Annotated in this window: 48 protein-coding genes and 4 pseudogenes (2 of these 52 cut by a window edge); 36 read left to right on the top strand and 16 right to left on the bottom strand. The window is 46.9% G+C overall.

Features of this window, described 5'->3' with window-relative positions; genetic code table 11:
* Both pflA and AC3WT9_RS31320 read left to right on the top strand, forming a co-directional pair.
* Positions 1–112 carry the 3' portion of a pyruvate formate-lyase-activating protein gene (gene pflA, locus AC3WT9_RS31315; RefSeq protein WP_341377012.1) on the top strand. 629 nt of this gene lie to the left of the window's left edge, so only the last 112 of its 741 coding nucleotides appear in the window; its start codon lies off the left edge, out of view; the stop codon is at positions 110–112.
* A 620-nt stretch (positions 113–732) separates the two neighbouring features.
* A complete protein-coding gene (locus tag AC3WT9_RS31320) occupies positions 733–2,295 on the top strand; it encodes a glycosyltransferase family 39 protein (protein WP_341377013.1) in 1,563 nt (520 codons plus the stop codon).
* 171 nt (positions 2,296–2,466) lie between these two features.
* Here AC3WT9_RS31320 and AC3WT9_RS31325 read toward each other — a convergent pair whose 3' ends face one another.
* Positions 2,467–4,911, bottom strand: coding sequence for a TOTE conflict system archaeo-eukaryotic primase domain-containing protein (locus AC3WT9_RS31325; protein WP_341377014.1), 2,445 nt, complete (start codon positions 4,909–4,911; stop codon positions 2,467–2,469).
* A gap of 212 nt (positions 4,912–5,123) precedes the next feature.
* Between AC3WT9_RS31325 and AC3WT9_RS31330 the strand changes: the two genes are divergently transcribed.
* A complete protein-coding gene (locus AC3WT9_RS31330) occupies positions 5,124–5,510 on the top strand; it encodes a DUF6155 family protein (protein WP_341380309.1) in 387 nt (128 codons plus the stop codon).
* 273 nt (positions 5,511–5,783) lie between these two features.
* A complete protein-coding gene (locus AC3WT9_RS31335) occupies positions 5,784–6,731 on the top strand; it encodes an amidohydrolase family protein (RefSeq protein ID WP_341377015.1) in 948 nt (315 codons plus the stop codon).
* A gap of 229 nt (positions 6,732–6,960) precedes the next feature.
* Here the strand turns inward: AC3WT9_RS31335 and AC3WT9_RS31340 are convergent, their stop codons facing one another.
* Entirely contained in the window at positions 6,961–7,131 is a 171-nt protein-coding gene (locus AC3WT9_RS31340) for a hypothetical protein (RefSeq protein WP_341089158.1), read from the bottom strand.
* Positions 7,132–7,238: 107 nt separating this feature from the next.
* Between AC3WT9_RS31340 and AC3WT9_RS31345 the strand changes: the two genes are divergently transcribed.
* Genes AC3WT9_RS31345 through AC3WT9_RS31355 form a run of 3 tightly spaced genes read left to right on the top strand, consistent with a single transcriptional unit; the run spans position 7,239 to position 9,442 of the window.
* Positions 7,239–7,958, top strand: a complete 720-nt coding sequence (locus AC3WT9_RS31345) for an ABC transporter ATP-binding protein (protein WP_341089159.1) — start codon at positions 7,239–7,241, stop codon at positions 7,956–7,958.
* Complete coding sequence (locus AC3WT9_RS31350; protein ID WP_341089160.1) at positions 7,955–8,689, top strand: ABC transporter permease; 735 nt, start codon at positions 7,955–7,957, stop codon at positions 8,687–8,689. The genes AC3WT9_RS31345 and AC3WT9_RS31350 overlap by 4 nt, the downstream gene beginning before the upstream one ends.
* Before the next feature lie 9 nt (positions 8,690–8,698).
* Positions 8,699–9,442: a MerR family transcriptional regulator gene (locus AC3WT9_RS31355; RefSeq protein WP_341089161.1), complete on the top strand. Its 744-nt coding sequence runs from the start codon at positions 8,699–8,701 to the stop codon at positions 9,440–9,442.
* Here AC3WT9_RS31355 and AC3WT9_RS31360 read toward each other — a convergent pair.
* Positions 9,416–9,676 (bottom strand): annotated as a pseudogene (locus AC3WT9_RS31360) (erythromycin esterase family protein); the annotation flags it as partial. The gene AC3WT9_RS31355 and the pseudogene AC3WT9_RS31360 sit on opposite strands and share 27 nt — an antisense overlap.
* Before the next feature lie 71 nt (positions 9,677–9,747).
* Here AC3WT9_RS31360 and AC3WT9_RS31365 point away from each other — a divergent pair.
* The 3 genes and pseudogenes from AC3WT9_RS31365 (at position 9,748) to AC3WT9_RS31375 (ending at position 11,044) form a co-directional block, all read left to right on the top strand.
* Positions 9,748–9,984 (top strand): hypothetical protein, encoded by a 237-nt coding sequence (locus tag AC3WT9_RS31365; protein ID WP_341089162.1) that lies wholly within the window; start codon positions 9,748–9,750, stop codon positions 9,982–9,984.
* Between the two features lie 88 nt (positions 9,985–10,072).
* Positions 10,073–10,329, top strand: a pseudogene (locus tag AC3WT9_RS31370) (Rpn/YhgA-type helix-turn-helix domain-containing protein); the annotation flags it as partial.
* Between the two features lie 445 nt (positions 10,330–10,774).
* On the top strand, positions 10,775–11,044 hold the full coding sequence (locus AC3WT9_RS31375; RefSeq protein WP_038584714.1) for a DUF6809 family protein: 270 nt from the start codon (positions 10,775–10,777) through the stop codon (positions 11,042–11,044).
* A gap of 78 nt (positions 11,045–11,122) precedes the next feature.
* Here the strand turns inward: AC3WT9_RS31375 and AC3WT9_RS31380 are convergent, their stop codons facing one another.
* A complete protein-coding gene (locus tag AC3WT9_RS31380) occupies positions 11,123–11,917 on the bottom strand; it encodes an SDR family NAD(P)-dependent oxidoreductase (protein ID WP_341089164.1) in 795 nt (264 codons plus the stop codon).
* A gap of 143 nt (positions 11,918–12,060) precedes the next feature.
* Positions 12,061–13,077: a helix-turn-helix domain-containing protein gene (locus AC3WT9_RS31385; RefSeq protein ID WP_341089165.1), complete on the bottom strand. Its 1,017-nt coding sequence runs from the start codon at positions 13,075–13,077 to the stop codon at positions 12,061–12,063.
* A 206-nt stretch (positions 13,078–13,283) separates the two neighbouring features.
* On the opposite strand from AC3WT9_RS31385, the gene AC3WT9_RS31390 reads away from it, so the two are divergent.
* Complete coding sequence (locus tag AC3WT9_RS31390; RefSeq protein WP_341377017.1) at positions 13,284–13,778, top strand: MerR family transcriptional regulator; 495 nt, start codon at positions 13,284–13,286, stop codon at positions 13,776–13,778.
* Positions 13,779–13,806: 28 nt separating this feature from the next.
* Positions 13,807–14,778, top strand: a complete 972-nt coding sequence (locus tag AC3WT9_RS31395) for an aldo/keto reductase (RefSeq protein WP_341089168.1) — start codon at positions 13,807–13,809, stop codon at positions 14,776–14,778.
* A 115-nt stretch (positions 14,779–14,893) separates the two neighbouring features.
* Here AC3WT9_RS31395 and AC3WT9_RS31400 read toward each other — a convergent pair whose 3' ends face one another.
* Positions 14,894–17,275, bottom strand: a complete 2,382-nt coding sequence (locus AC3WT9_RS31400) for a glycoside hydrolase family 94 protein (RefSeq protein WP_341377018.1) — start codon at positions 17,273–17,275, stop codon at positions 14,894–14,896.
* Positions 17,276–17,644: 369 nt separating this feature from the next.
* Here AC3WT9_RS31400 and AC3WT9_RS31405 point away from each other — a divergent pair, with 369 nt between their 5' ends.
* From AC3WT9_RS31405 to AC3WT9_RS31475, 15 genes and pseudogenes are all read left to right on the top strand, one after another.
* Positions 17,645–17,974: a hypothetical protein gene (locus AC3WT9_RS31405; RefSeq protein ID WP_341089170.1), complete on the top strand. Its 330-nt coding sequence runs from the start codon at positions 17,645–17,647 to the stop codon at positions 17,972–17,974.
* A 24-nt stretch (positions 17,975–17,998) separates the two neighbouring features.
* Positions 17,999–19,180, top strand: coding sequence for a hypothetical protein (locus AC3WT9_RS31410; RefSeq protein WP_341377019.1), 1,182 nt, complete (start codon positions 17,999–18,001; stop codon positions 19,178–19,180).
* 9 nt (positions 19,181–19,189) lie between these two features.
* Positions 19,190–19,963 carry a hypothetical protein gene (locus AC3WT9_RS31415; RefSeq protein WP_341377020.1) on the top strand — a complete coding sequence of 258 codons (774 nt, stop codon included), beginning with the start codon at positions 19,190–19,192 and terminating at the stop codon, positions 19,961–19,963.
* On the top strand, positions 19,960–20,409 hold the full coding sequence (locus AC3WT9_RS31420; RefSeq protein WP_341089173.1) for a DUF5085 family protein: 450 nt from the start codon (positions 19,960–19,962) through the stop codon (positions 20,407–20,409). Before AC3WT9_RS31415 ends, AC3WT9_RS31420 begins: the two co-directional genes overlap by 4 nt.
* A gap of 1 nt (position 20,410) precedes the next feature.
* Entirely contained in the window at positions 20,411–20,875 is a 465-nt protein-coding gene (locus tag AC3WT9_RS31425) for a DUF5085 family protein (protein WP_341089174.1), read from the top strand.
* A 58-nt stretch (positions 20,876–20,933) separates the two neighbouring features.
* Complete coding sequence (locus AC3WT9_RS31430) at positions 20,934–22,772, top strand: hypothetical protein (RefSeq protein ID WP_492408656.1); 1,839 nt, start codon at positions 20,934–20,936, stop codon at positions 22,770–22,772.
* Positions 22,773–22,810: 38 nt separating this feature from the next.
* Positions 22,811–23,557, top strand: a complete 747-nt coding sequence (locus tag AC3WT9_RS31435) for a hypothetical protein (RefSeq protein WP_341089176.1) — start codon at positions 22,811–22,813, stop codon at positions 23,555–23,557.
* 61 nt (positions 23,558–23,618) lie between these two features.
* Complete coding sequence (gene essC / locus AC3WT9_RS31440; protein WP_341377022.1) at positions 23,619–28,244, top strand: type VII secretion protein EssC; 4,626 nt, start codon at positions 23,619–23,621, stop codon at positions 28,242–28,244.
* The gene (locus tag AC3WT9_RS31445) at positions 28,237–28,488 is read left to right on the top strand and encodes a methyltransferase (protein WP_341089180.1); all 252 of its coding nucleotides are present in this window, start codon (positions 28,237–28,239) and stop codon (positions 28,486–28,488) included. Before essC ends, AC3WT9_RS31445 begins: the two co-directional genes overlap by 8 nt.
* Before the next feature lie 36 nt (positions 28,489–28,524).
* Complete coding sequence (locus AC3WT9_RS31450) at positions 28,525–28,824, top strand: WXG100 family type VII secretion target (RefSeq protein ID WP_038584741.1); 300 nt, start codon at positions 28,525–28,527, stop codon at positions 28,822–28,824.
* A 17-nt stretch (positions 28,825–28,841) separates the two neighbouring features.
* Positions 28,842–29,144: a pore-forming ESAT-6 family protein gene (locus tag AC3WT9_RS31455; RefSeq protein WP_341089181.1), complete on the top strand. Its 303-nt coding sequence runs from the start codon at positions 28,842–28,844 to the stop codon at positions 29,142–29,144.
* Between the two features lie 74 nt (positions 29,145–29,218).
* A pseudogene (locus AC3WT9_RS31460) lies at positions 29,219–29,968 on the top strand (serine/threonine protein kinase); the annotation flags it as partial.
* Between the two features lie 105 nt (positions 29,969–30,073).
* Positions 30,074–30,862, top strand: a complete 789-nt coding sequence (locus AC3WT9_RS31465) for a vWA domain-containing protein (RefSeq protein ID WP_341097510.1) — start codon at positions 30,074–30,076, stop codon at positions 30,860–30,862.
* A 16-nt stretch (positions 30,863–30,878) separates the two neighbouring features.
* The gene (locus AC3WT9_RS31470; protein ID WP_492408660.1) at positions 30,879–31,682 is read left to right on the top strand and encodes a hypothetical protein; all 804 of its coding nucleotides are present in this window, start codon (positions 30,879–30,881) and stop codon (positions 31,680–31,682) included.
* Positions 31,683–31,887: 205 nt separating this feature from the next.
* Positions 31,888–32,217, top strand: a pseudogene (locus tag AC3WT9_RS31475) (glycoside hydrolase family 88 protein); the annotation flags it as partial.
* 162 nt (positions 32,218–32,379) lie between these two features.
* On the opposite strand, the gene AC3WT9_RS31480 reads toward AC3WT9_RS31475, so the two are convergent.
* Together AC3WT9_RS31480 and AC3WT9_RS31485 are read right to left on the bottom strand one after the other, a co-directional pair.
* Positions 32,380–33,267: a TIGR03915 family putative DNA repair protein gene (locus tag AC3WT9_RS31480; RefSeq protein ID WP_341377024.1), complete on the bottom strand. Its 888-nt coding sequence runs from the start codon at positions 33,265–33,267 to the stop codon at positions 32,380–32,382.
* A complete protein-coding gene (locus AC3WT9_RS31485; protein ID WP_341097512.1) occupies positions 33,267–34,577 on the bottom strand; it encodes a putative DNA modification/repair radical SAM protein in 1,311 nt (436 codons plus the stop codon). The genes AC3WT9_RS31480 and AC3WT9_RS31485 overlap by 1 nt, the downstream gene beginning before the upstream one ends.
* A gap of 229 nt (positions 34,578–34,806) precedes the next feature.
* On the opposite strand from AC3WT9_RS31485, the gene AC3WT9_RS31490 reads away from it, so the two are divergent.
* From AC3WT9_RS31490 to AC3WT9_RS31520, 7 genes are all read left to right on the top strand, one after another.
* Complete coding sequence (locus AC3WT9_RS31490) at positions 34,807–35,256, top strand: LytTR family DNA-binding domain-containing protein (RefSeq protein WP_341377025.1); 450 nt, start codon at positions 34,807–34,809, stop codon at positions 35,254–35,256.
* Positions 35,249–35,659, top strand: a complete 411-nt coding sequence (locus AC3WT9_RS31495; protein ID WP_341089185.1) for a hypothetical protein — start codon at positions 35,249–35,251, stop codon at positions 35,657–35,659. Before AC3WT9_RS31490 ends, AC3WT9_RS31495 begins: the two co-directional genes overlap by 8 nt.
* 187 nt (positions 35,660–35,846) lie before the next feature.
* Positions 35,847–36,038, top strand: coding sequence for a hypothetical protein (locus tag AC3WT9_RS31500; protein ID WP_341089187.1), 192 nt, complete (start codon positions 35,847–35,849; stop codon positions 36,036–36,038).
* A 204-nt stretch (positions 36,039–36,242) separates the two neighbouring features.
* Complete coding sequence (locus tag AC3WT9_RS31505) at positions 36,243–39,029, top strand: glycoside hydrolase family 3 C-terminal domain-containing protein (RefSeq protein WP_341377026.1); 2,787 nt, start codon at positions 36,243–36,245, stop codon at positions 39,027–39,029.
* 239 nt (positions 39,030–39,268) lie between these two features.
* Entirely contained in the window at positions 39,269–40,891 is a 1,623-nt protein-coding gene (locus tag AC3WT9_RS31510; protein ID WP_341089189.1) for a spore germination protein, read from the top strand.
* Between the two features lie 13 nt (positions 40,892–40,904).
* The gene (locus AC3WT9_RS31515; RefSeq protein ID WP_341377028.1) at positions 40,905–42,125 is read left to right on the top strand and encodes a Ger(x)C family spore germination protein; all 1,221 of its coding nucleotides are present in this window, start codon (positions 40,905–40,907) and stop codon (positions 42,123–42,125) included.
* A gap of 33 nt (positions 42,126–42,158) precedes the next feature.
* A complete protein-coding gene (locus AC3WT9_RS31520) occupies positions 42,159–43,277 on the top strand; it encodes a GerAB/ArcD/ProY family transporter (protein WP_341089192.1) in 1,119 nt (372 codons plus the stop codon).
* Positions 43,278–43,704: 427 nt separating this feature from the next.
* Here AC3WT9_RS31520 and AC3WT9_RS31525 read toward each other — a convergent pair whose 3' ends face one another.
* The 4 genes from AC3WT9_RS31525 to AC3WT9_RS31540 form a co-directional block, all read right to left on the bottom strand.
* Positions 43,705–46,386 carry an ABC transporter permease gene (locus tag AC3WT9_RS31525; protein ID WP_341377029.1) on the bottom strand — a complete coding sequence of 894 codons (2,682 nt, stop codon included), beginning with the start codon at positions 46,384–46,386 and terminating at the stop codon, positions 43,705–43,707.
* Entirely contained in the window at positions 46,383–47,066 is a 684-nt protein-coding gene (locus AC3WT9_RS31530; protein ID WP_341089194.1) for an ABC transporter ATP-binding protein, read from the bottom strand. The genes AC3WT9_RS31525 and AC3WT9_RS31530 overlap by 4 nt, the downstream gene beginning before the upstream one ends.
* Before the next feature lie 66 nt (positions 47,067–47,132).
* Positions 47,133–48,323 carry a sensor histidine kinase gene (locus AC3WT9_RS31535; protein WP_341089196.1) on the bottom strand — a complete coding sequence of 397 codons (1,191 nt, stop codon included), beginning with the start codon at positions 48,321–48,323 and terminating at the stop codon, positions 47,133–47,135.
* Complete coding sequence (locus AC3WT9_RS31540; RefSeq protein ID WP_341377030.1) at positions 48,316–48,999, bottom strand: response regulator transcription factor; 684 nt, start codon at positions 48,997–48,999, stop codon at positions 48,316–48,318. Before AC3WT9_RS31540 ends, AC3WT9_RS31535 begins: the two co-directional genes overlap by 8 nt.
* A 166-nt stretch (positions 49,000–49,165) precedes the next feature.
* Between AC3WT9_RS31540 and AC3WT9_RS31545 the strand changes: the two genes are divergently transcribed.
* A complete protein-coding gene (locus tag AC3WT9_RS31545; protein ID WP_341377031.1) occupies positions 49,166–49,750 on the top strand; it encodes a lysozyme inhibitor LprI family protein in 585 nt (194 codons plus the stop codon).
* 132 nt (positions 49,751–49,882) lie between these two features.
* On the opposite strand, the gene AC3WT9_RS31550 is transcribed toward AC3WT9_RS31545, so the two are convergent.
* Positions 49,883–50,317: an LSm family protein gene (locus tag AC3WT9_RS31550; protein WP_341377032.1), complete on the bottom strand. Its 435-nt coding sequence runs from the start codon at positions 50,315–50,317 to the stop codon at positions 49,883–49,885.
* 189 nt (positions 50,318–50,506) lie between these two features.
* On the opposite strand from AC3WT9_RS31550, the gene AC3WT9_RS31555 reads away from it, so the two are divergent.
* Positions 50,507–54,244 (top strand): alpha-L-arabinofuranosidase family protein, encoded by a 3,738-nt coding sequence (locus AC3WT9_RS31555; protein WP_341377033.1) that lies wholly within the window; start codon positions 50,507–50,509, stop codon positions 54,242–54,244.
* Positions 54,245–54,397: 153 nt separating this feature from the next.
* On the opposite strand, the gene AC3WT9_RS31560 is transcribed toward AC3WT9_RS31555, so the two are convergent.
* The 3 genes from AC3WT9_RS31560 to AC3WT9_RS31570 all read right to left on the bottom strand — a co-directional run.
* Positions 54,398–56,197 (bottom strand): helix-turn-helix transcriptional regulator, encoded by a 1,800-nt coding sequence (locus tag AC3WT9_RS31560; RefSeq protein ID WP_341377034.1) that lies wholly within the window; start codon positions 56,195–56,197, stop codon positions 54,398–54,400.
* A gap of 124 nt (positions 56,198–56,321) precedes the next feature.
* Positions 56,322–57,311 carry an NHL repeat-containing protein gene (locus AC3WT9_RS31565; RefSeq protein WP_341089208.1) on the bottom strand — a complete coding sequence of 330 codons (990 nt, stop codon included), beginning with the start codon at positions 57,309–57,311 and terminating at the stop codon, positions 56,322–56,324.
* Positions 57,312–57,315: 4 nt separating this feature from the next.
* On the bottom strand, positions 57,316–57,671 hold the 3' portion of the coding sequence (locus AC3WT9_RS31570) for a DUF3788 domain-containing protein (RefSeq protein WP_341089210.1). Its footprint extends 82 nt past the window's final position; only the last 356 of its 438 coding nucleotides appear in the window; the start codon falls outside the window, past its right edge — the gene reads right to left on this strand; its stop codon occupies positions 57,316–57,318.

A 57,671-nucleotide genomic window follows, 5' to 3' on the forward strand; every position in this document is an offset into this window, starting at 1 on the left:
AATGGGAAAGTACAAGTACGAACAGCTTGGTTTGAAATACCCTCTTGTCCATATCAAGCCACCCGATGAGGAGACTATTCGAATGGCGAGGGAGATATTAGGTGCACATTAGCACTGCTTCTCTGTCATCTTCGTATATTGGGCGGCGGATCTTACTGAATCCAGCCCCGTGCTGGATCATTGCTTCGAGCTCATCAAAACTATATTTATGATTCACCATCAACAGTAAAGTCTTCAGCACACCAAATGCCTGGACTCGATTATAGTCGATGAAGCAATACTTAAGGATTTTCAAGTGGAAATCGGGAATATGGATTATGGCATGGAAATCGACGGCATTCTTTGTATTAATTTATTGAAATAAGCAGGGACTGTGATTAACACAAGAGAATTGCAACTGAAAACTAACGTTTGCTAAACGGCTATCTCGTACAATTCCAGCAGCACCCCACGCCGAATTGTGGCTCTGCACGTCCACGCCTCGGCCCATATGGAGTATCAGTGAAAGACACCTTTAGGGGTGTCTTTTTTGTATGCCAACCTATTTAGTTCTTTTGCTCTTCCCAAGAGTTTGTCCAAACCGGGGGAGCAATTCATTTTAAGTAGATTTTGGTTTTATGACGTAAATAGATAATTTTAATTAATTTAGCTTTATTAAACATATGACTATCGTGATATTTTGTTTTATGTTAATATTTTGATGTTATCAAGCTGAGACAAAGGGGTATTTTTATGCTAAAAGGGGTTCATAAAACTTTATATATTCTTCTTACTTTATTTATTGGATTGTTACTTATTTCATCTTTCTTTATCAGAGCAGAGTATAATTATGTGGCATACGGCGATGTTCCCATTTTACAAGCACAACGATTAATTCCATTTCTTTTTCTAGTTATTGTGCTTGCTATTTTAGGTGTTCTACTTTATAAACTATTTTTGAAGCTTAATACATACAGTGCAAAAATAATTATTCCTGTCGTGTTATCATTATCTTTTATTTTGCAATTATCAATTGTCCTTTTATTCCCGAGAATGCCGACAGATGACTCACAAATGGTAATTGAACTTGCTTTATGGATACAAACACATAATGACTATTCATCTTTTCAAGACACCGGGTATTTGCATATGTACCCTTTTAACTTTTCAACAGTAATGTATTTAAAAACTTTGTTGGAGCTATTTCCAAATCTAAATTATGTTTTGGTTTTTAAAATCTTTAATATTTTATTTACTCTCGTAACTACATTAATGACTTATTTAATCTACAAACAATTAAATAACAAGCAGCATAACAACGAGTATGGAATTCTAATATTTGCAGCTACCTTTATACCGGCATTGTTTACTAATAACCTCATTTATAATGATATTATTTCTACTGCCTTTCTAACTAGCTCACTTTATTTTTCTATTAGGTTTATAAAAGATAAAGAAATAAAACACATAATATTTGCAGCCGTTCTTTTAGCTATAGGAAATTATTTTAGAAGTATAGGTGTTATATTTCTCATCGCCATTATAATATGTATTTTGTTGAGTATTCAAAAAATTGGATTTAAGAAATTATTGCTTTCATTGTTTATACTGGGAATACTATTTAATAGTCCAAATTGGATACAAGCTTTAGCATTAAAATCGACAGGTCAAGTAACTGAATCTGTAAATAAAAATTCTGCTCCTGTATATATGTGGTTGAATATGGGGATTAACTTAGAGAGTTTTGGATTCTATGATAATGGAGAAAGTTTCAATATTTATCAAAATCAAGCTAACCGGAACAAAGCGGAAAGCACTAAAATTTACAAGGAATCTATTGAAAAAAAATTGCATGATTACAAATTTACTGATCTTGCTAAAATGTATTATAAAAAGGTTTTGTGGACATGGACAGAAGGTACTTATCAACTTGAGCGATATGGTATTAGTAACAGTGGTACTTCCGATACGGGACAAAGTATAATTGGCGGGTATAGTTACAAAACTTTTGCAACTGATTTATTCGATGGACAATCTAATTTCAGAAGTAAAACTTTATGGATTGTATACGTTATGAATTTTATTATGTATATATTTATTTTGATTAAATTAATAGGAAGTATAAAAAACAAGCAATTTAATGAGGTTTCATTAGTCTTAATAATTTTAGGGTTTGTTGGTTTTTATATTTTGTGGGAAATTAAATCGCGATATATTTATCCGATCTATCCTATACTAATTATTTTATCCTATACGGGATGCGGTAGTTTCAATAAATGGCTAAAATCTCGATCTTTCCATCGAAGTAACTTGTGATTTCATATCAATTTATGTGCGCAAGAAGACGGCGGTGGGCAGTATGGCGAGCAGGAGATTACTATTCCCCGGAATCGAAACACCCTCAGTTTATAGAACCCCTTTCCCAGTAAGGCTTTTCGCCTTTTTGGGGAAAGGGGTTCTACACGTCTTTTCCATTGTAATAAAACGTTACAGCTCCGCCCCCTTATATCCCATCTTCCGATAACCTTTCACTCTTTTCTTGAACATCGCCATTAACATTGGAACCTGAAGATCGATGTAATCATATATTTTCACTTCTTCTTTATTCACATGACTTCGGTGCAGGCGGCCTGCATATTGCTGCAAAGTACCTGTCCAAGAAATCGGATGGACAAGAAACAAGGTGTCCAGTCTGGCGTCATCGAAGCCTTCGCCGATCAGCTTGCCGGTAGCAATAACTACACGCTCCTGATCGTCTGGAATAGAGGTGATTTGGGCACGTAGAGCTTCTCTCTGCTTTTTTCCCATTCCACCTCTAAGCACAATTACGTTTTTGGCAAAAGACTGCAATCTCTCTGCGAAATAATCAGCATGAGCGGTCCGTTCAACCAGCAGCAGCGGAGAGCGGCCTTCATCCAGACAGGTAAGTAAATCATCAAAAATAAGCGTGTTACGTTCCTCGTTGTCTACAAGCTGCTGATAGATGTCCTGAATTCCGGAAACCTGCTCACCTGGCTTGATCTGAAAATGAGTATACCGGGGGACTACCCTTAATGAAAATCCTCTGGAACTGCTTAGGGTTTTGGCGTCCACCTTCAATAGCACAGGTCCAAGCTGGAACCGTACGATTGCTTCTTGTCCATCCTGACGTTTGGGGGTGGCAGTTAAGCCAAAAACATACTTTGCTTTGACTTCCCGCAGAACTTGTTCAAAGCTGTAGGCTGATACGTGGTGGCACTCATCCACAATGACCTGGCCGTATTCACTTACGAAGGGCTTAACATTCCCTTTATAGTTCAGGCTCTGAATGACAGCAATGTCGATGATGCCGGTTCGTTTATTTTTGCCGCCGCCGATCAACCCGATTGCGTGTTTTGGGACTTCGAGAAAGGTTTGCAAACGTTCCTGCCATTGTTCCATAAGCTCCCGGCGGTGCACCAAGATAAGGGTGTTTGTCTTTCTTGAAGCGATAATGCTGGCTGCTACGACAGTTTTACCAAATGCGGTTGCCGCCGAGAGAACCCCTATGTCCTGGTTTAGAATCGCTCTGGCTGCTGTATCCTGGAGAGTGGTCAGCGTACCGGTGAACTCTGCCTCTATTGAGGTTCCAGACGAACGTTGATCCTTAAGCGATACCTTGACCTGATTATGCTCGAAAAAAGATAACAAATCCGGCAGGCATCCCCTTGGCAGAACTACATAATTCTCCAGATCCTCTGCGCATGAGATCACCCGGGGTTTACCGTAGGTGGAGAGCCGCATCGCTTGTGCTTTATAAAAATCAGGGTTGGAGAAGGAAGCTAATTTGATCAGAGCATGAATTACACTTGAGGGAAGTCCAGACTTGAGAATATAAAGGCGATCCAAATACAGGACCTGTATTTCAGCAGGTAAAGATTCCATTAGAACCTCTGCTGCCTGAGTCTGGTTCTCTTGTAACAAGGTCAATCCATCTGCTTCGTGGTCTGATCCCGCTGTAATGCTGTCATTGGTAAAAAGCCCACGCTCCGCGTGCTTGTATATAAATTGCTTCACCTGGTCTTCGCCCATCTTACCAAGTTCGGATAATGTACCCCATTGGTCAGTATAGGGCTCAAAGCGCTCGTTAACAAAGACACTGTTTCCCTGTTTACGCGGCCCCCCCTGAAGGGGAAGGGCAATGAGGTTGCCGAATCCGCCTTTGGGCAGTGTATCCTGATTGGGAAACAGGCGGTCATAGGACTCCATGCCGATCTGATATCTGTTGTTCATGGTTAGACTCAGCAGGGTCATTCCAAATTTTCTGGCTGTAGCTGCCTCAATATTTTGACTGAAGAAAATCCAGATATGCCCCCCATTGCCGGAACGCGAGCGCTCTAAGAGGGCAGGGATTTCATGGCTTTTGCATAGCTCTATCACGGCAGTAACATCCTGCTTCCAATCATGTTTGTCAAAATCCATGGCCAAAAACCAGCAGGTTTCATCCGGCAGCATTGGATAGATACCAACCGTCCGGTCTTGCCGTGCATCTAAATGGGCTGACAGCACTTCACTTGTAAGAGGCATGAAGCTCTGGTATTTGCAAACCGAACACTTTACCCGGGGTTTCTCGCAGACAGAAGTCCACTCATTGGCGCAGGCGGGCGAATATCCGGACTTTCCTTGCTTGTTGCTCCAGCGAATCGGGTATACATCTTCTCTGCCGCGAAAATAATTTTTATATAGGGCGAGCTTCTCCTCTACGGTAGAGTACTGGTGAACATTACTTTCTCCAACAGTGGTCTCTTTGCTTTCTTTAGCCGGTGAGGTGGAATAAGGCGTCATTTGTTCATTAGTACTTGTTGTATTGTCATCATTCAAAAGCCCCAGCAGCCTTCTTAACCGGGTGACTTCCAGCTTAAGTTCCTCAATATGAGCCAGAGCAGCGTTATATTTGTTCTCGATATTGTCCATTTATAAGCCCTCGTGTTTTAATTATATTATACCTTGTAAGCTGTAGAATAATAATGCTGGGAAGTATAACCGGATTAAGGAGATTATAATGCTAAAGTTGGGTAAATCAACCATTAAGAAGCATTTAAAGAATCTAACGAGGGAAGAGCTTGAGGCTGAAATCTTAAATATAACCAGGATATATCCGATCATTCAGGAGCACTATTTTTCACATACTATTTCCTGATAGTGAGGAAGTCTTAGACAAGTACAAGAAAATTATTGAGAAGGAATTCGGCCACCACAAGGGAGAGATTCTGCGATACCGGATTGTGAAGCAAGCAATAAAGGACTTTAGTAACGTTTCAAACAACAAGGAGCAAATTGCAGAAATCATGGTTTTTACAGTTGAATGTGGAGTGGACTTCACACTTTCATTTGGAGACATTGATCAAAAATTTTACCATACTATAGCAAGTATATATGAACAAGCCTTAAAGCATATTGTAGACAATCAATTAGAAGACAAGTTTGTAGGTCGTTGGTCCAAGTTAGGGCCAATTAAGCGAGAGCAAGGGATTTATACGTCTTTGCTAACCGGCAACTGTGTACAGTTCTAACAGCGGTTTCCGTCGAATTGTGGCTCTGCAAGTCCACGCCTCGGCTCCATATGGAGTAAAGTAGAAGACACCTTAATGGGTGTCTTTTTTCATGTTTTCGGGAGTTATTCAAGGGTATGTGGTGGTTGCAGAGCCTTGGCAACGCGGGGTGCGGACTCATCATGAGTATACCCCGATTAATATCGCTCGACCGGCAAAATGCATTGACAGTGATTTTATGGTGTGGGAATATTGACTATATATCATTCCAATATATTGAAGGAGTTGTTAAGGTTGTCAGCTGATCTAAAACAACCTTTTATGGATAGCTTGATGAATGAATCACTAACGAATTTACAAGCCATTCCGAAAAGTGATTTGCATAACCACGCCGGACGTGGAGGGACGATTCAATATATTGGCGTATGGGCTAACGTTAGAATTCAACCGCCTTCAGAACCCTTTCAATCATTGCTTGGAATGCAAAGCTGGTTTGTTGAACATGTAAAATGCCATTGTCCCGGTATACAAGGCTATTTGAAACGTATCGAAGCTTCCTTTGTTCAGGCGGCTGAAGATCACATAGAGAGATTGATATTAAGCTTCGGAATAGACGAGATTGATACTTTGGGAGGAATGGAACTATTTTCGCAAATAATTGACGATCTTCATCGCGTTTTTGCTCCCAAAACACGGTTTCTACCGGAACTAGCCTTAGATCGGGCCTGCAATATCGATGAAATTTACGGACGGATCGATGAAATATTGGCTTTCCGGTGGTTCCGGTCTATAGATATCTGCGGTGATGAATTTGCTCAGCCTATTGCATACTTTAAGTCCATCTACAGAGCCGCAAAATCTGGGGGTCTAGTTTTAAAAGCTCATGTGGGGGAATTCGGAACTGCTGATGATGTAAGGGAGGCCGTTGAAGAGTTGGGGCTCCAAGAGGTTCATCATGGGATCGCGGCAGCCCGCTCACCTCAGATTATGAGGTGGTTGTCCGATCACAATATTCAATTGAATGTCTGTCCAACAAGCAATATTATGCTTAGTGTGGTGGAGAATTACGGCAGCCATCCAATTCGCAAGCTTTATAATTTTGGAATCCCGGTGACGATTAATACTGATGATTTGTTAATTTTTAATCAAAGCGTTTCTCAAGAGTATATGAATTTGTATAAATCCGGATTATTAACCGCGGAGGAGCTAAATGAAATCCGTCTGACAGGTCTTAAAGAATAACAACTAGTTAAGAGATTTTAACTACACTCGTAGAAGCGTTATCTTCGGACAGGGGCTCGGAATCCCGTCGGCTCCATATGGAGTATCAGAAAAGCAAAGCGACCTATAATGGTCGCTTTTTTGTGTTTTTTCTTATAATTTCGTCAGGGACAACAATGTGTTTGAATAAACTTAGCTAATACCTGGAGTTCATATTTATGGTTAACCGCGAAAGGGATGGTTCTGACCTTTAAATGCCAAGAAACATCTTTGCTTTCATAACCGATGAGTGCCCATCGCCAACATCATGAGCTGGATCGCCGGTGCCGGAAACACCAAAATCAATGATGCCAACGACTTTGTTGGATGCTTCTAGGATGTGGTACGGAGCTACCAGATAAGTTAAGAAAATCAATTTCACGATAGCTATCTTAGCAAGTTGCTTGGTTTCAAACCCTCCAGTAAGACACCACCCTATAGATCATTTGTTATACTGACGTCCTAAGATTTATTTAGGGAGGTTAGAACATGGTATTAAAGGTTGGGAATTTAACCGTTACATACGGTCAGAAAAAGGCTGTCGATCACATTAGCTTTGAAGTAAAGTCGGGGCAAGCATTTGGATTACTAGGTGCGAACGGGGCGGGGAAATCTTCAACCATTGCTGCAGTGCTTGGTATTGAAAAGAGCACTTATGATGAGCTTGTTATCATTGGTAAGTCACCAATACGCGATCGAAAGGAGATATTTGAACAAGTTGGTGTGCAGTTTCAAGAAACCAATTTCCAAGATAAACTAACCGTTTCCGACGCATGTGAACAATGGCGATCACTCTATAAAACAACAGCTGACTTACCTGCTTTACTACAAACCTTTGGGTTGGCAGATAAGGAACAGCAACTAGTTAAATTACTTTCTGGTGGGGAGCGACAGCGACTGGCCGTACTCCTTGCCCTAATTCCAGAACCGAAACTTGTGTTTTTGGATGAACTGACAACAGGGCTTGATACAAAGGCACGTCGTATGCTGTGGAAGCAGCTCGCAACAATGAAGGAAAATGGTCTGGCGATTGTATTAACATCACATTACATGGATGAGGTTGAAGCGTTATGTGATGAGATATTAATTCTGCGGGAGAGTCAAACCGTTTTTCATGGGACCATTCAGGAAGCGTTAGTCGTTAGCGGGAAAACAACGCTCGAAGACGCATATTTATTTTTGGCCGGTGAGGAGGAATACTGGGGATGAGTACAATGTTTACGCTCTTAAAAATAGAAGGTAAGCTGGTATGGAAAGGCATTGATATTTTAATTTTCGGTATATGCTTTCCGGTCATTTTAGCGGCTTTGTTTGGTTACGTGCTTAGTAAAGATGCATCGGCAGGTTCATCTAATTTTGAATTATCTTACGCAGCCGTTACCACTATTGGTGTGCTTGCAACGGGCGTAATGGGGCTACCATTAACCATTGCTGATTATCGGCATCGGGGTATTCTGAAGCGGTTCCAAGTGACACCGGTATCACCTTTACAGATTTTATTCGCCCAAGGTATCATTCAGCTTTCCTCTGCCCTTGTTTCATTTATGGGTGTTACTCTCGTATATTATTTATTTTTTGATTATCAAATAGTAGGTTCCTGGTTTATATTTTTGAGCGTATATGCCTTTGTTATTTTAGCCATGTACAGTATTGGCACTTTAATTGGCAGTGTCGTACCTGATCAAAAAGCAGCTAATATGTGGAGTTCTATTGCGTACTTTACGATGTTATTGTTCTCAGGTGCGACCATTCCATATGAAGTGATGCCACGCTTCGTTCAATGGATAATGGATATATTACCCTTGTCACATGGGATTCATTTATTAAAGCTGGTAAGTACAGGTAGAGAAACCGAGGGGATGACAGTGCCGTTTTTGATTTTAGGCATTGTTACTGTGATCAGCTTGGTTGGGTCATTCAAATTTTTTAAGTGGAAGTAGGGTTGAGGGATGTACCAAACCAAAGAAATTGCAGCAATTGTCGGGGTACATCCCAACACTGTACGGATTTATGAAGAATGGGGATATATCTCTGCTGTTCCGAGAGGTGTGAATGGCTACCGCATTTATTCCGACTTGCATTTATTTCAACTAAAAATAGCTAGAATCGCTTTTCGTTGTGAAATTGTTCAAGGGCGCATTCGGGCAAAGGCTAGAGCCATAGTTGAAGCTAGCGGTAAAGCAGATTTTACTCAAGCACTAGAATATGCACAAGACTATTTGTCCCATCTAGAAAAAGAATATAACCGGGCGCTAGAAGCTATTGAACTTTCGGAGCAGTGGATATGTGGAATCAAATCTACATCTACTCAAACGTATACACGCAAAGAGACTGCCCGGGTTCTGGATCTCTCAACTGAAGTGATTCGAAATTGGGAACGCAATGGATTAATAACAGTCCATAGACTTTCCAATGGCTCCCGGGCATATACAGAAAATGAAATAAAACGATTGAAAATTATTCGGACCTTAAGGACGGCACATTATTCAATAAGTGCAATCCTTCGGTTGATGAATCAAGCAGAGAACATGAGGTGGACTAATCTTAATATTAAGAAAGTGCTCGACACACCAGAAGATCATGAAGACATTATTTCAGTGACAGATCGCTTAGTCTATTCATTGGAACAAGCCATTGAGTCTGCAAAGGAGCTTATATGGATACTAAGGGCAAAACTGAACGTAGAGATATGACATTGTAGTGGTGGAGCCAATTGCTACATATTGATTACCTACACGTTCTTTCAGAAACTCCCCGGCGACTTTAGGATACATCTTCTCAGTGATAACACCTTTAGCTATGTGAATATTGTGCCCCCAAACCATCGTTTTTCCGCCCAATTTTTCTTGAGCCCACACAGCGTGCTCGGCTAGATACTGATCATGCGGCTTCACCATGCTTGGATAGTCAGCCGGAATCACCATCGACAGTTAAAGGTAAATTATGGTATGTTCTTCGTGTAATTACTGTAGTAATGAGTTGAAGGGGGATAATTTTAATGGAGAAAAATGTGAAATTAGTTTATTGCATTTTGGGTGGTCTTGTACTTACTTTATTAAATCATCCACTACTTAGTTACGCAAAACTTGGTATGTTTAAAAGTGGTTATGGTGAAAATATATTTGGTGTGTTGTTAGTTTCAATTACTGACCTATTGTCATTAGTTGGATTTTTTTTATTGATTTTATTTTCTGCTATATTAATAATAAAAAACATGGATTTTAAGGATAACTAAATAGCATGAAGTCAGATTAGCTATAAATTAAGTGCAGCTACTTTTTCACTTGGAAAATACAATATAACAAGCCTTTTCACCTGGGAGAGAGGTACTGAAGATGAATGATCCGGGTTTGGAGAAGGCATGGATACCCTTCAATATTTGAGTCAGGATTCAGACGCCAGACGATTGTATGAGGCCAGACAGAAGTATTTGCATGATGAGGCATCTATGCTCGAAAGTGCACAAATGGCAGGTATAAAGAAGGTAGCAAAGAATATGCTGAACTTGAATCTGGACATAGCGACCATTATAAAAGCCACTGGATTAACGGAACAGGAAATTAATAGCTTGGGGAAGTAAATAATTAGGGAGCATCCAATTGAGCGGATGCTCCTTTCTTATTGAAGAAATTCTGTGGTGTAACTTTCGTTGCTTAATAACCTATCTAGGTGCGTGATTCTATCCTGCATCGTCCATGTGACAGGGATAGGAACTAACAAGTAGCGAGACAGGCTGTCAGTTCTCGACCCCTGGGGTCAGCAGAAGCTGATAATCAGGCTGACTTAACGTATAGCCGGTTTCGGGGTGATAATCGGATGATATCAAAACTGTGACTACACTCGTAAAAATCTATCTACCGTTCTCCTGGAACAGGGATTCGATTCCCCTTTCCGTATACAGTGAAGACACCTTAAATGTTTTTTTTCAATTCAACCTTACGCCTAGGCGTACCACATATATTCTGCAAATATGCTACGCTGGTTTATATCATTTTTAAATCCTGAATCTTATAGAGGAGGCCCCCATGCCAAGCATTCTCGAATCCCTATACCACGGTAGTTTGTTCCCTAACGAGCACGTTATTCCCAAAGATTCTAATTATCGCCCGTTAAACAAACAAATCATCGAGTCTATAGAAACTTGGAAAAGCAAGCTGTCCGAAGGAGATTTTGAGGAGCTGGAGTCTTTATTGGAGTTGTATTCGCAAGTGCAGGGGATGGATATGACGGCTGCGTTTGTGTGCGGACTCAAGACCGGAGCGGCGATGATGATTGAAATTCTAGTCGATGATTAAGAATGGCGAAAGCCCTGTTCTTTAGGGATTTCCGCACCAATCAGATCGATCAGCTGCCCGTTGTAACACAGTGATCCTTTAATAAATCGTTGGCACCATTCCTCCGTCCATACGGATTGGAGAACCTTTAAATGCTGAAGCATAAGGGCTGCATATAAAGGCTGCTAGTCTTCCGATTTCGGCCGGTCTGATAAATCGTTGAATCTCAGACTGAGGCAGGTTTGCGGCCATAAATTTTTTCTCTTTTTCGGGAAACGTTATATTGTCCTCGGCGTAGACTCCCTCAATGATCTGATGCACATTTTCAGAAAGTGTTGGTCCAGGCATTATCGTATTGACGGTCACTTCCGTTCCTATGGTTAATTTTGATAAGCTTTTTGAAAGTGAGAGCAGCATTGATTTGGTCATGCAGTATTGCGGCATTTGACCTGAAGGCATTACGGCTTCTTCGCTCGCGATAAAAATCATGCGTCCATAATTGTTTTCCAGCATTTTAGGCAGATAAAATTTACATAATCCGTTTGCAGCAAGCACATTCGTACGGAAGTATTTATCCCATATTTCATCGGTTACGTCATCGTAACTCATGATTTCATATATGCCCATATTGTTAACCAAAATGTCGACATGAGGATATTTTTCAAACAAGGCTTCTCTCTGCGTAACATCCACAATATCTGCAGTGGCATTTTGAGGAGAAGTAGCCGGAAATTTCGAACGAATTTGGTTTACCGTTTGTTCTACCTCTTCGTAGTTTCTTCCATTAATCAGTACATTCACGCCTTCTTTGGCCAGTTCAATAGCAATGGCTTTACCGATACCCTTCGTTGAACCTGTAACTAAAGCTGTTTTATTGTGTAATCCCATATCCATGATACATTTCCCCTAAATGAAGTTATATAGAACCTCAAGAATAATCTTGCGTTCCGATAGGGATTATAATACCTTGTTTGGGCGGCTCAGTAACTAGCTCACAGCGCCAATCTTCTTGCATCACGCGCCAATTTATTTAAATTTTACTTATTGTGAGAGCCTGCATTCTCCGAACGCCAATGAGAGGGCGTTTCGCCTTCCCATATACGGAATGCGCGGTAAAACGAATTCTGGTTCTCGTATCCCACTAGGCAAGCTACTTCTTTAATATCCAGTGACGGGTCAGCCAAATATGTCCTTGCCTGCTCATGCCTGGCCTGCGTTAACAGATGCTTGAAGCTCGTGGCTTCTTCAGTTAGCCGGCGCTGCAGCGTCCGATCGCTCATATTAAGCTCCTTTGCGACAGACTGTATGTCAAGAAGCCCTCCCATAAGGCTCCGCTTGATGATCCATTTTACTGTCTCAGTAATAGAAGTAGTGTTTTGCTTTTCATTCAGCGTCCGGTCTAAGACAGGTGTCAAAATTTCTAGCAGTTCTTCGTTATACGTTGCAAAAGGAATGTCCAAGTCTTGGCGCCGCAGTGTGAGCCGGTTCCGGCTGGTACCGATTTGGATTGGACAGCCGAAATAAGCCTCCAGCGTGTGCACATCGCCCATGGGACGTGAAAATTCTACCCTTCGTGCATTCAACGCTTTGCCTGTTCCCCGGCGCCCAAGTTCCAGAAGATACGCCAGTGTGATCCCGACCAATACCTCCGGACCGGACTCTTCCGTATGCTGCCACTCCAGCTCGATGGTGCATTCCTCACCCTCCTCCATGATAAGCAGCTTTTCAGGGGGACACATTTGTTTATACCTGGCCATGCGGCAAAGAGCATCCCGATAATCACGGGCGTGGTAAGTGGCCAAGACGTCAGGCGGGAATTGTGCCGTTTCAAAGACAGATACAAGTCCAATGATCGCTTTGGCAATATCCCCTATGAGATCCGAAAAAGCCTGCCAGATCGCAAAATACTCTGCGGCAGTGACTTTAGGTTCAGTAATTACGGTAAGCGGCAGCCCGGCTCGCCGAGCTACATCCCTTGGAGCAACCCCTAGCTGCTGTAATCCGGACCAAAAGCCAGAAGGAAATTTAATATATTTCGTGGTATGTAACTTCATATACAGGTCTCCTTTGCTGATTACACGGATGTGCCGCTGAATAAAAAATAAAAACGCAATAGCCTTATGCTAACATATGAACACCAAGCATACTCTCTAGTCTGTTCAAAAGTCTACTCTGCCGATTCCTTGTGTATTGCTGTCATTATGTCCGGTTCATGGGATTAAAATTTTATCGGTTCTCTATAAATTGGGGGGTTGCCTTAATGTACACATTAACCCTTAAGCTGAAAAAGACCCGGTCTGTTACATCCAAATACGAGCATGAAAGGAGTGTCACCATCATGTCTTTTTCTATAAAAGAGGCTTCGGAGCGGCTAGGTTGCCCTGCACATAAAATTCGTTATTACGAGAAGGAGGGGCTGCTCCCTTATATTCAAAGAGATGAGCATGGAAACCGTCAGTTTGAGCAAGAACACCTGGATTGGATGAGACTGATGTCCTGCTTCCGGGCAACAGGAATGAAGATATCTACATTGAAGCATATGGTCCGCCTTGCTTTAGACGGCGATTCAACCATTCCGCAGAGAAAAGCGATTCTGAGCGAATATAAAGAGGATTTGCAGCGGCGTCAGTACGAGCTTGCTGAAGCACTTGAGGCAGTGGACAACAAGCTTGTCATCTACGAGGAGATAGAAAAAGGAAGACTTCCTTCTGAAAGTAAACTGCTGAGCCAAATGGATAGTGCCAGCAAACAATAATATTGAATAGATGGAGAGGTATCAAGTTATGAAGCAAAGAATACTAGGAAACAGCGATATAGTCGTTTCTATGATTGGACTGGGAATTATGGGCATGTCTCCTGGCATGTATGGAGAAACCAATGATGAGGAGTCCACCAAGACGATTCACCGCTCGCTAGAAATCGGAGTTAGTCTGCTTGATACCGCCGATGTGTACGGAAATGGGCACAACGAGGAGCTTCTTGGGAAAGCTATCAAAGGCCGCCGGGATCAGGCAATTATTGCAACCAAATTCGCATATACCCCTAACTATGAAAGTCTGAACGGTCATCCCGCTTACGTAAAAAAGGCCGTAGAAGAAAGTCTCAGCCGGTTAGGCACAGACTATATTGATCTCTACTACCAGCACAGGGTAGACCCCAATATTCCCATCGAGGAAACCGTTGGCGCTATGGCTGACTTGGTTAAAGAAGGCAAGGTACGCAGTCTCGGCCTGTCTGAAGCATCTGCTTCTACGCTTCGCCGTGCGCATGCAGTGCATCCCATTTCTGCATTGCAAAGTGAATATTCTCTATGGAGCCGGGACATTGAAGATGACGTTCTCCCCACTGCCAGAGAACTCGGCATTACGCATATCGCTTACAGTCCGTTAAGCAGAGGTTTTATATCCGGTGAAATTCGGAAATTCGAGGATTTGGATGCAAATGATCTGCGCAGATATATGCCCCGGTTCCAAGGCGATAATTTCCAGAGGAATATAGAAATTGTAGATAAAATCAAGGAAATCGCCATCGAGAAAAATTGCACGCCTTCACAACTGGCTATCGCATGGACGATCGCTAATCACGCACTGCCAATCCCGGGAACGAAACGAATCAAATATTTGGAGGAGAATGCAAACTCCGCAACTATTGAGCTGACTCCTAAGGATTTAGCGCGGATTGAAAATGTAAGCCCAAAAAACGAAGTCCATGGAACCCGCTATATGAAAGAACTGATGTCGCAACTGAATGGCTAACAATCATCTCATATTTCACTAGGGACCAAAGAAAGCAACCTCTGTCCGAAGCGGATAGAGGTTGCTGCTGGTATATATGATGAGCTAAGCTGGCTGATCAAATGGAAGGAGGGCTTTACCCTATAATGACCCGCACGTTGTTTTCGGCTTTCATTTTGGCGATTGGGATCAGGTCGCCTTGAATTTCTTCGCCGTTAATGACGATATGGGTAACCCCTTTTTGGACGCCGTTCTTGTTTTCTACCTGAATGTTCAGCTTCTTACCGCGGAATTCCCGCACCATGGAGAAGTCATTCCAGCTGGAAGGAACACACGGATTGATGCGAAGGCCATCCATCTGCGGCTGAACCCCCATGATGCCCTCCACCAGAGAGACCATCACAGTCGAGGCTGTGCCGGTGAGCCAGTGGACATGGGCCCGGCCTTGATACGGGCTGTCTTTGGACTCGACGAATTGACCATGCACGTAAGGCTCCAGTTTGCGGATTTCAGCTTTGTCGTTCATGCTGGCCGGACTGCAATTCAGGAAATATTCGAACGCGCGTTCACCGTTGCCGATCATGGTCTCTGCTAAGATGAGCCATCCCTGCGGCTGGCTGAAGATACCGGCGTTTTCCTTGGTGGAGGCGTTGAAAAGCGCCATCAGAGCCACTGGCAAACCGTACTCCCGGAACGGCGGGTAGAATAACATGGTGCCGTAATCGGTCCGCAGATTGTCGTACACTTTGTCCATCGCGAGTTTTGCCTGATCCGGGCGGGCGGCGCCGCTTAATACAGCCCAGCTTTGCGGATTCAGCCAGATTTTTGCTTCATCATTCTCCCAGGAGCCGATTGTATAGTTGTCTTCGGTGAACCCGCGGACGAACTGATCGTTCTCCCAAGCATGCTTCTGAATGTTCCCGTCGAGCTCATCAAGCAGGCCCTGTGCCCACTTTATGTCGTCCGGTTTGTTCTTGTTGTGCGCGATTTCCATGAACACTTTGAAGGCCATGTACAGCTGGAAGGCGACGAATAGCGACTCACCTTTGGCTCCGAGACGCAGACAATCGTTCCAGTCCGCATGAAGCCCGACCGGCATGCCATGTGCACCCATACGATCCAGGCTAAATTGGAGGGCCTGGCGCAGATGCTCGTACACCGTGCCTTCGCCTTTATCCGAATAAGGTATCAATTCATCTGTAAAGTCCCAGTTGCCACTTTCATTCAAGTATTTAATGACGGTTGGGAACATCCACAAGGCGTCATCGGCGCGATAGTGGGGATGACCGGTTTCCCGTACGTATTCCGGGTCGTCTGGTGTGCCTTCATGACCAGGGTTATGATCAAACTTCACCAGTGGAAGTCCACCACCGTTGGATACCTGGGCTGAAATCATCAGTCTCAGACGCTCTAGGGCCATCTCATGATCCAGATGAATGATACCTTGAATATCCTGTACGGTATCCCGATAGCCGAGTCCGTTACGGAGACCGGAGTATTGGAAGGAGGCTGCACGAGACCAGATGAAAGTGATGAAGCATTGATATGCGTTCCAGGTATTGATCATGTTGTTCAGATTATCGCTTGGTGTCTGGACTTGGAAGCGGTTAAGCTTGCTGTGCCAGAATGCCTTCAGTTCTTCGAGTTCCTTGTCCACGACAGACAAATCTTTATAGTGGCTAAGAATTTCGGACGCGCCTTTCTCGTCATATTGTCCCAGAAGGAATGCAATTTCTTTCTCTTCTCCCGGCTGCAGCTCCACGTTGATCTGCAGAGCACCGCAGGAGTTGGTGTTGTAGTTTAATGAATTGCTACATTGGCCGTTTGCAACGGAGGCCGGATTGCCGTAGCTGCGGTAATCGCCGAGGAACGTATCCCGGTCGCCATCGTAAGCGGTTACCTCTGCGCCTGCAGCACCGAAGAATCTCCAGCTCTGATCCTCGGGAACGTTTTCATTGATGGATTGAAGGATCATATTGTTTTTGTAGTAGGTTCGTGAGATAAACAGCGTGTACTGAAGGTTGACAGTATCCTGCTCGTAATTGTTATTGTTGGTTAATTCAACAAATCCGAAGAGAGCCAGCCTCCGCGCTTTGGAGTCATCATTGCGGACCTTCATGCGCCATACCTCGTAGGTTTTGTTCAGCGGTACATAATACAATGATTCTGTATGGATATTGTCGTAATCCGAGACGATGTTCGTGTATCCGGTTCCATGATGGCATACCGACTTGTACTGATCCAGATCTTTACCCACGGGCTGCCAAGAACCGGACCAATAATCCCCGTTTTCCAAATCCCTCACGTAAATGTAGCGTCCAGGCTCGTCCTTTGAATTAAAATGGTAGCGGACATGCCGCCCGTTGGCTCCAGATTTTACAAAACTGTAGCCCCCTGCGTTTCCTGAGATAATGGCGCCATATTCCGGCGAGCCCAGGTAGTTCGCCCAAGGGGCAGGCGTATTCGGTTTCGTAATCAGATACTCTTTGTTTTTTTCGTCAAAGTGACCGTATTGCATAACCATTCCTCCTATAAAGTGGATGATGGGCAGGGCAATAAACGCGCGTTCACAAACGGGTGAAGTTTCCCGGCCCCATTTCATTATAAGATAGTTTTATTCAACCTATAACCCCATATTTGTGAAAAATCAACAAAGAATATCAAACTAGTTATTGATGTGCCGAAGGACTTTTTTTTCGTAATACGCAAAATTTAGTTTAACATGTCGTTTTTGATGGTAATGTATGTTTATTGTGTGGTTATATAATGAATCAACCAAGTTTTTATGTATTCTGTATATGCATTAGGTCCACGGAAGCTTGTACATAGGTCACATTTAGTGTTTATTTGGGTTGGGAGTTAATCTAACCTGCGAAAGGATGATTTTATGAAAATTGATGTCCAAAGGGAGAGTGGAATTGCCCGGGAGATCGGTCAGCATGAAGTTTCTCTGGGCGCAATCAAAGAAAATCTCGAGTTGTACAAGGAAAGTTTGAGAAAAAGCTGGGATGCAGATGAAACTATACATATGACACATGCCATGGAACTGATTCAAACGAGTATTGGAAGGGTCGCATCAAGTCTTAGAGCGATTGAGTCGGATATTATATCTACGGCAAATACGATAAGACAAGAAGAAGATGCGAAGGAGGCAGCAGAAATCGCAGCTAGAGAGGCAGCATTGAAGCAGCTCAAGAATAGTTCGCATACTAAATAAAGTCTGTGCCGGGGGGACACTGTATTGAATACCATTTTCCTAGATGAGAATCTTATTCAAATTGCATCAACCCATCTTTCTAAGTACACCTCCGATTTATCTGACGCAGTGAGCAGACTTTCCCGGTTGCTTGGTCAAATTGACAATAGAGTTCTGTCGCGAAGTGATGTAGGCAGCCGGTTAGGGAACCTGTGTAAAGAGCTGGGGGATTTACAGGAAAAGCTGGGGAATTTCAAGAAGTTTGTGGAGAATGAAAGTGGAAAATATTTTGATATTGAAGATTATTTGGTTAAAGTCGGATTGTCATTCAGCTCAAATCCCATAGACCAGTATGAATCTCAATTGGCTGGCGATCCTTTCTTTCTGCTGGCCTTCCGCAATGCTGTGAATGATGTATTCTCTGGCATTACGAACTCAGATACATTACTCCGGTATAAAGATTTGCAGTTTAAAACCGTTAAAAAAGACGGGAAGATTCTCATTCAGCTCGTCAATGCGGAAATGGTTACGGGCAGACACTATATGGAGTATAGAGACGGGTTGGTCCGGCTCTTGGGCGGAGAAAGTGGAACCTTCAAGAAGCGATACGTGAACCGGTTAATTAACGGGGATGGAATACCTCTGTATGTTGATGGCCATGGAGTTATCCAAGACAATATGGACCGTTTTAATAGACTGGCTCCTGTGGAACAATTCATCAATGGAAGAAGCAACAGATTACAAAACATGAAGGATGTATTCAAATCTTCTTATAAAGACGGGATGACGCTCTGGGATGATTTTAACTGGAAAAACACGACGGTCTTGTCTAAGGGCGGGAAGTTTCTAGGTGCGGCCGGGACGGTTCTGGCGGTAGGAGATAACTTTGTGGAGACCTTCAGAGACGGCGGGAAGTGGGATTTTAACTTGAAGAACACGGGTACCTTTGCTGTGAACACCACGGTGGATGTTGCCGCCGGTGCGGGTGCAGCAGCAACTGGTGCCGTTATCGGCTCGTTTGTGGTACCACCCTTGGGAACTGTAGTGGGGCTCGCCACAGGTGTAGCTATAAACTTTGCCCTCAATGCCAAGTTCGGAGGTCCGCCGCCGAAAAGTGTAGTCGATCATACGAAAGATGTGGTTAACGATGCCGTTGATGCTACTTGCGACGCTATCAGTGGTGCTGTATCAAACATCGGAAAGGGCTTGAACAAATTGATCTGGTAGGAGGCTCACATGTTAAAGCAATATAACGAGGAGTACTTCGCTAAAATAAAGGAAGCCGCCCGTGAACGCTTGCGTCCTGATAGCGTATCTGTATTTATTATAGCTACCTTAGTGTTCAGTGCTGTAATGATCGCGGTTTCGCTTAATGCGGTTCTCTATGGTGACAACACCGATTCTACATGGATGATTTATTTAATTGTAGACATAGTCCTCTGGGCATTCCATTTGCTGGCTGCACTTTTATTTTATAATGTGAAATGGGCCTACAAATATCAAAAAATCCAGTCCTACATACTATGTTTGATTACCCTGAAATTTTCGCTTGAGATCTATTTGGTTTATTTTCTTATGTGTGAAGACAGGGGAGCGGAGCCGTTCATGACATCACTCGGTCTGCTGATGTTGTTAGGCGGAATTCTTTTTCTGTTCCTCTCGACCTGGCGGGCAGTACATCGGGTAAAAAAGGGTCATTTACGAAGAGGCGAAAAAGGATTATATAATTTTGGAGGGTCCAAGTCGTACATAAGTTTCCCTGTTATTTATCTCGGAGCCGTTATTGCCGGATTTGTGCCTAGGATGTTCGCGGATAGCAGCAGTTATACATCCTTTGAGCCTGTAATTGCCTTGGTGCTTAGTGTACTTATTCAGTATCTCACCGCAATGTTCTTGCCTGAATTCATCCTGCTGGCATACTGCAAAGGGCGGTTCCAATCTTTTCATATCCAACCACCCAACCAGCGTAAATCGAAGCAGCAGAAGCCACGGGGGGGACACAAGGCATGAAAATAAAGCGGACTCCGATTATATTCCATAACGTCATCAGTTGTACCAAAACCTGCAAAATAGAGGAATGGCATCAGCTCGCCAAAGAGCTTCGTAATTCCATTGTAAGCAGCGGCTTATATGGTACAGGTCCGATCATTTATCAAGTTTCTGGTCTGAATTTGGACGTAGGGGAGGCTGACTATTCCTTCTACATTCCTGTTAATGCACCTGTAGAGATGGAGAAAAATGAGGATTATCACTTTACGGAAACTTTGAAATTTACAGACGGGCTGCTCCTCAGACACGCTGATCTCGACGAGGATATCGAAGAGTCCTACGCTGTTCTGCGGTCATGCGCCGAATCCTATCAGCTAACGCTTGAGGAACCCTTTTACAATATCTATCTGGACGTCTACGGAGATGGAATTATTGATATCTTTGCTCCGGTCATTAAGGAGGGATAGTGTGGTAAATCCAAAGGATTCGATAAAATACACCAGTGTTGTCTCTAGAAAATATCATTTCTACTATAAGGATCTGGAGCAGCATCTATCTGATTTTATGAGTGATGTATTCCAGCTGAAGGCTACGATTAAAGGTCCCTTGTTCTATTCTATAAACAATATTCCACTGGATGAAATGCTGCATGCTGAATTTTTTATTCCTATCCACGAGGATTATCTGGACGTGACAGAAGATATGCATTTCCACAGTTATTTCTGCATCGACCGGATGATTTCTACTTGTGATCTTGCCGATTATGAAGCAAGTACGGAGACCGCTTATGGAGAGCTGCTTCACTATATGGAGAGCAATTATTTGCGCCAGACGACTCCCATTTTTCATATCGTTTCCGGGGACCGGACATTACCCTATTTGTTTATCAAAATCGGAGTCAGTGCTCAAAGTGCTGAGGAAATTTGGCTGTGAACGGCGGTACAGGACGGTTATCAGCGAATTGAACCGCATGTAGAAAGGATGCAAGGATATGGCATTCAATCCAGAAACCAATGAAGAATTAGTGATTGACGGGAAGGTTTATGTTGTTCAGGGGCATCCGCTCATGAGTGAGATCCCCTACGGCCAAGAGGGCAGGCAAGGTACGGTGTATAAACTCACCAGCATTCAAGACGGCATTTCCAAAGCGCTGAAAGTATTCAAACCCGTCTTCCGGCAGCCTTCTAATGTATATTTGTCAGAACAGCTTGCGGCCTTTTCAAAAATTGATGGACTTCAGGTCTGTGAACGGGATGTATTGATTCCTCAGCGGGACGTGCAACTGTTGGGAAGTCACCCAGAGCTGCTGTATGCTGTTCTTATGCCATGGATCAATGGTCCGACCTGGATGGATATCATACTGGAAAAGAAAGATATTCCCCAAGAAACGGCGCTTCATACCGCCAGGTCCTTGGCTGAAGTGTTATCTTTCATGGAGCAGCGCGGGTTGGCGCATGGGGATTTATCAGGCTCTAACGTTATGATTCCCGGGCTCCTGCATGAGATTATGCCCTTAGTCAAATCATGCATTCAGCTGATCGACATAGAGCACATGTATGCGGTCCACCTCGACAGGCCTGAATATATGACGATGGGATCACCCGGATACTCTTCCGGGAGAAGTGATTATCAGCATCTTTGGAACAAGTATGCAGATCGTTATTCCGGCAGCATCCTGCTCGCAGAGATGCTGGCATGGTTCCATCCGGAGATTCGGGAAGCGGCATGGGGTGAAAGTTATTTTGACCCCGGGTTGATGGAAAATGATCAGGATAGAGTAGCCTTAATTAATAGAGTGTTGACTGAAAGTTACGGCGGCGAGGTTGCGGGCCTTTTCCGTAAAGCATGGGAAAGTGACGCGCTATATCAATGTCCGGCATTCGGAGAATGGTATATTGCCTTATCATCGGTCAGCCTTGTCTACACGGACTCCTCCGAAGAGGTCCGGGCGGAAGGAACAATGACTTCAGCGGCCCTCCCATCCGTTCTTCGTCCGACTCCAATGGAAGAGTTGTCAGAATGGGATGAAGCGCCGCTGGGTAGAGCAAGAATGCTGGAAAGTTCAGGGGATTTACAGGGAGCCTTGGCGGCTTACACAGCATTGCTTGCCGATCCCGTTGCTGATTCCTCTGTCCGCCATGAAATTGAAGTTTCCATACAGGTGATTCAGTCTCTGCTGGCTGAACAGCATTCGAAAGAAACTGCGCCGGAACAGGAAGAACCGCGCCAGCCGGCAGGCAAGAAATGGCGGCTCGGAATGCTGATTGCTTTGGCGGCAGCTATTGTGCTCGGCGGCAGTCTGACTGTAAGGGGAATGATGGACAAGCCGGAGCCCTCTAATGAGGCTGCTGACGTTGCCGCTCAAGCAACGGTGCAGCCAACGGCAACAGCCCAGCCAACGGTTGCCGCCAGCCCGTCGGCGGCTGCCCTGGCGCCTGTAATCACGGAAAAGCCGACAGCCCAGCCGACGGTTAAACCAACGCCGAAGCCGACAGCCCAGCCGACGGTTAAACCAACACCGAAGCCGACAGCCCAGCCGACGGTTAAACCAACACCGAAGCCGACAGCCCAGCCGACGGTTAAACCAACGCCAAAGCCGACAGCTAAACCAACAGCCAAACCAACGTCGAAACCGACAACTAAACCGGCGGCAACCGCCAAGTCAGCAGCGAAGAAGCAAAAAATCAAAGCGCTGGAGGATAGCATTCTTTATGCCTATAACGTTGAAGATGATACGGAAAAGGTTATCCGTCTAGCTAAACAACTAAAAGCACTGGATAGCAATAACAAGCTGGCACGAAGCATGCTAAAAGAGCTTACAGGAGAGTAGTTATACAAAAGTACATATAACATTTAGGAGGAATAGAAATGAAGAAGTTTATCTCAGGCTTTATCTGCGGTGGATTATTATTCGGAGGTGTTACCGTATTTGCGGCAGATTTAAAGGGAGCCCTATTCAACATTAATAGTGTTGAGGTGGATGGCACGAAGATTACGGTGAATAGTAAAAACAAACCTTTTACATTCCAAGGCTACGCTTATTTTCCCAGCTATATGCTGCCTGAGCTGGGTTATGAACCTTCGCGTTCCCGTGACGGGAAGACTGTAATCTTAAATTCAACAGGCAAGAAGGTTTACGCAACCACCGGCACAATTGAGGCAGGCAACGATTACCTGATCGGAGCCCCTGAAGTAGTTAATACGAACGCAGAGAGCAGCATTATGTACGACGGCAGCACTGTGATTAAAGAGCAAAACGGGACCACCCATTTGAATTATATCTATACGATGCTTGGAGACTATACTCCGGATAGCAAGGCACAAGCGAAGATTACCTATCAACTGGATGAAAAGTACAGACAGTTTAATGCGAAAGCGGCTCTAATTCAGCATAAGCTAGGAAGCGTCAGCACGCAGCCGGTCACGGTAGATGTTTATCTTACAGATAAAGGCGGACAAACGACCTTATACGGAACGTATACATACGCGTCCACTCAAGAACCCCAAAATTTGATTGTGCCGCTTCGTTATGTGGATAAGATTACATTTGCAATAAGCAGTATCGGCGCTTCTAAAGTGGAATTTGCCATGTTTGATCCAGTATTTATTAAATAGTATTCCTGCAGGAAGTTAGTGCCGGCTATTTGGTGGATTTGAATAGGGAGTGAAGATACGCATGCAGCTATCACTGCTTAAAGACACGGTCATCTATACTTGTGTTCTTCCCGAGAAACAGAAGGGACAATACTGGATCACTCAGAGAAATGAACAGAATTATGAGGAGAACGTTATCGGTATTGAAGGCATTGAGGGGAAATGGATTCTGAAGTCCAATAAACAGGCCGTTATTCTGGACAGCAACAAATCCACCATTAAGGAAATTGCCATAGAGCCCATGAACATGTACTCCATTCATCTTATCCGAACGAATGAGTATGTAGTGCTCTTCTCTGAGCCTGTCTCCCGTGACAGGAATACCTTTAAGAAGCTGAAGTTTCATGCAAACAGCAGAATAACGATTGGACGGGCAGAGAATTGTAATCTGCATTATGCCAATAAGTATACCTCATCCATTCATGCTGAACTGTTGATCAACGGCTCTACCCTGACGATTCAAGACCAGAGCAGCGCAAACGGAACGTTTGTGAATGGGAAACGGGTCACCAGCAAAGTGCTGAAACTAGGAGATGTCGTCTATATTATCGGTCTCAAAATTATTATTGGCCCCGATTTTATTGCCGTGAACAATCCGGACGGTCAGCTAAAAATCAAAGGAGCTGCGTTTCAGCCGTATATCAAGCAGACAGCAGCTGTGGTTGAGGAGGAGGAATTGGAGGAGATCGCTGTTTCCCCTGAATTCTTCTACCGTTCTCCCCGGTTCAAGCGGGATATTCAGCAGGCGGAATTTGTAATTGATCCTCCACCCTCACTCGGCAATATGGAGCAATTGCCAATTATGCTGATGCTGGGTCCGTCCATCACTATGGGGATGGCTTCACTTTTTACAGGGTTGTTTGCCCTCCAGAATGCACTCAGTTCCGGGGGGAATGTCAGAAATGCAATGCCTACTCTAGTAATGTCTATGAGCATGCTGCTAGGTACAATATTATGGCCTGTCTTGGCCAGAAGACATGAGAGCAAGCGGAGAAGCCGGCGCAATCAGGAGAGAAATGTGAAATACAAGGCATATTTGGGAGAGCTCCGGCAAAAAATTGCAGTTGAGTGTGCCTATCAAAGCGATATTCTACATGAGAACCTAGTGACTGTAGAAGATTGTGTTGGCCGCATAGAACAAAAGAAACGTGATTTATGGGAGCGAACCCGCAGGCATAATGACTTTTTATCGCTTAGACTGGGACTGGGAACCGTTAACCTGCAGGCAGAAATTAAGCATCCCGAAATAAGATTCAGCTTGGATGAAGATGAATTGCGGAACGAATTAGAAGAGTTCATTAAAGAACCGAAGCTCCTCAAAAATGTGCCGTTGCCGCTGTTATTGACAGAGGATTGGATAGCGGGAATTATCGGCACGAGGGAAGCCGCCGTTAGGCTTACGAAACAGCTGATCCTGCAGCTTACCGCACTTCACAGCTATGATGAACTAAAGCTCGTCTTTCTTTATGATACAAAAGAACAAGATACTTGGGGATTTGTGAAATGGCTGCCGCATGTATGGAATGAAGAGGGCAGTTTGCGGTTTGTGGCAACGGAGCTAAATGAAGTGAAAGAGCTGTCCAGTTATCTGGAAAAAGAGCTATCTGCCCGGGAAATGCTCTCATCTGATGAAGAAATACGGGAGTTGTCGCCATATTACGTGATTATAGCTGCGGACAAGCAGCTGGCGGGCAAAGCTGAAATAATCAACGGATTATTAAAGCAGAAAAAGAACCTCGGCTTCAGCATTTTGCATCTTTATGATCAGCTCATGCATCTTCCCAAAGAGTGCTCCCTGGTGATTGAGTGCGACGGTGAAGATTCGAATATTTTTGACAAAGATAATATTTCCGGGAAAGCTGTATCTTTCCGCCCTGATCCCTATGAGATCCGTAACGAGCTTACGCTTGCTGTCCGGCTGGCTAACATCAAGCTTGACACATCAGGATCTAAATATAATCTGCCGGATATGTTAACCTTCCTCGATATGTTTGGCGTCGGAAAGATAGAGCATCTTAACGCCTTAACCCGCTGGAAGGATAACGATCCGGTATTGTCACTGGAAACTCCCATTGGTGTGGATACCTCGGGAGCCTTATTTCAACTGGATCTGCATGAAAAATTCCATGGTCCACATGGGTTGATTGCCGGAATGACAGGTTCGGGTAAAAGCGAATTCATTATGACCTTTATATTATCACTGGCAGTGAATTATCATCCTCATGAAGTAGCCTTTATCCTTATCGATTATAAGGGTGGCGGGATGGCAAGCGCATTCTCTAGCCTTCCTCATCTGGCAGGAACGATTACCAATTTGGACGGCGCTGCGGTAAAACGTTCGCTGATTTCAATCCAAAGCGAGCTGAAACGACGGCAGGCCATATTTCAGGATATTCATAGCCGGCTTGGTCTCAGCAACATTGATATCTATAAATACCAAAGGCTTTACCGGGAAGGGCAGGTATCCGAACCGCTTCAGCATTTGTTTATCATTTCAGACGAATTTGCCGAACTTAAAACCCAGCAGCCGGAGTTTATGGAACAGCTGGTAAGTGCTGCGCGAATCGGACGAAGTCTGGGCATCCATTTGATTCTAGCTACTCAGAAGCCTGCGGGTGTCGTAGACGACCAAATTTGGAGCAATAGTAAATTCCGTATTTCATTGAAGGTCCAGGAGAGGGCCGACAGTATGGATGTAATCAAAAGACCGGATGCCGCCGAATTGTCCGTTACTGGAAGATTTTATGTGCAGGTAGGCTTTAACGAGCTGTTTGAACTAGGGCAATCTGCATGGGCCGGCGCACCGTATGCTCCATCGGACCGGATGGAACGTACACCGGATCACAACCTCACGATAATTGATACGCTGGGCCGTATTGTAAAGCAAACAACTGTTAATAAACGAAAAATCAGACAGGCTAATCCAGAGAAGCAGATTAGCAGGATTAATGAGTATCTATCCCACATTGCTGCCGAAGAAGGCATCAAGATCCGGCCGCTGTGGTTGGAGCCGATTCCTGCTGTTATTTATCTGCATGAATTGAAGAAGAAGTACCCTAACTCCCTTTCTTTTTATGGTGAGATTAATCCTGTAATCGGCGAGGTCGATGATCCGGTGAACCAGAGACAGCTGCCCATGACCTTCCCGCTCTCCCGGGACGGTAATGCGCTCGTTTATGGTACGGCCGGTAGTGGAAAAACAGTCTTTCTGACGACACTTATCTTCTCCTTGATAGAGCAGCATACTCCCGAAGAAATCAATATATATATTCTGGACTTTGGTTCGGAAACGCTGGGAGCCTTCTCAGAAGCACCGCATGTGGGTGATGTAGTCTTCTCTCACGACAGTGAAAGGGTTAATAAACTTTTCCAGATGCTTCAGCAAAAAATAGAACATAGAAAGAAGATGTTCTCACCGTATGGGGGCGACTTCGGTTCTTATAATCGTGTATCTGCGGAACAAGAGCCTTCTATATTAGTCGTCATTCATAACTATTCCGTATTTACCGAGCTTTTTGAGGGCAAGGAAGAGGTGATCTCGCTGCTCAGCAGAGAAGGTCTGAAGTATGGTATTTATTTTATGCTGACTGCACTTAATACGGGAGCTGTACGGTACAAAACCTTGCAGAATTTCAAGCAGCTCTACGTGCTCCAGCTGAATGATCCATCCGATTATTCCGGTGTGCTCGGCAATGTGGGAGGCGTGTACCCTTCCAAATTGAAGGGCAGAGGCATCTTCAAGAAAGACAACGTCTATGAATTTCAGCTGGCCCATATTCAGGCAAACGGCAACAATCTGCTGAATGAATTGCGAAGCAGCTGCAGCAGCTATGCGAAACAATGGACTGGAACAACTGCTGAACAGATACCGATCTTGCCGGACAAGGTGGATCTGGCCTTCCTTAAGAAAGATATTCATCGCTGGAAGGACGGATTGATTCCTGTGGGGGTGGAGAAAGACAGCCTAAAGGTATCCTACATGGACCTCAGCCAAAGCTATATTCAGTTGGTAGCTTCCCGAGATCATGATATGACTACTTTCATGCAGGGTTTGGTCGAGGTGCTCTCTGAGCAAGGCGCTTCCGATTCGGAGCTGCTGGTGCTTGATGCCAATAGACAGCTTACGGAACACTTTCAGGGTAAATGCCGCTATATCAATGACCATAACGATGCCGCCGAGGGGGCGGTTATTGAACTGTTCAATATGCTGGTGCTGCGGAATAACGCCTTTAAGGATGCAGTTGCTGCAGGCCAGCCGGTTCCTGTATTCAATAAACTGACGGTAATTGTGCTGTCGGTATCGGCCTTGCTGTCCAGGCTATCCGTAGATGCCAAGGATAAGTGGAAAGTTCTGCTTGAGAAAGGGAGCGCCGCCTATCAGGTACATTTTATATTGGCTGAACGGGCTGCTAATATCGCGACGTTCTCCTATGAAGCTTGGTTTAAAGAGCATGTGGCTGGAGGTGAGGGGATATGGATTGGAGACGGTTTTACCGATCAGTACCACATGAAGCCGGCCCGATTCAGCCAAGAGATGTACCGCGAGATTGGCGACGGCTTCGGGTACGTGGTGCATCGCGGGAAGGCTGTTCTGGTGAAACTGCTGGCTGCCAGTGCGCTCGTGGAGGAGGAGGTCCCCGTTGGATAAGATCATTATTGAGCTCTATATTCCGGCAATCAGCCAGACACACGATGTAATCATTCCTTTAGATCTTCGTCTGCATGAGATCGAAGGCCTGATGGCAGCTGCAATCATGGAGCTGTCGGGAGGGGTCTATATCAGATCAGAGGATACCGTCATCTGCGATAAACAGACCGCTACAGTGCTTGATATTAACCTATCGGCAAGGGAGCTGGGGTTAAGTAACGGCTCCATGCTGATGTTAATATAAATTTTATGTTTTTTTAATCAGAAAGGAGTAGAAATAATGTCGAAAATTACAGTGGATCCTGCACGGCTGGAATCAGCAGCACAGAAGATGGATGGCCAAGCGTCTGAGTACGCCACGCAATACAAGAAGTTATTCACAGAGGTAAATGCAATGGGTGCCGCTTGGAAAGGGGCCGACAATACGGCATATGTTACCCAGATTCAAGGCTTTGAGGAGGATTTTAAGAATATGTACGATCTGCTGCTTAAATACTCCGAATTTCTAAAACTGAGCGCCAAGATGTACCGGGATACCCAAAGTGAAATTATCAATTCAGCTAAAAAATTAACTAATTAAAAAAGGGGGCTGCATATATGTCAACGGAAGGAATTCAAATTTCTCTGCCTGAGGTAGCGAATACTGCCGGAACGATCCGATCCATTAATGAAAATCTCAGCGCCAGACTGGACGAAATTAAAATGGAGATGAACGCACTTGCCTCCACCTGGCAAAGTGATGCGAGCAATACCATTCGTGAGAAATTTAGAGGAATGGAACCCCGCTTTGAGGAATATAAGAACGTCATTATCTCCTATGCTACTTTCTTGGATACAACAGTAAAAGGATATGAAGATACGGAAAACGCGATAAAAAACAATGCGAGCCAATTCAAATAACAGCTTCTGAAGCAAGGGTAATGGACAATGTCCGTTGCCCTTATTAGCACTGAACCAGGGATAGGAGAAGGAATATGTTGACTAACGGAGAGATTCTTGGAGGAAGATATCTGGTAGAAGAGCTTATTGCCAGAGGTGGCATGGGTGCTGTATACCGGGTACGGGATACCAGATTGAATCGTAAGATTTGGGCGGTTAAGGAAATTATTATCGATTCTGAAACCGATGGCAGCAGCTTTCTGGAAGAAATACAGATTCTCAGCAATCTGTCCCACCCGTACATCCTGAAGATAGCGGATTATTTTGAGCCGGATGCTGAAGGAAGAAGTTATCTGGTGATGGAATATGTGAACGGGCACACGATTGAAGAGATATATGGGGATAACAAGACACCGATAACGGTGCAGCGCGCGCTTAAATATGCCGTGCAGCTGTGCGAGATTCTGAATTACTTACATGAACAGCCTAAACCGGTGATTTTTCGTGACCTAAAGCCTTCAAATATTATGGTGGATGAATACGACAATTTGAAGCTGATCGACTTCGGAATTGCAAGGACCTTCAAGAAGGGGCAGTTAAAGGATACAGTGGCATTAGGCACAATGGTGTTTGCAGCCCCGGAGCAATTGGAAAATGGGCAGACGGATTTCCGGACCGACTTGTATTCACTTGGTGCCACACTTTACTTCCTGCTCACCGGTGGAAAATATTATTCTTCCGTTCACTCTACCTTTGCGCTCATCTCTCCTGAGGTTCCATTGGAATATGTGAAACTGATTAAAAAATTACTTGAAACAGACCCGGATCAAAGGGTTCAAAGCGCGCGTGAAGTGAAAAAACAATTAGAAAACATCTCTAAATTAATGATCGGTAAAACACCGGTCGTTGAACCGACGGTTATGATCAATAATCAGGATGGGGCTTCACCAATGACTGGAGATTTAACCGGGGGATTAGTCCCCAGGGAAAAATATACAGTACAGGCTACGCAAAGCACTCCGGCATTGATTATTTACCTCATTGATGTTAGTGCTTCAATGGGGTTGGAAATGAATAATGTCAGAAGAATAGATTTGGTGAAAAAAGCATTGGTTTCTACCATAAAGCAAATGGTCTACCGCTCCACTAAGGGTAGCCGGATTGCAGCACGTTATCGGATCGCTATTCTTCCTTACAGTGACGAGGTAGACGATTTGCTGGGAGGCATCAAGGCGATCGATCAAATTGCCAGGACGGCGACGCTGCCAGAGCTTACACCGATGCGATTTACGGATACAGCACTTGCGTTTCAAAGAGCTGAGGAATTGCTTCTGGAACAGTTGCCCCTTATGCAGAAGTGTCCGGCTCCATTGATTTGCCACATGACTGACGGTGTGCATACCGGGGAGGACCCCGAACCGGTGGCCAAACGGATCATGGAGATGAGTGTGCCTGATGGGAATGTGCTTATTGAGAACATTTTTATTAATGATCATTTTCTTGAAGAGCCTGTTAACGACCCGCGGAACTGGAAGGGGATTCTGCCCGGAATGAATCTGAAGGATGACTATGCGCTGAAACTCAGAAACATGTCTTCTGCACTTCCGGAAAGCTACCGTAAGATGATGACTGAATTCTCTTATACTCTGCAGAGCGGAGCTCTGATGATGCTGCCTGGCAGCAGTCACGAAATGGTGTCTTTAGGCTTCCAGATATCTGCGTCTACTCCGATACGATAGGACAGTGATGCTAGAGATGAGATTATTTCAGATTGACCAACGATTGGAATATCCTCTGTCGTCACTGCAAGCAGGACTGTTTAACATACGCTGCACCTATGCCCGTTCCAGAGAGTCACGGCAGGGAGATGATATGGGGCAGGACTATATAACCTATAGAGTAACGGATGACAGCATCCTGTTCTGTGTATGTGATGGGGTCAGCCAGTCCTTTTACGGAAATTTAGCAGCAAAATACCTAGGGGATTCTCTGCTGCAATTCATGTCTGAATCCGATTGTTTTAATTCTGCGGACAGCGAAGTTGTAAAGTACAAGTTATCTTCAGGCTTGCAGCAAATGACCGCCCCGGCTACAAATATGATCAACCATTATGAACTCCCTTCGCATATTGGCGGCCTCTTCCGTGAAGTACTGGAGGAGAAACGCTTGAAGGGCAGCGAGACTACATTTGTATGCGGGAAGATTAGCTACACGGCTGACAGCAACAAGGGTCAGATCACCGTAGCCTGGCTGGGAGATACAGCTATTCGTCTCTTCGATCATGGCACTGAGATTCCAGGCTTAGTAAGCGGGTTTTCCCAATGGAACCGTTGGTCGACTTGTCATGGTGTTATGGGAGAAGGGCCTTCTATTCTGTCTATGGATCTTGCAAAAGGTTCCGGTAGACCGAATTGTATACAAGTATTCACGGACGGACTAATGGGGTACAGGAATTGGAAAAGGTATCCGGAAAACGCGGAACTTCGACAGATGATCGAAACGTCGTATAACCATGTTGCCAGTGATGATGTTTCTTTTTTGGAAATTCGCTGGAATTAATTGTTGGTTAGTTCTAACCATTTGAGTAGGGCTGCCAAATAAGTTGAGAAAATAAACTATACATAAGTAAAACGGACATTTGTGGTGATCGTCCTTTATTTAAGTATAATACAAAATATGGTAAGCGGGATTCTGATAATATACTTTTAATCTGGATGTGGTCCATAGAATGAAGCCCTAAGAGCAAGATGGCCAGCAATAAAGCTTTGATGCTCCACAGGGGCCGGATACGAAACGGGACAGCTCCGCCTCTGCCATCGCCGCCTGCGGCCTGCTGGAGATAGCCGGACAGATGGATGCGGGCGATCCGGAGCGCCAGTTTTTCCTGGACGCTGCGGAAGCATCAGTGAAGTCACTGGCAGAGCATTATTCCACTCGGGGTGCCGAGGAAGCGGAAGGTCTGCTGAAGCATGGTTCGTACTCCGTCAGAGGTGGCGAGTCCCCGGATGACTACACCATCTGGGGTGATTATTACTATCTTGAAGCATTGATGCGGCTGGAGCGGGGCATTCCGGGATACTGGTACGAGCGGTAGCCCGGAAGCAAGCTTGCTCTTTCAAGCTGGAGAAGCATAAGCAAGAGCACCTGGATGGGTGCTCTTTGTGCTTTTAGAGCAGAAGCCTCCACTGAAAAAACTACCTGCTGGCGAAACGCCTTTCTCTTCGTGTGATCAGAAAATGTGTACTGTAAATTGTCCTTATCGTTCTCGCTGAAACGAATCTCGTCCTTGTAAGGGCGACGCAGTTGTTTCTACTTGGTGCAATTCACGCCGCTCCTTGCTCTTCAGTCGTGCAGTTTGCGCCTGTTTAGCTGTGAGCGCCGGTACCGCCGCAGTGCCCCCGTCCATTTCCGGAAGTTGCTTCCAGTAGCGTTTGGGCATCAGGGAGGAACGCAGCCGGTCGTTGCGGCGCTCCTGAATACCGATGGCAGTATAGAATTTCTTCCATAGGCGGCGATAGGCCTCCTCAGCCGCATCCGGCTCCGGGGGTATCCATTCCTGCAGTGGAATAATGGCCTCTTGCCCGGGCTGATGGATCAGTGCCATGCTATGGGTCTTGTCATAGATCATGAAGCTTTCGCCCTGAAACCGGTCGCAGAAATGCTCCTGAATGACAGGGAGCACGTAGTTGCGGGGTTCAATCACCGCTGCCATGACCGGACCGTAAACGGAAAACCGCACAAAGCCGAGAAAGAGATGCCCTTCCCGCCGCAGATGCTGTACCGCCTTCTGCAAGGCGTTCACGGTATCATCGGCAAGCATGTCCATAACCTTGCGGCCATGCGTGAAGCCGAGATACAGAAAGTTCAGCAGCAGCAGTTCCTTGTCTGGCGTACATGTCCAGAATCCTAAACGGACAAGCTCTTCGGCCTCAGGACAGATGCGCAGAGGTATGGAGCGCAGCACCCGGCCTGCTTTGGCGTTGTCGGTCTCAATCCATTTGGATTCCAGCAGCATGCCTTGCCCTTCACCCTCCGAATGTATGGTGAGCGGAGTTTCTTTCCATTGGTAGCTCTCGAACACGCAGCATAGCAGGCCCTCAAAGCTGCCGTCATAGGTATAGGCCAGAGCGGCCGTCTTGAACATCAGGAGGATTCTCCTTTCCTCAGTTCTGCCGCTCCCGCTGCAGGCAAGGCTGCCAAATACGTGTCATCGAACAGGGAAAGCTGCTCGTACTGCGGCTGTAGAAACGGGGACAGCTCTTGGCCGGACATGAGTGAACGAAGCAGGGTATGCTCGCCGACTTTTAACCCCTCCAGCATTTTTCCCTTACAGGTAATGAAAAATTGAGCGCGCTTCAGCACGACACCGAGCTTCTTCAGCGCGTAAAAATCCAATGTCCCCGCCCGCCGGGCTTTTACAATCCGCTGAGCACTCCTTACGCCGATGCCCGGTACACGCAACAGCGTTTCGTACGGCACGCGGTTGATTTCGACCGGGAACTGCTCGCGGTGATTGATGGCCCAGCTGCATTTGGGATCAAGCAGCGGATTGAAATTGGGCGCTGCTTCATCCAGCAGCTCCTTGGCCTGAAAGCCATAGAAGCGCAGCAGCCAGTCAGCCTGATAGAGCCGGTGTTCCCGCAGGAGCGGCGGTTTGGTGTCCAGGGAAGGCAGCAGCGAATGCTCTACCACGGGGGTGTAGGCAGAGTAAAAGATACGTTTTAGCCCATACTTCCGGTACAACCCTTCCGTGAGGTTAAGAATCTGGTAATCGGTGTCCGGTGTTGCGCCAACGATCATTTGTGTACTCTGCCCGGCCGGTGCGAAGCGGGGAGCATGGTTGTATTTGACAATGTCTGAAGAATTCTCATTTATCTTCTCTTTAATAAGGGCCATCGGTTTCAGAATGGACTGTTTGCTCTTATCTGGTGCAAGCCGGCCAAGACTCTCCTTAGAGGGCAGTTCGATGTTAACGCTCATGCGGTCGGCGAGCAGGCCGAGTCTGGACAGCAATATATCATCTGCACCGGGAATCGCCTTCACATGGATATAGCCCCCGAAGTGATGGACATTCCGCAGCAGCTCCAGAGCGGCAATCAGCTGCTCGGTTGTATAATCGGGGTTACGCATAATGCCGGAGCTGAGAAACAGGCCTTCTATGTAATTGCGGCGGTAGAACTGCATGGTGAGGTCTGCGATTTCCTCCGGTGTAAATGCAGCCCGGCGTGTCTGGTTCGATTTGCGGTTGATACAATAGGCGCAATCATAAACACAGCTGTTCGTCATGAGCACCTTCAACAGTGAAATGCAGCGGCCGTCTGCCGCAAAGCTGTGGCAGATGCCCATACTGACGGCATTGCCCATACCTCCGGCCTGACTTTTGCGGTCCGATCCGCTTGAGGTACAGGCCACATCATATTTGGCCGAAGCGGTTAAAATTTCGAGTTTATCCATGATATCCACGTTCATATCCCCCTCACTTGGGAAAAGTATAACCCGAACAAGTGTTCTTGTCAAAATCAAACAAATACATAAAAATACACATATAAGGGTGTCCTTTCGTGTCAGCGCATATGCGGCGCAGCGCCGTGCAACAAAGACGCAGGATTTTGCAAGAAAACGCAATACTATAGTTTTAGCAAGGTTTTGCTTATAAGATTAGTTGTGAAAGGAGGATGCAGCATTGAACGTACTATTTGAAGCCGATTCAGCATTAGACCGGGGTGTCGCCAAAGTAAGTACCCATCCTGCGGAAAAGGAACATTGGGGGAATATTAAAGAGGCTATTCATACTGCAGAGAAAAAGCTTGTAGTGATTAACGCGAAAAATGACCGCCATGTTCAAATCGGGTGGAGTACGGTTGCTGTAATTGAAGCGGAAGACCGCATGTGCAGCGTACGTGTAATTACCGGAGAAAGGTATTTGCTCAATAAACGGTTGAAATATGTCGATGAAAGTCTGGATTCAGCCCTTTTTATGAAAATCAATAATCAAACCATTATCAATACGGGCTATATTAAAGAGTTTTCATCCACTGGCAACGCAAGGATTCAAGTGGTGCTCACGGATCATTCCAGTTACTTTGTCAGCCGCTATTACATTAAACAATTCAGGGGGAGATATCATGATTAGCCAGTTCAAGCATTCTTTTTTTCAAGTATTTACGGTGACATCCTTATGGGTAACGTTACTGTTAACGGTGTTTTATAGGGACCAACCGATCAGTATGGTATACCTGTGGCATGTTGCGGGGATTGCTGCAATATCGGCCGTATTATTTGGAATTATGTACGATGCCCTATGGAATCATTTCACCTTAAAGCCGTTCTGGAATATTCTGATTTCCTCCATTATTACGATAGCGGGCGGAATGCTGATTGTCTGGTTATTTTCACAAGATATGTTTCACGTTATTCTGCCCTGGTGGCCCGGAATGCTGTTATTGTCGGTTGTAATGCACACCATAGCTTTTTATTTCTACGCTAGAATAGACAGCCGAAAAAGAGTGGAAGAGCTGAACAAGATACTGAAATAGGCTGCAGCGGGGCGGGGGCTAAAAGTGTTATTCCCAAGGAATCAGTTACTCCTGGCTCTGCAACCCTAGCCAAAATGTATGCGCATTCCTACTTATGCTATAATAGCATCTAATAGTAGATTAGATTGATGGTTTAGGCTGAGTGGGTTTGCCGATTTGTGAAAATTAGGTCAGGGGTGTTGCAGGGATGAGAGGATATAACATTTGGCGTCCGTTGATGCTGATATTGGTTGCGCTGCTTACGAGAAGTGTGGTTACGAACCTGTGCCTTCTGTTTGGCATGGACAATGATTCGGCGACCAGCGTCGGCATGATCGGCGCGATTATAGCTGCGTTTGTGATGTATAACCGGATGACGAAACAACGGCGTAAAAAATAAAAATCAGGCCGCCGGGGACCTTGTCCCTTGGTGCTTTTCCTAAACACCCGCTCCTGGAGCGGGTGTTTAGGAATGTCTGGTGGATGAACAAGCCGAATATTCACAATATTAAATGATGAAACTTTGCTTTTATAGAAGCTGAGCTTGTATATTAATATTAAGTTGTTGAAATTAGTATAGAGATGACAATAGGGAGAGAATACATTGAGCACACAAAGTTTTGGAGTTCCATTAGAAGGGTTTGCTGAATTCAGCAGAGTCGCCGCCGCAGAAGGTGCAGTGCTGTTAAAGAATGAAGGGCAAGTTCTTCCGCTTCAGGCAAGCGACAACGTTGCCATTTTTGGCAGAACCCAGGTGAATTATTATCGCAGCGGAACCGGTTCGGGCGGCAGTGTCCATGTTTCACATACAACCAACCTGCTGGATGGTCTCCGGAATAAACAGAACATTTCCATTAACCAGCCATTGGCAGCTGTATATGAAACGTGGATTGAGAGCAACCCGTTTGATAATGGCGGCGGGGGCTGGGCTGCAGAGCCGTGGCACCAGAAGGAGATGCCTTTAACCGATGAACTGGTGTCAGAGGCAAGAGCTAAATCCAATAAAGCTATCGTAGTGATCGGACGTACGGCCGGGGAAGACCAGGATAATGCCAACGAGCCGGGAAGCTACCAGTTAAATGATGAAGAAAAAGCGATGTTGAAGCAGGTGACGGCCTATTTTGAGCAAACCGTCGTGGTGCTGAATGTCTCCAATATTATCGATATGAGCTGGTTGAACGATGAAGGTTATGCGCACCCCATCCCTTGTGTGATTTATGCTTGGCAGGGCGGTATGGAGGGCGGCAATGCGATTGCCGATGTGCTGGCCGGAGAAGTGACACCCAGCGGTAAATTAACCGATACGATTGCTTATTCCATCGAGGATTATCCCTCGACCCGTAATTACGGCAATGAACTCAAGAACTTCTATCAGGAAGATATTTATGTGGGCTATCGTTATTTTGAGACGTTTTGCCCGGAGCGGGTTCAATTTGAATTTGGATATGGTCTATCGTATACCCGGTTTGAAGTGAAGCCGGAAGAAGCCAAAGTGATCACCAAGGATGGAGAAGCCTACATTGCTATTGAAGTGAACGTATCGAATACGGGAACTGCCTTTGCGGGAAAAGAGGTCGTTCAGGTCTATTATGAAGCGCCCCAAGGCAAGCTGGGCCAGCCGGCCAAAGCTTTGGCTGCCTTCGTGAAGACACAACTTCTCCAGCCTGGTGAATCGCAGCGTCTGACTGTAAGCTTCCCTGTTCATTCGATGGCCTCTTACGATGACGCCGGGGTGACTGGTCATGCTTCTGCTTACGTGCTGGAAGCCGGGACATACCGCCTTTACGTAGGAACCAGTGTTAAAGCGCTGGCCGAAGTTGGCGTGGAAGGACAGAGCGGTTACAGCGTGGAAGCTCTTCAGGTTGTGGAGCAGCTGCAAGAGGCGCTGGCGCCGACAGAGAGCTTTACAAGAATGCACCCGGGAGCCCGCAAAGCAGACGGCTCTTATGAACTTGCCTATGCAGAGGTGCCAAAACAAAAGGTTTCTATGGCAGAACGCATTCAGAGCAATCTCCCTGAAACCTTGGCGCAAACCGGTAATCAAGGATATAAACTAAGAGATGTCCATGAAGGAAAGGTTAGCATGGAGGCGTTCATCGCCCAGCTTAGCGACCAGGATCTGGCGGCGATTGTCAGAGGCGAAGGCATGAGCAGTCCGCTCGTTACACCGGGTACGGCTTCGGCTTTCGGTGGGGTAAGTGATCAGCTGTTCAGTTATGGAATTCCGGTTGGCTGTACCGCAGACGGCCCGTCAGGCATTCGCATGGACAGCGGGCAGAAGGCGACACAGGTTGCCATTGGAACCTTGCTGGCAGCAACCTGGAATGCTGAATTGGTTGAAGAGCTGTACGTCATGGAAGGCCGGGAGCTGTTAAGCAACAGTGTAGATGCCTTGCTGGGACCGGGTCTGAATATTCGCCGCAGTCCATTGAACGGGCGCAATTTTGAGTATTTTTCGGAAGATCCGCTGATTTCAGGGGTTTTTGCTGCAGCCTGCACCCGCGGGATTATGAAAGGCGGATCGAACGCTACACTGAAGCATTTCGCCTGCAACAATCAGGAGAAGTACCGCAGTAAGGTGGATGCGATTGTGTCCGAACGGGCGCTCCGCGAGATTTATCTGAAAGGTTTTGAAATCGCGGTAAAACAGGGTGGAGCCAATTCGGTTATGACCTCCTATAATCCGGTGAACGGGCATTGGGCGGCATCTAACTATGATTTGAATACAACGGTTCTTCGCGGAGAATGGGGCTTCAAGGGCATCGTGATGACCGACTGGTGGGCGATCATGAACGATGTCGTGGATGGGGGTCCTGCTGACCGGAAGAACACAAACTGGATGGTCCGTGCACAAAATGACCTGTATATGGTTGTCAGCAACTATGGTGCGGAAACCAATGTCTGGGGAGACAACACGATTGAGTCCCTGGACAATGGCACCCTGACCCGTGGGGAGCTGCAGCGCAGCGCTATCAATATTTGTGAGTTCCTGATGCAGGCACCCGTGTTCTCCAGAGAACAAGTGATTGCAGAAACGGTTGATGCCTTCAAGGCGAATCCGGCTCTTCCCGCTGGGCAAGCACAAACTGTAGCTGACAATGCAGTGGTTCAAACGGCTGCAACCGGTTCGACCTTCATAAAAGTTGACCAAGCGGGTGTATACCGGATCTTTGCAAGCGTCATGTCTCCGGATACAGAACTTGCTCAGAGTGCAAGCAATATGACTCTAAACGATCAAGTGGTGACGACTATTCAAACCAATGGAACGGACGGCAGATGGATCACGCTAAAGCTCGTGAAGATTGAGCTGGAAGCAGGCCTCTATGAAATGAAGTTTGATTTCGTCAAACCAGGCATGCAGATTAACGCGATCGAATTCAAACAAGTGTAAATGCTGCAAAGAAACTAACCATATGAAGTACAGGAGAGTGCCCCTAGGGGTGCTCTCTTTTTGTTGATTCCTGAATAATATAATGGCACTTTGATAATGAGGGATTTATCCGTCTAATTCTAGTCTGAAATCTTTAAAATCATTATTATTCTTCAGCCCAGCGGATTGTTTATGGATGTCCTGTTATGCATACATTGGGGAATGACAGCAAATAGTATACTCAGGAGAGGAGGCTAATCATGCTAAAACACTGGATAAAAAATGTGTTGAGACCAGCGAAAGGTTCCAGCCAAGATGCGGAAAAATCCAAACATCAGGCCTTAAACGAGCCTATAAATGCTTCATTAGCCAGTACCCTATGCACACTTAAAAATAGACTGGGTCAAAGCCCTGACTTTACCATCCGGGAATTTTCCGATAATCCTGAGCACACCGGGCCTCTTGCCGTTTGTTATATTGAAGGGCTAATCGACCCAGGTCTGTTATCCGATCTTATTGAAAGCTTAGTTAAAGAAATAGCCCATACATCCTCTAACCGGTTAGAAGAACATCTTGCAGCTTCTTTATTAAAAAAAACACTGCCTGCAGGAAATATTCAAATGATTGATTCGCAAAATCAGATCTATCAAGCTGTCCTTACAGGCAGTGCCGTCATTATAATAGATGGTTTACAATCTGCTCTGGCTGTCTCCATTGCCGGCGGGGTCAGACGGGCCGTGGAAGAACCCACTTCGCAAGGGGTGATCCGGGGGCCGAAAGAGGGTTTTACAGAGGATATCTCAGTCAATATCACTCTGATCAGAAGGAAGCTGCGGACACCTGATCTTAAGTTTGACAGCCACATTATCGGACAATATTCGCAAACCATTGTCATTGTAACCTACATAGAAGGAATTGCCGATCCCGGTGTGGTTCAGGAGATCACTAAGCGGCTTCAGACCATTGATACAGATAGTATCCTTGAAAGTGGCTATATCGAAGAATTCATTCAAGATGCGCCGCTTACTCCCTTTCCTACAATGTTAAATTCAGAACGCCCGGACACCGTTGCTGGAAGCCTTTTAGATGGACAAGTAGCGGTTTTGGTGGATGGGACACCGTTCGCATTAATTGCCCCGGTAACTTTTTATAATTTTTTTCAGACAGCCGAAGATTATTACCAGCGCTACGACATTTCATCTTTTTTGCGGGTGATCCGTCTGTTATCATTCCTGGTTTCCTTGCTGCTTCCTTCCTTGTTCATTGCCTTGACAACGTTCCATCAAGAAATGATTCCCACCATTCTGTTAGTAACTCTGGCCGCCCAACGGGAAGGGGTTCCTTTTCCAGCTCTGTTGGAAGCCTTGCTGATGGAATTAACCTTTGAAGTGATTCGTGAAGCAGGCGTCCGGATGCCCCGTGCGATTGGTCCAGCCATATCCATAGTAGGAGCTCTGGTTATTGGCCAAGCAGCGGTAGAAGCAGGACTGGTCTCCGGCGCAATGGTAATCGTTGTCTCCTTTACTGCTATATCCAACTTTGTCATTCCATACTTCAGTATGGCAACTGCCGTACGTTTATTGCGTTTTATTCTCATGCTGCTGGCAGGAACTCTCGGTTTATTCGGAATTATGGCAGGGGTTGTTCCTATTTTAGCTCATCTGCTCTCTCTAAAATCGTTCGGTATTGACTATCTATTGCCATACAGTCCATTTTACAAGTCAAATATGAAAGATCTGCTTATTCGGGCACCCTGGTGGGCAATGAAAACAAGACCCAATATAAAATCCGGAACTAACAAAAAAAGACAGGCTCCTCACCAATATCCTGTCGGTTCTAACAACATTGTCCGCAGTGCAGACGAGCCTGAACCAAAAGCTTAAAGGAGAGATCTATGTGCACCGATGCTGGGTAGTTGCCATTTTGCTTGTTGCAGGTCTAATGCTTGCAGGGTGCGGAAACCGAATTGAAATGAACGAATTAGGAATTACAACAGCAACCGGATTTGATGGGCAGCAGGGGGACTGGACAATTACATACCAGCTCATCATTCCACCGGCAATGTCTTCCGGCGCAGGCGGATCATCCGGTGCAGGGGGATCTCAAGCCGCTGTGCATACCTTCTCGGCACATGGAAAAACCATCAGAGAGGCTGTAGCGACCAGCACCCAGGAAAATCCGCGTAAGCTGTATTTTGCACATACCAATATTCTTATCATTGGTAAACAAGCAGCAGAAACCGGAATTGAAGAAATTCTGGACACTTATTATCGTAATCCTGGAGCACGGGAAACAGTTAAAGTCTTAGTTGCCAATGGCGAAGCCAGAGATTATTTGAAGAAGCTGATCCCCCCGGAGAAGCTTCCCGGCAGAGCGTTATCCAACATCCTGCAAAAAAGTGAGCAGTTAAGTTCGTATTACCCTTCGGTATCCGTACATGAATTGGCTCTGGGCATCAGTTCCGACAGCGGCGCTGCTGGAGTTCCAGAAGTATCTATCACAGGCACTGACAGCTCAAATTTAGAGTCAGCAAATGTATTCCAACAGACCTCGGCCAGCGGCAAACTAAAAATTTCCGGGTTAAGTGTCTTCCAGAAAGCAAAAATGGTTGGAACACTGGACCAAAACGAGAGTGCGGGACTCTCCTGGCTAACCAACCGTATACATACGACCACTCTAAGCTATAAAAGTAAGGATGCCGATGTGTCCGCTTTCCTGATCCGAAAAGCAAAGGTAAAAGTTACACCGGTAAAAGGGCCTGTGCATTATACGATAAAAGTCAAGGCTAAAGTGGTTGTAGGTGAGATTTTGGGGACCACTACACCTGAAGATCTTTTAAAAACGCAGAGTATTAACAAGTTGGAGCAGCAGGCAGAGAAGATTATTGGCTCGCAAATCCTGGAAGGATGGAAAGCGGTACAGCGTTTAAAAGTCGACCTTGCGGGAATCGGCAATAAAATACACCGTAAATCCCCCGAGGATTGGAAAAGTTTAAAAGAAACTTGGCCCGAGGAAATTGCTAACATGGACATTGACATCGATGTAGAAGTGAACCTGAAACGGCCCGGTTTATTTCAGGGTTCATTTAGCCGGCTGCTCGAATCCGAAGATGATTAATGACCACATAAACATAAACAGGAGATGAAATAAATGAGCCAAAGCAGTACAATTCGGGTATCGGAGCTGGTCATATGTATTTCATTATTCGAGGTTGGCAGCACAACCTTATTTTTCATGGGGGGAGAGGCTAAGCAGGATGCCTGGTTAGCCATGCTGGTAGGGGCATTGGCCGGTCTGTTCGTGCTTCTAATACACTTGAGTATTCATCATCAGGAGCCCCTTTTAGATCTGTTCCTATTGTTTCGCCGTTATATGGGGAAATATCTCGGAACATTCCTGAACCTTCTGTTTGTGGGCTATTTCGTTTATGAAGTATCACGAAATTTACGCGATCTTGGCGAAATCACTATAATGACATTGTTAAACCAGACATCGCTATGGATTATCATGCTGATCGTCATCCTTGTTGTTTCCAATACCGTCCGTTATGGATATAGAGTAATGTTTCTGATGTGCGTCATTCTTTTTCCTGTTGTGTTAGTTAGCTATGCCCTAATCAGTATTCTGATTCCTGTCACCGGCCTCTTCCACTTCCAATTTATGCTTCCAGTTTTGGAATCCGGGTGGAAGCCCGTTCTTAATGCGGCAATACCGGAGATTGTCTCTTTTCCGTTCGGACAGACTGTATTATTTCTAGTTTTTTATCCCTATGTCCATACAGGAAGAAAACTCAACAGAGCTGTGATTACCTGTTATGTCATTACGGCACTCTCACTGACATTTATTAATCAACTGAATATTTTTGTTTTGGGTCCAAAAATTGCAATATATAGCACTTTACCTCTACTGGAAACCGTGCAATTGATTGACTTTGCTGAAGTATTTGAGCGGATGGATGCGCTGTTCACCTTGCTTCTCTTTCTTGGATTAATTGTTAAAATGGCTGCCTTTTTTAATGGTGCCGTAATCGGACTCGAAAAAATAACCGGTGTTGGTTATAAAAAGTGGGTGTTGCCTGTCGCATTTCTAGTTTACGGATTGTCCTTCTTATCTCCAAATTATACCCATCATATCGTTGCAGGCAGACAAATTGTTCTAAATTACATTTTTCCAGTTTTTCAGATCATTCTACCCTTATTGCTTCTTATCATAATCCTTATCAGAAAGCGAAAAAAGCGGACAAACCGTCCAGCTCATGAGAAAAGTTGAGGATCTCTAGCGGCTGAGAAAGATAAGATATTGTTTTACAATAGATGTGCTATTACAATGTTAACTGATTAACCGTAAACTAGTAAAAAACACCTCCAGGGTGTCTTTTACTTACTCCATATGTATGAAAATAACAGCATATAAGCTTCTACGAATGCAGTCACAGTTTTGATGATACGCCAAACAGTCATTACTTCTGTACTGAGTGCTGAATAAGAATATCAGCCATCTTTTCTAAGGAATACTCATTCCCATCCGGCCTATCCTTCGAGTAACGTTTTGTTGCATCTTTCTCCTGATTTATCTTGATCGCCCCATTCATTCAGATATCCTATCTTATCACGCTCAATAAAGAACACAACATAAAAGGTCCAAAAGACACCTCCAGGGGTGTCTTTTGTTCTTTAAGGAATTATATGCTGTGCGATTACAAGTTCTCATCTTTGATGGCATCAATCACATTCTCCTGCCGTATCTTTGCGCCGGTGATTTGGTAGGCCAGTCCTACACTGCCTGCGGCAAGGATAAAGCAGCCTGCTAATTGAAGCCAGGGGATCCCGGCCAGAAAGTCCTTCCACGTAGCGGCAATTGCGTAATGCAGCATAATACCGCAGACGCCGGCCAATATCGGTATAGACAGCAGGGAGGGCAACAATCCAAAGTATAGTCCTTCCAGCCGCAGCATACGTTTCATACCCCGGGGAGACAAGCCCATACTGCGAAGGACCGCGAACTCCCGTCTTCGGGCTGAAAGGTTGCCGGACACAGTGGAAAAAGCACCTGTGATGCCTATACAGCCGAGCAGGATGGCAAAGCCGCCGACCAGAAGCTCGATGGAACGGATGGCGTCCCGGTTGCTTTCCTCCCGGCTGAGCAGAGTGGTAATGCTCCAATCTTCAGGTGGCAGGTATTGATTCAGGATCTCACCGGCCTGCTGCCGGGCCACAGCCAGCTGTTCCCGGGGAATGTTCGTCTTAAAGGTAATACTCTGGTAATCCAGCGCCCGCTCCATGCTGAGTTTCTGAACAATACTCTCATAAGTGTCCATCGGCACGATCACTACCAGATCCAAGGGATAGTGATGCTGGTCGAGCGCCGGATATTGGCCGGTCACGGCACCGATTGTAAGCTTATACTGCCCACCCGTACGCGGCTGGTCAGGGAAATGATCTTCTTCTACAATCATTGAATCGCCAGCGGCAAGCTGAAGATATTCCGTTTCCGGGATGTTGTACTTTTCGATAAAAGAGGGAATATTGCCGCTGGTCCGGTTAACTACTATAGCCTTGGACTGGGCCTGATCAGCAAACAGGGCTGCGTCTACCCCAATCCGGGCACAGTAAGCGGCAAAGGAGGCGCTATCCAGTCCTTTCAGCTCCAGAAAAATTCGCGGCTGCCCATCCTCTTGCAGCAGATTGGTAGGGAAGCTGCCGCCGGAATTACCGGGATAGTAGCTGTCCTGAAATCCACCGGCAGCGGCAAAGGCCGGATGGATTCGCTGCTTATCCCATTTAAGGGAGTGTTCAGCCCCCCGGTAAACCACCTGCTGCTGAACACCGGACAAACCGGACAGCTGCTTCATCATAGCCGGATCGGGCTGCGCCACGGTGGTCATGGACAGTTCGAAAGTGTATTGTTTCTGGGCCAGTGCCAGCTTCTGGTCGGCTATCCAGATGACCGCGAAGCTTTGAAAGCCTACGAGTAGCGTAATGAACAGCGTGAGCGAGATTATCGTCGTGCGATAGGCTTTTTTGTTGGCTGCAAAGGCACTGAACGCAAGCCCTCCCTCAGCACTTAGTCTGTTATGTAACCAGCGGTATTCGCGTGTCTTCCCCGCCTTCCTTGTAGCCGGGACATTTCGGATGGCTTCTATCGGCAGCAGTCTGGCCAACTTCCGGGCTGGCGTCCATGCGGACAATAATACGGTAGCAAAGCTTGCTGCCCCTGCAATGCCTACGATGGGCCAAGAGAATGCAATGCGTAAATGGTTGTTTGCAGAATCGGCTAACAGGGCGTCGATCGCTTTGATAATAACGGCCATTCCGGCATAACCAAGCAGCAGCCCCAGGGGGATTGCGATGCAGGCCAGTCCCAAGGCTTCATATAATACAATGCGGCGAATTTGCTTCGGCGTTGAGCCAACGCTTTTGAGAATACCCAGTTGCCTGATTTGGCTTGCCGTTGTAGCTGTAAAGGCATTGTAGATCAATATGGTGAAGAGGAGCATCACCAGCCCCATCGTCAGGAGGGCGGAGAGTGCATAGCCGGAGGTTAGGGCAATTCCGCCATGGACACCGGGCCCCTTGAGTCCGTATAAGGCCAGAAGCGGTGTGTTGTAGGTGATGGCGTAGCTTCCGGCAGCATTCGGCTTCTGGCCAATATTCCCGGCCAGCTGCGGAGCCGTTTCATAAGCATCAGAGATGTTACGTAGCCGCACGGAGACGTTAAACAGCTCTTTCGGTGAAGCCGTCTGCATATCCGCGAAGCCATAGGCAGAGTAACAGGGATAAGAGGATACGGAGGATTCATTGATCGTTCCCGTAATGATGAAGGCTTGTTCACCAGCAGGCTGAAAGATTTCACCTTGGAGCCGTGGGGCATAGTCCGCCACCTGCCTTCCATCCAGCATACGTTGCCCTATGGGAAGCTGAAGGCTGTCTCCTATTTGGTATTGGGGATTCTCGGCAAAAAACAATTTGGATACGATGATCTCGCCCTTCTTCTTTGGGATCCTGCCTTCCAGTAGTCTTCCTGTACGCGGGCTGTTCTCCCAAGCGTCAACGCTCAGCTGTACCAGATTCAGATAAGGCCGCTTTGTGCCCTCCAGCTGTAGCGACTTGTGCTGCGATTCCAGATAGACCTCATCCACCTGCGGATGGAGCTGAATATATTTCAGCTGTTCTGCCGGAACCGGTTGTCCTAAACGGGCATGCCAATTACCGCGGTCCTTAACGGTCGTATCCACCTCGTTAAGCCACTGGGAATAAAGTAGAAAACCAGAGGCGCAGAGTAAGGTGGCAGCGATCAGAATGGCCGTGAAGATGAACATTGTGCTGCGCTTGTTCGCCCTGAGATGGGAGCGGACGTAGTCTCCGATGATAGTATTCATTGCCGGATCACCTCGTCGGAAACAATGCGGCCGTCTTCCAGGGTGATAATGCGGTCCGCTTCCAGCGCAATCTTCTCGTTATGGGTAATGAGCAGAACGGTCTGATTGAATTGCTGATGGGACAATTTCAGCAGCCCGACCGTTTCCTCTGTATTTTTCCTGTCGAGGTTTCCGGTCGGTTCGTCCGCCAATAGAAGAGCAGGTCTGTAAATCAAGGAACGGGCGATAGCCACACGCTGCTGCTGCCCGCCGGACAGCTGGCCTGGCAGGTGGTGGAGCCGTGATTCCAATCCCAGGCTGCGGATAATGTCCTGCAGCCGCTGTTCATCCGGCGTTCTTCCGTCCAGAAGCATCGGCAGTACAATATTTTTCCGGACACTTAAGGCAGGAATAAGATTATAGAACTGGTAGATCAGCCCGACCTTCCTTCTGCGGAATACCGCTAATTCTTCTTCGTTCAGCTGTGCAATGTTACGGTCCTCAATCATGATCGTACCGCTGGTCGGGCGGTCTACGCCGCCCAGCAGATGCAGCAGGGTGGACTTGCCGGAACCCGAAGCGCCGATAATGGCGACGAATTCGCCTTTTTGTACCGACAGCTGAACGGAGTCAAGGGCGGTAACGAGCGATTGTCCCGAACCGTAGGCTTTCGTTAAGTTCTCACAACGTAATATTTCCATGGGTGGAGCCTCCTTTGTACGGTCCACTCTACCAGCCCCGGGTGACATTCCGGTGACGGAGGAAGATTAATGAGCATACCACTTGATGACAAAGCGGGCTCCGCCCCCCGGCCGGTTCTCCGCATGGATGCTGCCGTTCTGCCGCTGAATGATGGAATGGGCCAGCGCAAGTCCGATGCCAACGCTATCCTTGCGGGCATTGCTCCCTCTGTAAAAGCGTTTAAATATATGCGGAAGTTCTTCCGCAGGAAATCCCGCCCCGGAATCCTCCACTATAATTTGCGTGTACACGGGGTTCTGTGCGTAAGATACAGTGATGTTGCCGCCAGTTGGGGTATGCTCCGAACAGTTCATCAGAACATTGAGCAGTGCCTCCGAGCTCCAATGGTAATCTCCGCGGTAGCTGATGGCGGGGCTGGATTGAAGGGTCAAGGTTTGCCTTCTGCCGGAGAGGATATTCTCCAGAGGTTCAGCGGCGCTGGCCAGCATCGTGTACACATCCACCGGAAGCTGCTGCAGTTCCAGCGTTCCCGCATCCAGCCTGGACAACGTCAGCAAGGAGGATACCAGACGCTCCAGGCGGGTTAGCTGGCTTTGGATTTTCTCCACATATAAGGCGTCTGCGCTGTTCTGCCTGCTGTCAGCCAGTAATTCAGCCATCAAAGAGACAGAAGTCAGCGGGGTCTTGATCTGATGGGCAATATCGGACAGATTGTCGGCGAGCGATTGCCTTTCCAGCACGGCTGTCTCACGGGTATGCCGCAGCTCTACAACAGTCTTATATAATTCGTCTTCCAGGAAAGAGTATTCATCCTCACCAGTCCGGGGCAGAATTTGGTGCTGTCCCTGATTAATGGAATAGAGATAGGCTGTCAGTCCTGCGATTCTTTCCTTTCTTTTGTTTTGTAATCGATACTGAACTGCTGCAAACAGCAGAAACAGGAGCATCCACAGGCCCACACTTCCCGTGATGATCAGCAGGCGGTTCTTGTTATTAAAGGTGTGGAGGGTATACCCATAGCGGTGCAGAAGTTCGGTACCGGTCTGCAAAGCGGCGGCATTCCCGTCATGCAGTCCCTGTACTAAAGTCTGTTCCAGCTCAGGGTGGCGGCTGTAGGATGTCCCGGTGAGCTGCGCCGTTTGGGTGTATTCAGCCTGCGAGACGAGCCGGGATATGCCAATCCCCATAACCAGTCCGGCAAACAAGGCAGCGGCGAAGGCCAGAAGGAGAAACCGGCTGTACCTGCGTCTATTCATCATCCGGCCCCAGGCGGTAGCCGATGCCGCGAATCGTCTTGATGCTGGAGGAAGGGCCTAATTTCTCCCGCAGCCGCTTTATCATCACGGTCAAAGTGTTATCGTTGACAAAATCCCCGTCCGCATCCCATAATTTCTCAAGCAGCACTCTGCGGGTCAGCGTCTGATTTTTGTTCTGCAGAAGCAGCAGTAGCAGGCGGTATTCCCCGGCGGTCACCGGCACCTCTGTTCCGCCGCAGAATACCTGCGTTTTGACCGGATCGAGCAGAAGTGCTCCGCAGGTGAGGCGGGCTGCCGCAGGGGCGGTGCTTCCTGTCCGGCGCAATACGGCCTGGATGCGGGAGAGTACCACACTAAGCTGAAACGGCTTAACGATATAATCATCAGCCCCCATATCCAGACCCTGCACGATATCATGCTCGTCATCCCGTACAGTCAGGAAGATTACCGGAATATCGGACATCTGTTTGACGTAAGAGCAGAACTCATAGCCGTTGCCGTCAGGAAGATTCCAGTCCAGCAGGATCAGATCATGGGGGCTGGCGGTCAGCATAGCTTTGGCGGTACTGACCCGATCGGCATGTTGTATACCAAAACCCTTTTGCAGCAGGAATACTTTAAGTCCAAAGGCAATAGTTTCGTCATCTTCAACGATTAGAATTTGGTGTTGTCTCATGTTTCTAGTATATCTATTTTAGTTTTTGGAAGGAAAGTATATCTTTAACTATATCTGCGATGATTATATTGCTGCCAATGCAGGTAATATATACAAATAAGCCTCTGTTAAAAGGTAAGCCAAACCACACGATATATACTATAAACCGATGATAGGGTGAGGACGAATGAGAAAAACAATGATATTGACTCTATTGACCTGCAGTTTAGTATTTGCCGGTTGCAGTAATAATGCAGACAGCAAGGTAAATTCGGCAGAGCCGGATCAGAATGCGCAGCAAACAGCAACAGCAACAGCACCGGCTACAACGCGAGAAGCAACCCCGGCAACAACCCCGGAAGCCACACCGGAGGAAACGTCGCCTGAAAACGGGCAGGAGCCTGCCGCCGGATCGATGAAGCAGGACTACTTGAAGAAGCTGGATAAGATTGAAGAGGGGCTTACAGATTTGCAGGCTTTATCAGATGAAGGGACAACGGCGTCGATGATCGAGGCTGCGGACAAGGAGTACGGACGGTGGGATGCGGCTCTAAATGAGATTTACCAGGAGCTCAAGCGGCAGCTCCCGAAAGATGAAATGGCCAAATTAAAAGAAAAGCAATTAAAATGGATCACAGAAAGAGATGAAACGGCGGCAAAGGCAGCGGCAGAATTTGAAGGCGGAACGATGGAGCCGCTGGAATATGCAGCGACCCAGTCAGGGGTGACGAAGGAAAGATGCTATGAGCTGGTTGAGCTGTATATGAAGTGAACAGAATACTATCGCAAAAAAGACACCCCCGGGGTGTCTTTTTAAAAATATAGAATTTATATGCTTCACGTATAAATTATCCTTCTATTTCTCGCTGAAACGGATGTCATTCTTTGTTCAGCCCCTAAGCTGCTAAACCCCACCGCCTCCCCCCATCAATCCCTTAAGCCCACTCATAAACGGTCTGATTGTCTTAATCATGCTGTAGCCCATCTTCATCACCGGCATAGCTTTCTGAATCATTCCGAAGAAGCGGAGCCCGCCGCCCATCAGTCCGCCCAGGCCTCCGCCAAGCCCCCCGCCGGGTCCTCCGGCAGCGCCAGCACCCGAGCCTCCGAGCAAGGTTCCGAGCATCGGCAGAAATGCTGAGGTTGTGGCCTTTTGCGAACGGGAGGTGGAAGCTCTGCGTGGTTTATGGTTACTGCGCCGTTTGGAGAGAATCAGCGCCCCCTGATCGAGTCCGGTTATCCATCCTACATAGGTACGCCCGTCATGCAGCGTAATGCAGACCTTTCGGCCCTTCAATCGTTTTGCCTGCTTGCGCATTCTTGCTGCTGAATTGCCCATTTGCAGATCACCTCATTGTTCTATTTACTCCTATAGTACACAGAGGATTGGATACGGCTTGTGCTAGTTCCACGAGTATAGCAAAAAAAGTTGAGAAATAACCGCCTAATGAGGTAGTATAGCTATATGGTATTTATTTTTATAAACTGATTCATATTTATATTAAACAAAAGGTTAGGAGAGACCCTAATGACTAATTTCCGCGATCAAATCATTGCACATTACAAATTCGAGGATGCAGACCGTATCGCTAAAGACAGCTCTGGACAAGGGCGGGATGGAGAGGCCTTCGGCAAGGTGGCGCCGGTAATCTCCAAGGTGAGCGGCAGAGTGGCTGCAACGTTTGCCGGTGGCGATGCAGGAACCTCGTATGTCCGGCTTCCGGCGGACTTGCTTCAAGATGTAAGCGACAACACGGGGATAACCGTTGCTGCATGGGTGAACTTTGCCAAGGGCTCTAACGTATGGGAGCGGATCTTTGACTTTGGCAAAGGGGAGAAAGGGCCTTATCTGTTCCTGACACGTAATTTGCGCGGTACGTTGTCTGCCCAAGGCGATTTGGCCGTTGATCCGGGCAGAGGATTTGCCGGGGGCGAGTGGATGCATATTGCCATGTCGGTAACGGGTACGCAAGGCGGTACTTTAAGCAGTGCGGGTCCGGTGGTGTATGTGAACGGTGAAGCCGTTGCTGACGGCTCGATCAGCCAGACCTCCAGCGGCAACTATGCCCAACTGCGCAAATGGTTCGCGACCTTTACGGATTCGGACAACTACAGCAGCAATTTTATCGGCCGTTCGCAGTTTGCTGCGGATGCAGACTTTGCCGGCTCGCTCTCGGATATGCGGATTTATAAAGCGGGCTTGTCGATGGATGAGGTCATTGAGGTGATGTGCGATTCTTTGAGTAATGAAGAGATCGTAAGGCTGGCCAGAGACAAGTATCTTGCCTTCCCCACGACCATAATCACTAAGGACTTGTCACTTCCGGCTTCGCTGATGGGCGGAAAAGTTGAAGTGAGCTGGAAATCTAGCCAGCCTGCAGCGCTTCTGGATAATGGACAGGTTCAGGAAATAAGCTCTGCTGAAGCGGCAACCCTTACCGCAGTTCTGACCCGGGGGCCCGTCTCTATGGAAAAAAGCTTCGACGTCTCGGTGCTGCCGCAGGACCTGCCTCCATACACACTGACCATCCACGGAAATAAGGAAATCCTCGATGTCAGCGAGGTGATGTACGGCTTGTTCTATGAAGACATTAACAACGCAGCAGACGGCGGAATTTATGCTGAGCTGGTGCAGAACCGCTCGTTTGAATCTTTTGCTTTTGATACCTATTCCCATACTTCCGGGGAATGCGGCTGCTCCACCGGCCGGAACCGCGAGCCCTTATTCGCGTGGTCCGGAGATACCGGTAAGATGCTCCCGCAGCACAGCGGCGGACTAAATGAACATTTTGGCGTAAAGGACCCGGAAGTAAATGCTTATTATGTGACAGTGGCAGATGGTGCCGTGATTCAGAACAAAGGGTTTGCTGATTCCAACGGAAATTGTGCCATGTCCATACTAACGGGCGCGAAGTACGATTTCACAATCTGGGCGAAGGCAGAGTCAGCCGGTACAATTACGCTGCAGCTTCAGGGAGCGGACGGAGCAGCGATCAGTGATTCCGTAATCGTAAAAGTGGAGGGCGGAAACACCTGGAAGAAGTATGGAGTGGATGCCAAGCTTGTGCTGACGGGTTCGGCCACGGCTCTTGGCCAGCTGGCGCTTGCTTTTGCGGGTGAAATTTCGATCGACATGGTGTCCTTGGTTCCGCAGGATGTATGGGGAGCAGGCGAGGAAGAGCACTCCCGGTCGGCTCACGCCAACTATACGGGCAACCCGAACTACCGGCTGAGAAAAGATCTGGTGAACGCGCTTGTAGGCATGCATCCGAAATTCCTGCGTTTCCCCGGCGGGTGCATCTCTGAAGGCTCCTTTATTTGGGAGAATGTGTATGACTGGAAGGATTCCATCGGAGCGGTTGAGCTGCGCAAAGAAAATTACAACGTATGGGGCTACATGATGACTATGGGCCTCGGCTATATGGAATATTTCCAGCTGGCAGAAGACCTTAATGCAACTCCACTTCCGGTGATGGCTTGCGGCGTGCTGTGCCAGGCGCGTTCGGACTACGCCCATCCGGCCGGAGGCGAATTACGGGAGTATTACATCAAGAACTTTACCGACCTGATCGACTTCGCCATCAGCATGGACTTCGAGAACAACGAATGGGCGGCTATGCGCAGCAAGATGGGCCATGAAGCTCCGTTTGATCTGCGTTATCTGGGCGTAGGCAACGAGAACTGGGGTACAGAGTTCTTCGCCAACTTTGAAGTGTTCAAGACATCAATAGATGCCTATATGGAGCAGAACTATCCGGGGCATGAACTGCATATTATCTCCACGGTTGGCGCGCAAGCGGACGATGATGCGTACCAGCAGGGCTGGAAGTTCCTGAGCGGCAATCTCAGCGGATCGGCTGAGGTAGCTTTTGCCGACGGGCATAAAGTAATTGAAGAAACGGTAACCTGGTACGGGCAGCAGAGCAACTACATGGACACGATTGCCGATGAGCATTACTACCGCTCCAATGACTATCTGCTTGCGAATGCCGACCGGTATAATTATTACTATAGAGCGTATAACGCAGACGGCAGCATCGACTGGAAGGAAACCTCCAAGGTATTTGTCGGGGAATATGCTTCTACGGACAAAAACACACTGGCTGGCGCAGTAGCAGAGGCAGCGGTTATGACCGGATTTGAAAACAATGCGGATGTTGTTCTGCTCGCCGCTTATGCGCCGCTGTTCAACAAGGTGCTGACGGACGGGACCTACCGCTGGACACCGGACTGCATCTGGTTCGACGATGAGACGGTCTGGTTCACCCCGAACTATTATGTGCAGCAGCTGTATGCCAAATATTTGGGCAATAAAGTACTGGCAACCTCCTTCTCTACGTATAGAAACGGCAAACCGGCAGCACTCCTTCCTCATGGCGGAATTGAAGTGGCGGCAGGCAATGCTGATATTCTGGTGAAGCGCTTGACCGTAACGTCGAATAAGGATGGCTCTGTGCTGCTTGATCAGGACTTTACACAGGCGCTTAACCAGGCTTGGCAGACCATTCCCGGCTCCGCAGGGTATACCGTTCTGGATAAAGGGCTTGTGCTTAAAGCTCAGGCCAGCGGGCTGAACGGCCTTTACATCCTGAATGACAGCTGGACCGATTACAAGGTGGAGGTTGTTGCTTCGCGAATCGCGGGGGAGGACGGTTTCTACGTGGGCACAGGGCTGACTGACATTTCGCCGGAGAACAAGGATGTCCTCGAATATGCTATCAGCTATGGCGGCAACGCTACCGGTGTGAAGGTGTACAAGCAAGGCGTGGAAGCCTATACCCTGGGCGACTACTCTTCCAGCACGGCGGCAGGCAATCTTAGAGCAGCCAGCTATGAGGAGATTTCCGACAACACGGAATACACGATTACAGTGAATTACGGTGGTGAAACCGGAGAGAGCCTGATCTGTTCTTATACGGACGGCAGAGCAGCCAGCAAGGTGCTGGACTACAAGCTGGAGGCGTACAACAGAGAGATCTTCAACTCGGTTACAAAAGACGCGAAGCATGTGTATGTAAAGCTTGTGAATGCCGATGATGTAGACAAAATAACGCAGCTGCAGCTTGAAGATTTGAAGGTCGGGGCAGCCGCGAAGCTGATCACCTTGACCGGCGAAGCCCAGCTTGTGCATGTGCCTAATGTAAACCAGAAGAACAATGAGCGAATCGTGCCTGACGAGCGGGAGATTACGTTGAACAGCAGCAATATTGTTCTTAATCTGCCTGCTAACTCGGTGAATGTGCTGGTGCTGGATCTTAAGGCATAAAGAAGCGTCTGCTCTGTACTATGCAGGCTTTAGCCAGTATTTGCCCACGTGATCCTCAAATAAGCTGAACAAAAGAACCTGTCGCCCAGTTCAAGGGCCACAGGTTCTTTTATCATTTGTTCCTGTACTTTCTATCTTATGAAGAAAAAGTCTTTAAGCCTCTGCATGGTGCTGGCTGTTCTCCAGGATCTCTTTAGCCAGCTCATCTCCACGGTGTTCAAGCATGCTTACGGTTTGCAGTAGCTCCGCCTGCCGGTTTCGGTGCTCATTCGTCCAGAACGGGCGGGGGGATAAGCCCGGCTCTATAGAGGCCGGATCGGTCATTGCCTTGTAAAAACCTTCGAGTAAGGCGTCGATCTGTTCATACACGCCGGCCATTTCAGCCAGCGCGCCGGCTTCGGCAGGATGCTGCAACAGCGGCAGCGAGGCTTTTAAGTAAGCTGAGGCGCTTCTACGGGCATCGGTTAGCGCCATCATGCAAAAGTGGTTTACGCCGAACCTGCGTTCAAAATCATAGGTTTCTGCATCTTGGTACCACCGGCTGCTGAGCAGACCTTCGCACCAGGTATCCAAAGCCTTATAGCCGAGCCGGTAGCCTCTATTGTCATCGGCCCTCATGGAGTCCAGCTTGACCCTGAGTGAAGCATAGAAGTTGTCCAGAGCTGACGGTACAGGAGCCAGGCTGTCAAAGCGCATTAGCATATAAGGCCAATGGTCCACATATAAATAGCCCTTGCTGACCTTCATATCGCTCTGAAACTCTGGATCGTCGTGCAGGCCCTCGAACGTTTCCCCGTCAAAATAGCTGCGGCACAGCAGGGTATCCCCATTGTCCAAATACCCTGTAATTACGCCCCACTCGGGGGCAACCCTGAGGTTGATCGCTATCGGCAGCTGATGCTTCCGAATGCTGTCCATTAGTTGTTGCTTCTCCTGTTTGCGCTCTTCCGGTGTAAGCCGGTTCGCCCGGCTGGCTGTAAGACCATAGGCTTTATGGGCAGCAGCTGAAAAATCATAGGCTACGAGCGCATCGGCTGAGCTATAATCCCACACAGGTGTGAAAGAAATTCTCCAGCATGCCCCGGACACCCCCATTACCTGCTCATAGGTAGTCTCAATCCCCCTTGTGCTCAAAGACAGATAGAAGGCTCCTGCCCATGAGCAGTCCATTCCTTGGCCGAAGCCAAGTCGGCCTACATTCTCAACAATGTAATGCTGCCGGGACGATTGGATGGCGAAGAGGCGGGTCCGGTCCGGGCTGTAGTGAATCTGCTCACCTTCGGCACAGCTTACCGCATGAATACCCTCGGCATTCAAGTAGAGGAGCAGCAGATAATCGTTGCCATCATTGTCGATAAGGCTTGGGAAAAGCTCGTGGCTGACCGTGAAATGCTCCCACTGAAAGAACTCATAATGCTGCATCTTCTTTAAAACATTCCGGTGGATCAGCTCATTTCCATAGGAGGCGTACACAAATTCCAGTCCGCTTTTGCCGGGGGCATACCCTTTGGAATGGACATCAATCGTCAGAAGCTGTTCTTTTAGCGCATAGGCTGAATAGATTCCGGCAGGCGTCTCATATCTGACAATCAGCACCTTGGAGCGGTCGCCGGACAGACAGCCGGGGAAGATATGATCGCTGACGGTGAAGGAGAGTCTGTTGCCGGCTACGAACTGGTTCACAAAGTGGGTGACATCATGGGAATCCCGGCCGTCTGTGTATACTGCGGAAAGTACGACTAATTCCTGGGGCAGCAAAATGCCGTCAATGGGGTGGCCCAGTACACTGGACAACAAAGGCAGGGTGGCGGTTTCGGGCAGGGACTTCCCCGTTTCCCATTTGGAGACGGCTTGAGCCGTGACATTGAGCTGTTCGGCCAATTGTTCTTGGGACAGCTGTTTTTCTTTACGAAGCATGGCGATGCGTTTGCCGACTTTTTCGCTACTGATCATAGTTACCTCTCCCGAAATTGAATTTCGACGTCGTAATTTCATTATAATTCCGAACTATGGAATAACCATGGATTCAAGGAGGGGAGAGGGAGGGCGTTTTCCAACCGGCAGTTGAGCCGGACAGTCATGGGCATTTTTCCAGAATAATCAGCTCCCCGTCCCATTCAGGAACAAACAGCTGGCCGTCATAATAATCGAGGCTGCATATTCTCGGCAGCTGAAGGCTGAAGAGATCGGGAGTATCCAGAACATGCTCCGCTGGAGAAACGATGTGCGGGGTTCCGGCAATGGTGGTGATGATCCCGGAGCTATGGTCAACCCTGCGGACGACATGATTTTGCGTGTCTCCGATATACAGATTGGAGGCTTCGTCGAGAGATAGTGACCATGGCCCGTCAAAATGTTCTCCGCTGCTTGAACCGAAGGTAGCCTGGAGCGCAGATCCCCCATCACCGGTGTAACCGCCGCGGCCCGTTCCCGCAATCACCGTGACTTCTTCATTGACGGGGTCAATCCTGCGCACACAGTAGTTTTTGCTGTCCAGCACATACAGGTTTCCATCCGCTCCCCGTCTTAAATCATAAATCCAGTTAAACTGCACCTGTGTAAAAGATACTGTGCCCGCCTGAAATCCCGGTTCACCCGTTCCTAGAGTAGTCATTAAATTACCTTTCAGATCAAATTTATGGACCCGGCAGCCAGTCACTTCATTGATCCACAAGAAGCCGGCAGAATCATACTCACAATTCCCAATATCCTTAAACCCACAAGCCGCTCCATCTATCAGCAACCGGGCTTCTCCGGCAGCAGGGTTAATTGCGAACACTTTATTATTTCCGCTGCTGGCGACGATAAAGGTCTCCTTATCCGGAAAGGTAATATAAGTAGGGTTGAGGATATCCGCATAGATATGCCTAACATGCTCTCTGACGATCTGATTTCCGGCCGTCCAGTTCAGAGTGTCCGTATCCGTCGCGATTTCCCCAACCCAGTGTGTATCATGGTCTAGAATATACCGGGTACCCTGTGGATTATGAAAGCCAAAGTGGCAGTAGCCGTCGATAAGCTTCCGTTCTTTTCCGAAATGCAGCCGTTCTTTAATTCTCCAGTTCATCCAATCACCCCCGCTTCTTGGGTTTTTTCTTGATCAGGATCATTTGCTCAATATCTTTAAGTTCATCTATAGAATGCACTTTAATCCATAGCCATCGTCCATCGTGGAATTGAGCAGCAGCGTCATACACCGACTTGAAAGTTGTCCCGAACTCTTCCATTCTAGCCGTGTACGCTTCGATCTCCTTTTTCCCGAGTACAAGCAGAACGGTAAAGCCCTCTTTTTCCGGAAACATAGCAAATAAGGTCTTCCCGCTCCTGCGGTATCTCACATTCCAGCCATAATTTTTTCCGCCAAAATTGAGTTCTGGCTGGTGATCGTAATTTTGTTCGGCAAAGCGGCTGAGTTCGATCCATGCTT

The sequence above is a fragment of the Paenibacillus sp. EB106-06-01-XG199 genome, from assembly GCF_058791575.1.

Coding starts and splice junctions, on each gene's coding strand:
- AC3WT9_RS31555 (WP_341377033.1), top strand. CDS start 50,507: ATGACTAATTTCCGCGATCAAATCATTGCACATTACAAATTCGAGGAT.
- AC3WT9_RS31420 (WP_341089173.1), top strand. CDS start 19,960: ATGAAAATAAAGCGGACTCCGATTATATTCCATAACGTCATCAGTTGT.
- AC3WT9_RS31405 (WP_341089170.1), top strand. CDS start 17,645: ATGAAAATTGATGTCCAAAGGGAGAGTGGAATTGCCCGGGAGATCGGT.
- AC3WT9_RS31355 (WP_341089161.1), top strand. CDS start 8,699: ATGTACCAAACCAAAGAAATTGCAGCAATTGTCGGGGTACATCCCAAC.
- AC3WT9_RS31400 (WP_341377018.1), bottom strand. CDS start 17,275: ATGCAATACGGTCACTTTGACGAAAAAAACAAAGAGTATCTGATTACG.
- AC3WT9_RS31500 (WP_341089187.1), top strand. CDS start 35,847: ATGAGAGGATATAACATTTGGCGTCCGTTGATGCTGATATTGGTTGCG.
- AC3WT9_RS31495 (WP_341089185.1), top strand. CDS start 35,249: ATGATTAGCCAGTTCAAGCATTCTTTTTTTCAAGTATTTACGGTGACA.
- AC3WT9_RS31380 (WP_341089164.1), bottom strand. CDS start 11,917: ATGGATATGGGATTACACAATAAAACAGCTTTAGTTACAGGTTCAACG.
- AC3WT9_RS31550 (WP_341377032.1), bottom strand. CDS start 50,317: ATGGGCAATTCAGCAGCAAGAATGCGCAAGCAGGCAAAACGATTGAAG.
- AC3WT9_RS31520 (WP_341089192.1), top strand. CDS start 42,159: ATGAGCCAAAGCAGTACAATTCGGGTATCGGAGCTGGTCATATGTATT.
- AC3WT9_RS31385 (WP_341089165.1), bottom strand. CDS start 13,077: ATGAAGTTACATACCACGAAATATATTAAATTTCCTTCTGGCTTTTGG.
- AC3WT9_RS31485 (WP_341097512.1), bottom strand. CDS start 34,577: ATGGATAAACTCGAAATTTTAACCGCTTCGGCCAAATATGATGTGGCC.
- AC3WT9_RS31365 (WP_341089162.1), top strand. CDS start 9,748: ATGGAGAAAAATGTGAAATTAGTTTATTGCATTTTGGGTGGTCTTGTA.
- AC3WT9_RS31530 (WP_341089194.1), bottom strand. CDS start 47,066: ATGGAAATATTACGTTGTGAGAACTTAACGAAAGCCTACGGTTCGGGA.
- AC3WT9_RS31435 (WP_341089176.1), top strand. CDS start 22,811: ATGAAGAAGTTTATCTCAGGCTTTATCTGCGGTGGATTATTATTCGGA.
- AC3WT9_RS31480 (WP_341377024.1), bottom strand. CDS start 33,267: ATGTTCAAGACGGCCGCTCTGGCCTATACCTATGACGGCAGCTTTGAG.
- AC3WT9_RS31560 (WP_341377034.1), bottom strand. CDS start 56,197: ATGATCAGTAGCGAAAAAGTCGGCAAACGCATCGCCATGCTTCGTAAA.
- AC3WT9_RS31375 (WP_038584714.1), top strand. CDS start 10,775: ATGCCAAGCATTCTCGAATCCCTATACCACGGTAGTTTGTTCCCTAAC.
- AC3WT9_RS31430 (WP_492408656.1), top strand. CDS start 20,934: ATGGCATTCAATCCAGAAACCAATGAAGAATTAGTGATTGACGGGAAG.
- AC3WT9_RS31565 (WP_341089208.1), bottom strand. CDS start 57,311: ATGAACTGGAGAATTAAAGAACGGCTGCATTTCGGAAAAGAACGGAAG.
- AC3WT9_RS31450 (WP_038584741.1), top strand. CDS start 28,525: ATGTCGAAAATTACAGTGGATCCTGCACGGCTGGAATCAGCAGCACAG.
- AC3WT9_RS31525 (WP_341377029.1), bottom strand. CDS start 46,386: ATGAATACTATCATCGGAGACTACGTCCGCTCCCATCTCAGGGCGAAC.
- AC3WT9_RS31545 (WP_341377031.1), top strand. CDS start 49,166: ATGAGAAAAACAATGATATTGACTCTATTGACCTGCAGTTTAGTATTT.
- AC3WT9_RS31535 (WP_341089196.1), bottom strand. CDS start 48,323: ATGAATAGACGCAGGTACAGCCGGTTTCTCCTTCTGGCCTTCGCCGCT.
- AC3WT9_RS31390 (WP_341377017.1), top strand. CDS start 13,284: ATGTACACATTAACCCTTAAGCTGAAAAAGACCCGGTCTGTTACATCC.
- essC (WP_341377022.1), top strand. CDS start 23,619: ATGCAGCTATCACTGCTTAAAGACACGGTCATCTATACTTGTGTTCTT.
- AC3WT9_RS31540 (WP_341377030.1), bottom strand. CDS start 48,999: ATGAGACAACACCAAATTCTAATCGTTGAAGATGACGAAACTATTGCC.
- AC3WT9_RS31325 (WP_341377014.1), bottom strand. CDS start 4,911: ATGGACAATATCGAGAACAAATATAACGCTGCTCTGGCTCATATTGAG.
- AC3WT9_RS31395 (WP_341089168.1), top strand. CDS start 13,807: ATGAAGCAAAGAATACTAGGAAACAGCGATATAGTCGTTTCTATGATT.
- AC3WT9_RS31350 (WP_341089160.1), top strand. CDS start 7,955: ATGAGTACAATGTTTACGCTCTTAAAAATAGAAGGTAAGCTGGTATGG.
- AC3WT9_RS31465 (WP_341097510.1), top strand. CDS start 30,074: ATGACTGGAGATTTAACCGGGGGATTAGTCCCCAGGGAAAAATATACA.
- AC3WT9_RS31320 (WP_341377013.1), top strand. CDS start 733: ATGCTAAAAGGGGTTCATAAAACTTTATATATTCTTCTTACTTTATTT.
- AC3WT9_RS31415 (WP_341377020.1), top strand. CDS start 19,190: ATGTTAAAGCAATATAACGAGGAGTACTTCGCTAAAATAAAGGAAGCC.
- AC3WT9_RS31470 (WP_492408660.1), top strand. CDS start 30,879: ATGAGATTATTTCAGATTGACCAACGATTGGAATATCCTCTGTCGTCA.
- AC3WT9_RS31455 (WP_341089181.1), top strand. CDS start 28,842: ATGTCAACGGAAGGAATTCAAATTTCTCTGCCTGAGGTAGCGAATACT.
- AC3WT9_RS31345 (WP_341089159.1), top strand. CDS start 7,239: ATGGTATTAAAGGTTGGGAATTTAACCGTTACATACGGTCAGAAAAAG.
- AC3WT9_RS31510 (WP_341089189.1), top strand. CDS start 39,269: ATGCTAAAACACTGGATAAAAAATGTGTTGAGACCAGCGAAAGGTTCC.